Genomic DNA, 57671 nt, shown 5'->3' with positions numbered 1-57671 from the left:
TTCAGCAATGAGCTTATGCACCCGCTCGGCAGTCCCGACCGGAACGGTAGACTTCGTTACCACAACTTTATACCCCGTCATGCGACTGCCAATGCTTTTGGCCACCTCATCTACAAATGATAAATCCGCAGACCCATCGTCTCTCGACGGAGTCCCTACGGCAATGAAAATAACAAGCGCTTCATCCACGGCCTTTGAGAGATCAGTCGTAAACTTCAGTCGTCCAGCATTCGTATTCTTTGTGACAAGTTCGGCTAATCCTGGCTCAAAAAAAGGAATTTCGCCTTTTTCTAATTTGTCGATACGCTTGGAATCAACATCCATACAGGTCACATTGATGCCATATTCGGCAAAACATGCTCCCGTCACTAACCCAACGTAGCCAGTTCCAATAACACTCACATGCATGATGACTCCTCCAATTGCTAAGAATGAAGACGTATATAACAGATATTGTATGAGTTTTTCGTATTATCGCAAGGTTGGTAGTGGAGAAAGTTCCCTTAAAATACGTCCGCAGACCTTTTCTCACTCTATGTATCGGATTACAGCAGAATTTTCCTAACTACCAATCGTCCCAACACGATGCCTGACCTTTTGCAGAGAGCCAATCAAATAGATATCAGCATGGGTCTGTTGAAAAAAGCCGCCAGCGGCGTTCTCGCCATTTTGCCGTGCTCACGTATAACCAGTACGCTCCGCGCGTCAAAATGGCTGTGGCCTTGCTGGACGGACTTTTTTGAACCGACCCGAGGCTTCTGATATCCAACACGTGCTCGAGGAATATTGCAGCTCGATATCAGCATTATTCAACACTCCCCAGCATCTAAATGCTACCACTGACTTCAATTATATGCTGAAACAGCAAGATCGCCAAGTTCTTAGGTCGTGCACATCAAGGCTCGTTACCGGACTAGGACCAGGTATGCCATCATCTAAGCACATTGTGCATGAGTAGAGGTGTACAAGAATATTACCAATACTATTTCAGAAAAATCTTTGCTAACTCAATTACTTGACAGCCCCAGACCACAACACTAAAATCGGATCTCAGGACTATACAGAGAGCGGGAATAGCTCAGTGGTAGAGCATCGCCTTGCCAAGGCGAGGGTCGGGGGTTCAAATCCCCTTTCCCGCTCCAATTTCTTGTCAGCGGCATCGTTTAGATCAAATCGATCGACGCACGTCCATCCCAGGACATCGAAAGAAAACCCCGCTCAACCACAATAGTATACGTTCCTAAGCGATCACGTCTTCTAGGCGATAATCTCGGAGTCGTAAAATACGTCCCACTTTTGATGCCTTGCGATAATAGCGGTCATCGGCAGTTATCAATATAGTATCTGGCTGGCAGAAGGCCACTGCATGATACAACGTGTCAAAAAGATGCTGTTGTAACTCAATAGCCAAATCACACGCTCTCTGGTAAATCTCTGGTCCGTTCAGAACAGAAATTTCCATAGCGTATAACAAGCCAACAGATTCGTGTGCGACCTTTGGTGAAAGACGGGAGACGACAGCAGCCGTCTCAGCTAACCAATGTGGCGGTTCTTGTAGTGTGATATGACCATCGTTCATGGCCTGAAGAATATCTAAAGCTTTTCCAGTATCCGGTTCGTTCGCATGATCGGAAAGAATCCATTTCATGATCACACTTGCATCCAAAACTAAACTGATCATGAGCGCCCACTCTTCCTCGCTCGCCGTATAGAATTTTCACGAATCGGCTTGACCTTTTTACGCAACTCCAACAGCTTTTCAATAGCTCGTGACCGCCGTGCCGCACGTTCCCGCTCATCGACAGCCTGTTGCATCAACTGGGTAAGCACCGCACTTTTATTCTCACCAGCAAACGTCTTATCGAATGCAGCCTTGACCGGTTCTGGCACACTAAAATTCACCGTCGCCATGCAGGACTCCTTTTGTTGAAGATTTCAACAATACTATGGGAGGAAGCTTGAGAAATGTCAAGCAAAACAGCTCAAAGTAATTCCAAGAATGAGCTGATATAGAGAGGCTTATGAGGATTGGGGAGATGGAATAAGAAATGTATTCTGGCGGTCTAAAAATCGTGAGTTTATAGGGTCTTCATATTCATAGGGTCAGATCTAGCTTTATAATATTACTTGAATTCAAGTTATGTTAAATGGTCAAGTCTAGCTTTATTTGTTTCAGATGTTTTTGCAGTTGCCGGTCTTTGGCTAAGCGAGCTTCAAACTGGCGAATGCTGCTGCTCGCGCTGGCGTAGTGCTTTAACCCAAACTTCCGTGCGATCTCACGTAATTTCATGTTCCCCACGTGTTGACACAGGTACATCGCCATGCCTCTGGCTGGGTTACTCGACGTTCGTCCTCGTTTCAAGGCCCAAACGCTCTTCATTGTTACATTCAAGTGTTGACAGACGACCTCGACGATACGTTTGACCGTTAGCCGAACTCGTGCCTCACGCAGATCTGGCACGTCAATATTTTTATTCCGTAGCTTGAGAGTTTGCTTAAACGCATCGCTTCCAAGAATTGGAGGCTGTTTACTCTTCGCATAAAACTCTACAATTTCATCATCAATGCCTTCAGCGACGTACGCTTTGTAGGCATCAATCGCTCCTCGAGAGGCCAGGGATTTCAGGATGTAGTGGCTGGTGAGCCATGGCGGACGCTTGTGTTTGCCGATGTAGGCGGGATAACTGGACCATCGATACCGATCAAGCCGTTTCACCAATTTGGCTTCTAATGGATTCCGGTGAATGTAGCGGGATAATTGTGTCCAATATGCCTGTGCCTCTACCAAGATGGCCTTGTATCGACCTCGAAATAAAGGGCCGTCTCGTCCTTCTGTTCGATTATAGAACTGGGTATAGAGTCCATTAACATGCCGCATGATTCGTTGCAAGTTCGCTTCAGGAGTCCGTACCAGCAAATGATAATGAGTGTCCATGAGACAATAGGCATGCCATTCGGCGTTGAAGCGCTCAGAAGTGTCGGCCAACAAGGCCAAAAAGTACTGGCGTTGTTCATCCGTGGTGAATACCTTCCGGCGGCTGGCCCCACGGTTCATCACGTGATACCATGCCCCCTCAAATTCAATGCGGAACGGTCTAGCCATAGCGTTCTATTATAACAACTTATAACATCATAAAACTAGACTTGACCCTAATAGCATTAACGAACCGTCTAGCGGACATCCTATAAAGTCTTTCCGCGAAGCTCGCGGTGTACCTCCTAATTCAATGTGGCACTGGACTCCAACATGTAATAATACTATCCTGTACACGTAAAAGAGACAGAGAAACCAATGCCATTTCATGCATCGTTCTTCTCTCTAAAACATGAATAACATTTTCCATGCGACAGACTTTTCGTCACAGCCAGAAATTGCCTTTGCGCATGCGCTCAAGCTGGCGTGGGCCACCCGGTCACGGTTAACGCTGTTCCATGTCAATGAACATTTAGAGGAACTCAATTGGCAAGAATTTCCATCAGTGAGAGCGACCTTGGCCAAGTGGGATCTCCCCTTTCAAGACAATCTCATACAGCATACCCCGCATTCCAAGATTGAAGTTGAAAAAATCCTGTACAGAGGAACAGATCCTTCATCCTCAATTCTCGAACATCTCGACCGTCATCCTGCAGATCTCCTTGTCCTGGCAACGCATCAACTGGGTGGACGACCTTTTTTTCATTCTGTGTCTGAGCCCGTAGCACGAAAATCTAAAATCATGACCTTATTTATTCCCGTCTCCACCGATGGGTTTGTATCACCAGAGAACGGAACGCTCACACTACAAAACATTCTTATTCCCATAGACCATGAACCACAGCCACCAGTTGCCTTACAGGCCATTACGACACTGATCAATGCCTTAGACTGTGCACAGACTACCGTCACGGTGCTCTACATTGGCGATGAGCAAGAGATGCCCGAGTGCGATTCATCTCAACGTCACAACGGTACCTGGAACTATATCGCTCGACATGGGGACGTTGTTGAAGAGATATTACAAGTCGAGCAGGAATTAGCGGCTGACCTTATTGTGATGCCCACGCAAGGTCATCAAGGATTTTTGGATGCTCTACGTGGAAGTACCACAGAGCAGATCGTTCGAAAGGCGCACTGTCCGGTCTTGGCTGTTCCGGCTGAATAAAAGAGAAATGATAAGGCTTCATCTCCACGACACCCTGATTGGGAGATTGCATCCCACAAGTGCCAATTCGCATTCCTACTGACGTGGATACATAAGAGGGCTGCTCCTCATTACCTGGATCGCATCGTTCATGTTCTTACAAATACAGCGATTCTGGAAAACTGTATCGACAAGATAAGCGGAACAATCTAGGGACTGCCGACGAAGGTCATTCTCCACTAGCGAAAATCCCTAGTCATATTGCTAGACCTGACTTCAAGCATAGCGCTCTAATATATATCAACTTACAACATTATAAAACTAGACTTGACCCTACAATTCTGATCAATGCCTTAGACTGTGTACGGACTACCGTCACGGTGCTCTATATCGGCGATGAGCAAGAGATGCCCGAGTGCGATTCATCTCAACGTCACAACGGTAGCTGGAACTATATCGCTCGACATGGTGACGTTGTTGAAGAGATATTACAAGTCGAGCAGGAATTAGCGGCTGACCTTATTGTGATGCCCACGCAAGGTCATCAAGGATTTTTGGATGCTCTACGTGGAAGTACCACAGAACAGATTGTTCGAAAGGCGCACTGTCCGGTCTTGGCTGTTCCGGCTGAATAAAGGAAGAAGGATAACGCTTCATCTCCACGACACCCTGATTGGGTGATTGCATCCCACAAGTGCCAATTCGCATTCCTACTGACGTAGAAGCATAAAGAGGGCTGCTCCTTATTACCTGAATCGCATCGTTCATGTTCTTACAAATACAACCGCTCTGGAAAACTGTATCGAAGAAATAAGCGGACCAATCTAGAGACTGCCGACAAAGGCCATTCTCCACTAGCGAAAATCCCTAGTCATATTGCTAGACCTGACTTCAACCATAGGCAGCGGCCAATAAGGCGAGAAAGTACTGGCGTTGTTCATCCGTGGTGAATACCTTCCGACGGCTGACCCCACAGTTCATCACGTGATACCACGCCCACTCAAATTCAATGCGGAACGGTCTGGCCATAGCGCTCGAATATATATCAACTTATAACATTATAAAACTAGACTTGACCCTAAAATCTTATTCCTATAGACCATGAACCACAGCCACCAGTTGCCTTACAGGCCATTACGACACTGATCAATGCCTTAGACTGTGCACAGACTACCGTCACGGTGCTCTATATTGGCGATGAGCAAGAGATGCCCGAGTGCGATTCATCTCAACGTCACAACGGTAGCTGGAACTATATCGCTCGACATGGTGACGTTGTTGAAGAGATATTACAAGTCGAGCAGGAATTAGCGGCTGACCTTATTGTGATGCCCACGCAAGGTCATCAAGGATTTTTGGATGCTCTACGTGGAAGTACCACAGAACAGATTGTTCGAAAGGCGCACTGTCCGGTCTTGGCTGTTCCGGCTGAATAAAGGAAGAAGGATAACGCTTCATCTCCACGACACCCTGATTGGGTGATTGCATCCCACAAGTGCCAATTCGCATTCCTACTGACGTAGAAGCATAAAGAGGGCTGCTCCTTATTACCTGAATCGCATCGTTCATGTTCTTACAAATACAACCGCTCTAGAAAACTGTATCGACAAAATAATCGGACCAATCTAGGCACTGCCGACGAAGGCCATTCTCATTAGCGAAAATACCTAGTCTTAGTGCTAGACCTGACTTCAAGCACTTAGCGAACAATTAGCCGTGATGTTGACTGTTGTCTACCTCATTATCTATCGGCCCCGGAAATGGAATTAAGCAGGCAAACATTCTCCAAATTATGATCCAGAGCTTCGAAAGGCGAGACTCAACTCTCAAAAGCTCGTCAGGATTTTCGTCGTCTACCATACCATGGTTGATAGCATTCCTAATATTGTACAACCGATTTGTTTCGTCGGGTCGACGAAAGCATTCGTAAATGTAATGCGAAGCGGAGGACCCAAAACAGACCTCTAAAGCATGCGCCGCTTTAGTAGGTAGTCCAGGATCAACGATTTCCTTATAAGCCCTCTGAATATAAGCTGGAGTCACTTTTCCACCATACTCACGCAACAAGATGTTATCCAGAGCCGCTTGCTTCTCGATCCTGCTTAACTTTTGTTGAGGCTTAATAATCTCCACAGCCTCTACAAGGCATTCGAATGCATTCCAATAAGCTGAATAAATCCGGAGTGTATCGCTTCGATAAGAATTCTGCAGTAGATTCCGCGGCTCACGAATCCAAAACAAGGCCGCATCAACTCTTGGTCGAGCCTCCTCGGAAAGTGATAGGACTCCTTCAACAGCCTTGTGCAAGTCTTCGTGAGCCAAATTGGTGACGATGACTCCTCCCGAACCATGCGTTACCCATGACCACCAGCCGCAAGATGAGTTGCCCCACTCCACAAGAGTAAACGATCCAAGGAAGGTATTGATTCTTCGAGCCGCTTCGATAAGCGAAGAAACGTTTTTCCCCTCAACCTTCACTGTAGCCTTATGGACAGTATTGGCCCCGCGTATGGCTGATCCTTCCTCACGCCTGTTAGACACTTGAATGCCCAATGAAGGCAAATCGAGAGGCTCTTTAAGTGGCGCAAAATCACCATATATCAAGATTATTAGATCTTTTCCCCAATCCGTAGGCCAGAGCTTGATGCGTTCTTCAAGCCAAGCGATTCCGTGGGCGTGAGTCCAATTTAAGCCACATTCCTTTATTAGCTCTTTACTCCGGTCACGGAGCTTGGCAAGCTTACTGGAACTTTCTTCTGTCATGGCATAAGTACAATTGATGTAATAGTTCCAATGGCTTCTTGAAGATATTCAAGAATGTGACAGTACTTCGAAGGGCGGTTTTTGGGAATTTCTCTGAGCACTTTAAACCACAACTTAAATTTGTCTCATGTATTTCACAAATTAGTACGCAAGAAGAATACAGGATTTGTCGTAAGAATCAAGTTAATATAGAGGTCAAGCTGCTTACTTCATATTACTGACCCAGCTAAACAGCTAAACAGCTAAACACTAAACTCCACGCATGAATAAATGACTGACAAGCCCTTTTCCGCCCTTTTCGTCTTAGGGTCATTCTTGTTCAAATGGTCATTCAAAGAGTCAAGTTTAGGTTTATCACTTACATAACAAGTTATATAGGTCAATTGACTCAATTAGCGATACATTAGCAGTCGTCCATAAGTTTCTCTAGGGATAAAAAGATCCCTCAGGTCATCGAGTCCCCACCTCATGAGCTCGAACCATTTGAGCGAGCTTCGTTTTCCTATTTCCGGAGAGTATTCAGCAGCCCTTTGACATCGTTCAGAGACCACAGAAATATTCCAACCCTCTTGGGCCGAGGCTGGCAATCCTTTAGCCACGTCATCTCATCCACACCCACCACTACGAATTACCTTTCCCCTGATGCATTACTACAGTAAAATATTCATATGAGATATTAGTTGATTCGTTCTGTGTTGGGGAAACGACTGGACATTCTCGAGACGATTGGGTTGTGTACAATTAGATCAAGAGGTTCATCATGAATGCTGTAAAACAAGACCGCTTTGAGGACTTTTGGGAGAGCGTACAGGATAAAATCCATAGTCATCCAGTTATCGTGAATAATCCTTATTGCAAATGGTTTAAGCAGGGCGATGCAACCGAAGAGCAGTTGATTGACTTGTTTGAACAATTTGCCGTCTTTTCAAAATGGTTTTTGCTGGCCCAATTGATGCGAGTTCTGAATGCATCAGACCTGGAGGCTGAAACACATGCACGATATATTTTAGCGAACGAATTGGGTGTGCGACTCAATTCTGACGGCTCCACAGAAAATCAACCATTCAAAACCCAGTGGGCGCATATCAATTGGCTAAGAGAAACTGCCCGTCCGCTTAACCTCGATCCAGAAAAACTTGGGAGCTGGAATTCGGCCTCCTCGTCCACCCGCGCCTTTATCAAGGGACTCGAAGAAACGTATGGGAACAAGGATGGTGAAGTTGGCCGGGGCGCAAGCTACGCCATCGAAACGTGGGCGGCGTGGGGCATTGGAAACGGGGAAGCCGCCGAATCCAATAATTTTTGGAAAGAATTGATTACAGGGATAAAGATGTATAATACGAACAACAAACTCGGTGATGCTTCGGCCATTCCTTTGAAATTTTTCCTCTTCCATTTTAATAGTGAAAAAGGGCACGGTGATAACGTCCTGGATGAACTGAAGGACTCGTTTTTTAAGCCGGAGTTCGATGGCCAAAAGTTTATCGATGCGGGGGTGAAGGCCTTGAACTCCATCTATACGTTCTGGGCAGGCCTGGATCAAACACGGAAAGAAATAAAAATTGAGACGGTTTCTTCTTGAGTCAATACTTGATGTCTCACAAGCAGCATCATCCGCCTTTCCTCAACGATCGGGTGGAGTAGATTTCCTCAAATTCTTTTAAACAATCCAGGTTGGCCATGGACGATGTGTTGAGCAGAGTTTTTCTCTGAAACATATCTCGAATCGCCGATTCCATTTTTTTACCATTCAACGTTTTAGGTACTTCTCTCACCTCGTAGATTTCATGAGGCACATGCCGGGGTGTGGCTTTTTCTCGAAGCTGTTGTTTAATTTTTTCCCTGCAGAGAGACAAGCCATCGGTGTCTTTATGTAAAACCACGAAAAGAATCATTCGTATGTCATGATTGTCTTCCACACCGATGACCAGACTGTCCGCCACTTCTTCCATGCTCTCAACGATTCGGTAGATTTCCGCAGTGCCGATGCGGATGCCACCAGGGTTCAGTGTGGTATCGCTTCTCCCATATACAATAACGCCCCCATCATCCCTGATTTCAATGTAGTCCCCATGAATCCAGACACCGGGGACTTTGTCGAAATAGGCTGTAATATATTTGGCATCCTCTGGATCATTCCAAAAGGCGACCGGCATGGATGGAGCGGGAGCACGGCAGGCTAACTCCCCTTTTTGATTGACAACCGGACGGTTGTTCTCATCCAGTGCCACAACATCCATTCCCAACCCCAAACACTGAATTTCTTCCGACCGAACGGGGAGCATAGGATTGCCCAACATGAAGCAGGAGATGATGTCTGTCCCTCCACAGATGGACGATAACTGAACGTCGTGTTTCACCGTGTTGTATATCCAATTAAAGCATTCTTTATCCAAAGGAGAACCTGTCGACAAAATCGCTCGAAGCGAAGGGAAGTCGTGTGATTTCGATGGATTCACTCCCTGTTTGAAATTCTGTGAAATAAATTTCGGGCTGGTTCCAAACACAGTAATTCCCGCCTCATCGATTAAATCCCATAAGACGTGTAAGTCCGGAAAACCGGGGGATCCTTCGTACAGAACGATCGTTGCCTGTTGTGCCAGAGTCGACGCCAACCAGTTCCACATCATCCAACCACAAGTCGTGTAATAAAACACTACATCCTCCGGTCCGATGTCTGTATGCAGAGCATGTTCCTTGTGATGTTGCAGTAACGTTCCGCCCGCCCCGTGCACAAGGCACTTTGGCAAACCAGTGGTTCCCGAGGAATACATGATGAACAATGGATGATCAAAAGGAAAATGGCTAAATGAAAAACTTACGTGATCTTCCGTGCTGACAAATTGCTCCCACGTCGAGATCGTATGAAAGGGCAACCTCTCGGCTTCCAACGCTGCATTGTCAGGGGAAACAACGATAATCTGCTGCAGGCTAGGAATATCAAGGATGATAGCCTTTAATGTTTCGATGACGGAATACCGTTTTCCGTTGTACATATATCCTTCGACACAGACCAGCACCTTCGGCTCCACTTGTCCGAATCGATCCTTGACTCCTTGTGGTCCGAAATCGGGAGAGCAGGAGGTCCAAATGGCTCCCACGGCCGCGGTGCCCAGCATGGCGATAATGGTTTCGGGGACGTTGGGAAGATAGCCGGCAACCCGATCTCCAGGTCTTATGCCGCAACATAAAAGAGATGAGGCAAACCGCTTGACGTGAACTGTGAGCTCGCCGTACGTGAGCGTCTGAAGAGATTGTCCCTCTACTTTACTGAGAATGGCGGGTTTTCCGGGTGGTGCTGTGAGTAAGTTTTCCGTGTAATTGAGTTCTGCGCCAGGAAACCAACGGGCGCCGGGCATGGACAGAGATGAGAGGGTTTCATCCGGGTGGCGGGAAAATCGTATGCCCGAATATCTTCTATAAAAATCCCAAAACGCCTCGATGTGTTGAACGGACCAGTGATGGAGTTCGACGTAAGAAGTGAAATCCTTAGAGAATTCCCTGTTCACGGCCTGTAAAAACCGGAACATCTTCGACCGTTGCACACGTTCCGTATCGGGTTGCCAGAGGATCTCCTTCATACAGGAATCCCTTTGTCGTTCAGCGGCTACACGATCTCTATGATCATGGCCGTCGCCTCCCCGCCGCCAATACATAAACTGGCCAGACCGCGTCGTAACCCTTTGCTTTTCAGCGCATTGATCAGGGTCACAAGAAGCCTCGCTCCCGTTGCCCCAATGGGATGGCCGAGAGCAATTGATCCTCCATGCACGTTGACCCGTTCAGGATCCAGTCCTAATTGATCGTGCACGATTAAGGACATCGCAGCAAAGGCTTCGTTAATCTCGAACAGATCAATATCGTGTAGTTGAAAACGACACTGCTCAAGAACCTTTTTCACCGCATCGATCGGAGCCAGAGCGAACGTGGCCGGAGATTGTGCATGGGTAGCATACCCTACTATTCTGGCAACTGGGGTCAAAGTCGATAATTCGTTACCGATCACCAATGCTGCAGCTCCGTCGCTGATTTTCGCTCCATTGCCTTTGGTTATGGTTCCACCTGTTTTATCGAAGACGGAGGGAAGGGAAGGAAATTGGCCGAGATCATCACAATCAGGTTGCTCATCGTGCTCAATCACCACCGAATGCCCATGTTGGGTTACGTGCACGGGGACGATTTCCCGGGCAAGCACGCCATCTTTCTGTGCCATCCTCACTCGTTCGTAACTGGTGATTGCGTACGCGTCTTGCCTTTCACGGGAAACAGAATACTGTTGCGAAACGTTTTCACTCAATTCTCCCATGTGCCCGTTTTCGTACTGATCCCACAAACCATCCCAGATGAGGCTGTCAATCATTTGCGCATTTCCCAACTTACGTCCACGGCGCATTTGAGGAACCAGAAAGGGGGCCTGGCTCATGCTTTCCATTCCTCCGGCAACGATGAATCGGGCTTCATTCAACCGAATCCCTTGATCCGCCATCATGACCGCTTTCATTCCCGACCCGCAGACCTTATTGATAGTGGTCGCACCAATATGATCTGGAAGGCCGCTTTTCAGTGCGGCTTGCCGGGCAGGAGCTTGGCCGACGCCAGCGGAGACGACATTTCCGAATATGACTTCATCCACTTGATCATGATCGATTCCACCTCTCTTGAGTGCTTCGGAAATAACGATCGAGCCAAGCTCAGGCGCTGTCAGAGAAGACAAGGCCCCATTGAATGTTCCAATGGGCGTTCGTAACGCACTGTAGATGTAAGTTTCCTCTTTTGCTGTACCCATTTAGTATATCACACTGTTATTTGTCTACCGTTGCGCGTGGCATTCGAAACACATCCGACGTTTTGGTGTAAAAGTCGTCGCCCATTCGGCCAACGTTGCCCATGAATTCAGGTGCTATTCCCTTTTGCCACTCACTATCTTTGAGTTGCGTAGACAGGTGGATGTTTCTCACGTTGCCAAGAACAAGGGTTCCCACTCCCGCCCCTTGACCTAGTGGAATGGTTTGGTTGAGTTCGCACACCAATTGAACCGGACTTTCCGAAATAAACGGCGGTTCCCCGTGACCGCGAAGTATAGGCTGAACTTTGGCCTCATCGAATTCGCTGACATTGGAATCGTAAGGAGCGGAAGAAGCGTTGGCTTTTTCAGCAGCATGGAAGGAAACCGTCCCCACCACATATTTCCCCGTGGCTTTGATGTTTTTTAATGTATCTTTTTCCGATCCATCCCGGTTGAAAAAAATAGAGTTTGAGATAATCGCGGGATTCATAGAGCAAATATTAAAGTAACTAAACGGGGCCAGGTTAAACTTACCCGTCTCCGACACACTCGAGATCCAGGCTATGGGACGCGGCTGTACGATGGAGTTCATCAAATGATAGATGTCCACCCAAAAATGGTTGGCAGGGTGAATGTCGAAAAACTCCGTGTGAAGGGTCATGATGTGCTCTCCTGCCAGCTTGTAGGATAATCGGGATCCTCTAACCCTTCGCTTTGCCGTGTCAAAAACACGGGAGCGAACGTATCGACCATCACAGCCTGCTCATTTGTTTCTTTACGCCCAATTGAATTCTTATAAGCTCCAGGATGCGGACCATGCGGGATGCCGGATGGATGAAAGCTGATCGAACCACGTTCAATGGTTTTCCGGCTGGTAAAATCGCCGGAATGGTAAAACAGCAGTTCGTCGCAATCTACGGAAGAATGGTAAAAGGGACAAGGAACGGCGTGTTCATCGAAGTCTAGCATCCGTGGGAGAAAACTCATTACGGCGAATCCTCCACCCGTAAAGGTCAGATGTGACACCGGCGGCAGATGCACCCTGCCGGTTTTCGGTTGAATGTTGCTCAAATTAATGGCATAGGGATAGACATACCCATCCCATCCACTCATTTTAAAATAATTGTTTGAATAACATGTATGTGTGAACGTCCCCTGCCGTTTACGGACGATAGAAACCGGCTCGTCTCGCTCCATTAACTCAGCATCCCACTCGGGACATTTAAAACTTCGCTCTGAATAGGGAGCATCCATTTTCAACTGGCCGTGAACGTTCATGAAATTGTCAGGAATAGAAAGGTGCTGTTTCGCTTCGACATAGATCAGTTTGGGGGGACTGGAAAAGTTGAACCGGTACGGGCATGACCGGGGAAGGATCAGATAATCTCCTGATACCAGTTTGAGTTTTCCAAACAGGGTTTGAATATCGATTTCACCCTGGGCCAGAAAAAACAGTTCATCTGCATCGTTGTTGGCGAAAAAGGCAGAGTCCAGCTCCACGGGATGGCACAAGCCATAGGTTAGATCGTCGTTGAAAGCAAGCGGAGTGCGCCCGCTGATAAAGTGACCCTGGGGTTGCTCCCTTGAACTTCTGAAATGTCGTCTCTGTAACAGTGTGGTGTCCCGTTTTTCGAGAGAACCCCAAGCCGCATCTGTATACGGCTTGCTTTCCACCTCCCCGGTGGGAGGGTGGTATAAATACAGGATAGAGAAAGGTTCCTCAAACCCTTCGCGCGTAAAACAATATTCATTCAATAAACGATCGCCCGCATAATGAGCGGTATGATGCATTGACGGCATATCTCCCATCTGCAAATATTTGAACATCGCTCATCCGACCCAATGGGTCAGCCTCCCAATACGTTCAATTTCCAATTCCACCTTGTCCCCGGTTTGAAGAAACCGATCCTGTTCAAGACCGCATCCCGTTCCTACCGTACCGCTCGCCAGAATATCTCCCGGATACAGCGTTTGATTTTCTGAAGCAAATGCAATCATTTGCGCAAAGGTAAAGTGGGATGAACCGCTATTACCTTCCGACCATAATTCGCCATTCACCCAGGCACGCATATTCAGGTTTCGGGAATCAGAGATTTCTTCGGGTGTGACCAGCCAGGGGCCCAAGCCGGTATTGAAGTCTTTCGCTTTCGCGGGACCAAGACCCACCTTCATGATTTTTTCCTGGAGTTGACGGGCGCTAAAGTCGTTCACAACCGTATAGGCTCCAATATACTCAGCCGCCTCCTCAACGCCTATCCCATGACATGTCTTTTTCATGACTATAGCCAATTCCAGTTCATAATCTTTCTTGTTTTCGTTTTCCGGAAAATGAACCGTTGTGCCATCCCCGCTGAAACATCGGGTGGACCCATTATACCAGACAGGAAACTCATACCATTCAGGCACGATGTCCAGACCACGCTTTTTTCGGGCGGTGCGAACATGGTCTTCAAATGTATAAAAATCTAAAAACGCCCCAGGACGTTCCACCGGAGGCAGAAGTGTGACCTCCGATAAGGGAACTGGAGATTGTTGCAAAATCTTTTCCCAATGCTGGTCTCCCTCTTTGAGCCAATCCAACGCCTCCGTGGTGGTCATGTGAATCAAAGGATAAACTTTATTTTCGATCAGAAGACCATGCTCCTTCGCTCCCGATTGGGTCACGTATCTCAACAGTTTCATTGCAGGGGTTCCTGCAATTCGATGGCTTCAAACAAGGCCCGGAAATTTCCCTCGCCAAATCCTCCATGCCCACACCGCTGGATGATTTCATAAAAAAATGGCCCTGCGCTTTCATCTTGATAAAGAAGAGAGGCGTCCTTCAGAAAAATTTGCAACAAGTAATGGCCATCCTCACCGTCCACCAATATGCCTTGCTTTTTTAAATCCGCAAGATCTTCCTTGAGTTCGCCGACGTGTTGTTTGGCCATTCTTTCCGGTAAGAGGTCGTAGTAGGTATCGGGAGTTTCGAGAAATTCAATTCCCTTTGATCGAAATTTTTCTACCGTATCCACCAGGTCATCCACAGCCAACGCAATGTGCTGAATCCCCGCGCCATGGTTTTTATCCACAAAGGTCTGAATTTGAGAGTCATTGAAATGAGGATACAGTGGCTCGTTGGAAGCAAATTTCACGTGAGAGCCTGGATCATACATGACCTGTGAGAACAACCCTGTTCCCTTTTTTCCAGACTTGAAATCCGGTGTATGAAAGGACACGTTCCAAAATTTTTTGAAGTCCATGACCTGCTCGAAGAAACTCCAAATGGGATAGATGGTTCTTGCGTTTACGGTGATGTGATCAATGCTGTTCAATGGTGAATGCTCATGCGATGGCGAAGAGATTCGTTCAAACATGGGAATTTCATCGTCCGGTCCTTCGATTTCCAGGAAGGTGAACTCTAAAAAACCGATCGGAGAGGCGATGGTGATAAAATGGTGGCGGCTATGTTTTGAATGAATGTCTTTCTCCCTGTGGACAAACGTCGCATGATGATCTTGCAAATAGTCGATCGTTTGATCCAGGTTTTCTACCTGAAGGACAACCTTACGGATTCCCGGACATAATGTTTTCAAATATTGAGCGGTATAGCTGTTGGTCGTCAGCGGAGATGACACCATGATCTTAATGTCATTGGCGGAAAAATAGATGGCTTTACTTTTGAATTTATCCTCCCAATCCTGTGTGGACTGATGGGTCTCAGCAAATCCCATTTTATTGAGGTAGAAGTCACGACTGCGGTCGAAGTAATCCACCACAAATTCAATCGAATACACTTTTTTGATTCCCAGCGCTGATGGCCGTTCCATTGCCTTATGCCCCATGAATAGAATCCATGTGTCCACTATTGTGTTAAAGGATATGACGATTCAACGTCTATCATCATTATATAATGAAAATGCTCTTGTTGCCTAATGAACCAGAGATATTGGGCGCCTGAACATTCGTCTCACATAGCGATTACATGAATGCCACATGAAAACCAATATTCATAATCGGCGGGACTGTTTCAAAATCTTCAGTCCATCAATATTCTCACGGCTCGCCTAGTGGAGCATTGACCAGAAAAGGATCCGTGACGATAAAAAGGGAACGGAAGCTTTTCAAGTCTTTCTTGTTGCCACGGCCCTGTATGCAACGATTCGTTTGAGGTTTGAGAAAGAGATCAATACAGGTATAGTGTATTCATTCGCCGGAAGGATAGGCGTATAGACGGAGCATATGTCCATGGACAGAATAACCCCATCTCAAAAACAGATCCTTGCGGGAATGAGGAAGCTGTCGCCAAAACGCAATACAACAGCTGCCAATAGCGCCGAAGCGCTGGTTGCCGAACAGTTGGCGCATTTTGGTATTGATGCCGATAGCGAGTTCGGACAAATTCTCGCCCGGGTGACCCAACGCCTGTACGAATCACAGACCGACTTCGAATTGTTATGGAATCTGACGCTCACAACCGTTGGTGAACTCGACCGCAGTGATCAAATCGCCTACTTCAATGCCAAGAAGTTTCTCTCCTTCCAACTGGCGAAATTGTTGGACACCGCGCAAAACCCATTTCGGCGAACGTACCAGGCATTGGATTACCATCCATCGACCCGAACAACCAAGGGACCGTACGCCGTCTTCGATAACGTCACCGCCCTTTTTTCGGCCACACCCGTGATTGCCCGAACAGCGACCTATATTTATGCCTGCGCCGAATGGATCGAAGATGCATTCAAGGGTAAGGAACTTCTGCTGGAGATCTATTCCCGATTATTGAATCCCACATCGATTTCTCTCGCGAATTTTGTCGTCGACCTTGAAGCCGGCCCCTATGCCGATCAATACTTCGCATGGAACTTTAGCAGCGGTATGTCCGCTATCGACGGCGTATTGTCACACGTACTTGGACGTGACGATGTCTTGATCACCAGCCGCAATATCTACGGCGGAGCCCATCAGCTTATTTACGATTGGTATGCCAAAAAAGGCAATCTTGAAATTGCCGTTGAACAATTCGATGGATGTGAGGCGGCAGACTTCGCCATTTGCTGGACGCACGTTAAAAAGAAATACGCCGATCGCTTCGCCGCCGGACGTAAGGCCTATTTGTATTTGGAGTCACCGTCTAATCCACACGGCGACGTCTTGGACGTGCCGGCGATCTGCCGTAACGCCCACGGCGAAGGATTACGGGTCATGCTTGACGCCACGGTTGGCACACCGTTCCTGGTCCGCCCCCTGCAACGCGAGGATCACGACGAACGTCCGGACTTTGTGATTCACAGCTATACCAAGGACCTCAGCGGCACCGGCACCGTCATTGCCGGAACGGTCATCGGTCGTACTCACGACATGTTCGCCCCGAAGGGGTATGAACCCGATGAAACAGCCCAATCCGATGGCGCTCAATCATGGCGCGATACCATGTTCTGGAATGTGTACTACGTGAAAGGTGCATTCCTGAACGCCGATTCGGCCTTTGAGGTTATTCAGGGCATGCGAACGCTTGACATACGCATGCTGGCCAAGTGCATCAACACACAAATCCTCGCCCAGTTCCTCGACACTCATCCTCAAATCAATGTGCGTTCGAACGCACTGAACAACCACCCCAATGCGGCTCTGCGAGAAAAACTGCTATTTCTCGGTTTACCCTCACCTCTGTTTACGATCGATATGGATAAAATTTCGCCTGACGCATTTCACCGTTTCTTTGATTCGCTGTCACCCACGTTCGGGCACATGATTTCACTGGGCCAGTCCAACACTATCGTTAGCTGTCCGGCGTTGACCACGCATTCCGAGCTCGACGAAACGGCCCTAGCTGAAGCCGGTATTCGCCCGACCACCATTCGATTCGCGATCGGCGATGAGCATCCGCGTGACCTCATCAATCACTTTCTCAGTGCAGCGAAACTTGCCATCGATCCGATGGACCCAGGTTTTAGCGATCGTTTCGGTGCCCCATCCACCATCGAGGCTTTAATTCGAGATTGTTATACCGACATACATCGACGATATATCGAATCGTCGTTGTCCACAAAGTCGACCTCGTGATGAGAGCCCGACGACTTCAGTCTTCTCAAACAGCGACACGTTCTGCATAAGACCACATGGTCAAATTAGAGATTCATCGTCTCACGCATTACATGTACTTCTAGCTCTTCCAGAGCAGGGTTGAATAGATGACTTACCGGTGGGGAGACCATGAGGAGAGGAATGCTTGTCTCACGTTACGTTATTACTCAACGTAGAAACGCCTTCTCATGATGAAGAGTTGGATTCGCTATAATAATGAGAAACTGTTAGGGATTAGGGCTTCAAGTATTTTTTTCCGCATTCCTATTTCCTCAAACAGGTACAACAGACTTGCAACCGCGTATGGGAACGTTAGATTTAAGGCATCTTAATCACTAGACAAAAGCCTTTTACGATCAAGTTCATCAAAAATGGTTAATGCGGCCTGCTCCGCTGTATCCTTTGAACCGTCAATGATAACTTCAGCATGTTCAGGACGTTCATATGGAGAATCGATTCCCGTAAAGTTCTTCACTTCGCCGGCTCGAGCTTTTTTGTACAGCCCCTTCACATCTCGACGTTCACACACTTCCAGAGGAGTATCGATGAAGACTTCCAGAAACTCTTTATCTTCTACCATCGCACGGGCCATTTGCCGCTCACTTCGAAAAGGTGAGATAAACGAGACCAGCACAATCAAACCCGCATCGACCATCAACTTGGCAGTTTCTGCCACGCGGCGAATGTTCTCCACGCGATCAGCGTCGGTAAAACCCAAATCTCGATTCAGACCGTGCCGCACATTATCACCATCCAACAAATAGGTGTGATGGCCCAAAGAGTGCAGTTTCTTTTCCACCAGATTGGCAATTGAAGACTTTCCTGCCCCTGATAACCCGGTAAACCACAAGATAAATGGTTTCTGCCCTTTCAGTTGCGCACGAGCCGCTTTATGAATATCTACGGATTGCCAATGAATATTATGAGCACGACGCAGGGCGAAATCGATCATGCCAGCAGCAATCGTCCCATTGGTATACCGATCAATTAAAATAAATGAGCCAGTATCTCGATTGTCCTGATAGGCGTCAAAGCACACTGGGTGATCCAGTGAAAAATTGCAGATACCCACTTCGTTGAGTTCCAACGTCTTTGTGGCAAGATGTTCGAGCGTGTTGATATTGACCTTATATTTGATTGCGCTGACTTGGGCGATTCTCGTTTGAAATCCGATCTTGATGAGATAACGACGGCCAGGCAAAAGCGGCTCTTCATGCATCCAAATAAGTTTGGCTTCAAACTGATCGGCAAAATCCGGTCGTGCACGAGGATCACTCAGGACTTCACCGCGACTGACATCAATTTCATCAGATAATGTCACCGTGACGGCTTGACCAGCCACTCCACGCTCGAGATCTCCGTCAAATGTCACAATTCGCTCAATGGTGCTTGTTTTCCCGGAAGAAGGAACGACAACAGAGTCTCCAGGAAGTAAGGTTCCACTGACAATCGTGCCAGAAAATCCACGAAAGTCCAGATGTGGACGGTTGACCCACTGAACAGGCATCCGGAATGGTTTGACCGTGACATCTTGATTGATATGGACTGTTTCCAAATAACTCATGATCGTCGGGCCTTGGTACCACGACATGGCGTCACTTGGATAGAGAAGGTTGTCACCCTTTAAGGCTGAAATCGGAATGGCCACAACGTTCTCGAAATCTAAGGACGCACGAAAGGACGCATACTCAAATTGAATCGAGTCGAATTGCTCTTCTGAATAGTCCACCAAATCCATTTTATTGATCGCAAGAACGATATGTTTGACTCCCAGTAACGAAAGGATAAAGCTGTGCCGCTTGGTCTGCGTCAGAACCCCCTTGCGGGCATCGATCATCAGGACAGCCAAATCAACCGTTGAGGCGCCTGTAGCCATATTCCGTGTGTACTGTTCATGCCCTGGTGTATCGGCAACGATGAACTTTCGCTTACCGGTCGAAAAGAATCGATAGGCCACATCGATCGTAATGCCCTGTTCGCGTTCAGCTTGTAACCCATCGACCAGTAACGCGTAGTCGATCTCTCCTTGTTGCGTCCCGACTCTTTTGCTTTCAGATTCCAGCGAGGTGAGCTGATCGTCAAGAACGAGTTTCGAGTCCCACAACAATCGACCGATGAACGTGCTCTTGCCGTCATCCACACTTCCGCAGGTCATAAAACGCAACAACCCCAGTTCGGTGCTCGTTGGGCAGGCAGTCTCAGGTTCGTGTTGGATTTCGTGAGAATCGTAGGGCATTAGAAGTACCCCTCTTGTTTTTTCTTTTCCATTGAACCGACCGAATCATGATCGATGAGTCGTCCTTGACGTTCCGAATTTCTTGAACCTAACATCTCCTGAATGATTTCTGGCAAACTAGACGCGGTTGACTCAATTGCCCCAGAGAGGGGATAACAGCCAAGTGTACGAAACCGTACAGATCGCATGACTGGCTTTTCACCAGGACGGAGAGGGAGGCGGTCGTCGTCAACCATGATCAACATGTCATCTCGCTCAACGACTGGCCGTTCTTTGGCAAAATAGAGCGGCACAACCGGGATTTTTTCCTGATGGATATATTCCCATACATCAATTTCTGTCCAGTTGGACAAGGGAAAAGCTCGAAGACTTTCTCCATTTCGCACTCGAGTATTATAAATATTCCATAGCTCTGGGCGCTGATTCTTCGGATCCCATCGATGAGTTGACGTGCGAAATGACAACACTCGCTCTTTCGCACGAGAGGCTTCTTCATCCCGGCGCGCCCCGCCAAACGCTGCATCATAGCGATATTTCTCCAGCGCTTGCTTCAAGGCCTCGGTTTTCATCACATCCGTCCATAGCGAGGATCCATGAGTCAGTGGGTTCATGCCTTGCTCGAGACCACGGCTATTCGTATACACAGTGAGGTCTAGTCCATACTCATCCGCAATCTTTCCACGGAACTCAATCATCTCACTAAACTTCCACGTTGTATCGACATGAAGAAGGGGAAAGGGCAGTTTGGATGGGGAAAACGCCTTGCGTGCCAGATGTAGTAGCACCGAGGAATCCTTCCCAATCGAATAAAGCATTACCGGATTTTCGCACTCAGCCACAACCTCGCGAAATATATAGATACTTTCGGCTTCTAACTGCTGCAAATGTGAAGACTTCGAGACGCTCAGGGAAGAACGCTGAGGCTCTTGTACGGAGAATGGCATAATGACCTCACGAGTAATGGAAAAAACGCTGTGAATTCAAAAGAAAATGATCAAAAGACAAGCTGTCGTGCTTGAATCGACAGAGTTGACGACAAAACCAACTACACCTTATCTCGCCACTATGACTATATCAACTGTTTCCACAACCCTACACTCAGATAATTGCATCATAGAGAAATCCACACCTGTGTCGCTTCACGATGCCTCTTGCACCAGGCAATATGGCATATTGCGATTCTTGTACGATATCACCACATTCTCTAGAAGCAAATCTTATCAAATGAAATATCGCGAGGCCGACAATTGTCCTTCATTCTCAATACTTTAGAAGCATATGTTCAATGGCGGTGACGACAAAACGGTCCAGCCACCATAACGTCATTATCTGAATGGACCAGATTGAGGTACGGCAAATTAATAGTCACACAACAAGCTCACGGTAACATCTCCAGTCCGATCATGGCAGGAAGTCCTATGAAACACACAAATTATAGCGAAAGCAAATAACTTCCAGCCGGAAGTTCATCATGTACACAGCGTAAAAACACACATCGTACAGACGGAAGTATATGGGAATGGCTATAACGCATTGATGCGTTTAGAGCTGTCCACAATTTTTACGTTTATCAAGTTGCCAGAGCCTTCGAATCTATTGACAGCATCTTTCCTAGATGAAGAGAATACCACTGAATTCCTTCTTAACATTCAACGGGACATACCAGCATTACCAATGAGCTATTTCATGAGATGTCACTCTCGACTCACTCGCCTTCTCATTCTCCTCATTCCACTGCTCATCTGTGGGGTTTGGGGAGAATCCGCGAATGCTCTTGGAAAAGCTGGAAGGAGTGACATCGTGTTGTCTCGCCATGGGACGCACACCATTCAAAACGGGCCAACACTTCCCACGATCAGAGGGGGAACATCACAATCAAAGATAACACAGAGGCCTGCTCCAAGGGTGCAAGTGCCGAGACAAAAACCAACGGTAAAACGGCGGCTCTTTCAATTTCCTCAATTTCCTCAATTTCATCGCCCTATCCCTTTTTTCTATCCATCCATAATACCCGAGCACTCTGACTCGATGACCACCGTCATGCCAGAGGATAGCTCTCCCCCCAAACCTGTACTCAAAGAAAAACCCAAACCTTCTGAAGCATCACATCCTCTCGTCATTGAACTACGATGCGGGAAATACGTCCGTATCCCTTGGCCAGAGTCAGGCATATTGCATGCTGAGGAAGGACAAGAAGAACGGTGCGCTTCGCCTTAGAGTATAAGGTCGGAGCTTTCAAATACCTCTCTTACCCTCAAACACAACTGCAACCTACGGATAACAGCAAATTCCATTCCTCAAAAAAAAAATGTAATAGGCGGCTGCATACGCCAAACTATAACCCACCGATATACCTTTTATCGTATAATTATAATATATACGCTAATTCTAATATTGCATAATTATACCGTGCAGCGTATATTGTAGCTAAATAAAAGGAAGAGAATGAGTCATCTTGCACGCAATCCAAAACAGATCGGCAATCTGGTCCGCCAAGCCCGGAAGGAACGGGGCTTGAGTCAAACGCAGCTTGGTGAAAAGGCGGGGTTGCGTCAGGCGACTATTTCTCAGCTCGAAACCGGGAATCCAGCAGCGACCATGGAAACCATTCTTGCTGTTCTGGCCTCTCTTGATCTGGAGTTTCAGATCGTGCGGCGATCCAAAGGATCGGCTGCCGCAATCGAGGATATTTTCTGATGGCACGGTCCCGCCAACATCGTCCGCTACATGTGCTTTTGAACAATCGCCTGGTTGGTCAGCTTGAGAAGGCGGTAAGCGGGGCTGTCGCGTTTCAATATGACCAAAGCTGGCTAGCGTGGAAACATGCGATTCCGATTTCGCTCTCCCTGCCATTACGGGAAGATCCGTTCCGTGGAGAACCGGTTATGGCAGTAGTTGAAAACCTTTTGCCGGACTCGGACGCACTCCGCGGACGTGTGGCGGAAAGAGTTGGCGCGGCAGGGACTGATGCCTACAGCCTACTTGCGGCCATTGGCCGCGACTGTGTCGGGGCATTGCAATTTATCAGTAAGGATGAAGCCGTTCCTACCCTGGGGACCATGGACATTTCCGGCGAGGCAGTCACGAATGTCGCCATAGAAAAACTGCTCAATAATTTGGCGCAAGCCCCTATGGGGCTGAGCCGTGATGATGCGTTTCGGATATCAATAGCTGGGGCCCAGGAAAAGACGGCACTGCTCCGGTATAAAGGAAAATGGTTCAAACCACATGGGACGACACCAACCACCCATATTTTCAAAAAACAGATCGGTCCGCTGCCGAACGGTCTTGACCTTTCGAGCAGTGTCGAAAATGAATATTACTGTCTGAAACTGGCGGCAGCCTTTAGCCTACCGGTCGCCAAAGCGGATATTCGCACATTTGGCAAGACAAAGGCGCTGGTGATCGAACGCTTTGACCGGCGATGGACGAAAGATAAGCGACTCTTGCGTTTACCGCAAGAGGATTGCTGTCAGGCACTGTCCGTGCCACCGACCAGAAAATATCAACGTGATGGCGGACCAGGAATAGTCGAAGTCTTAGATTTACTCAAGGGCAGCGACGACCCTGGCAAAGACCAGAAAACGGTGTTGAAAGCGCAAATTCTTTTCTGGTTGATTGGTGCCACAGACGGGCATGCCAAGAATTTCAGTCTCTTTCTTGGGCCGGGTGGCAGTTATTCGTTAACGCCGCTCTATGATGTACTCACGGCACAACCAAACTTCCGTGCGGGTCAGATTCAACGCAAGCAGATGAAGCTCGCGATGTCGATTGGCACCAGCCGTCACTATCACATCAGCGAAATTATCAGGCGGCATTTCATTCAGACTGGTGATGCAGCCGGACTACCCAAAGCCCTGATTCGTGAATCGATAGAGGAAATGGTGGATACGGGAAAGGCGGCCATTCATACAATCGAAAGCGAATTACCCACTGATTTTCCCGAAGTCATTCATACTTCAGTTCGGGATGCCCTGATCGACCGTCTAGCCAAATTACGGGTGAGCCGGACAGCGGGATAATTTGTCTTGGCTTTTCTTAGCCCGATGATTTACTCGGAAGCTGCGGATGGGGAACCCGCGAATACAGCAAATCCCTGGTTTTATACTCTTCAAATTCCTCATGAGTGGTCACGGCTGCCGTCCCCATATGCTCTATCCACTGTTTACTCCCTGCCCCTTTTATGCGTATCAAATAGAGACCTGGGTTCAAATCGCTTACCAGACGTTTGTCCAAAACCCAATAACAGCCTTCTTCCGTCGGGAATTCTGCCGTCCATTCGCTGCACTTTTGAGAAGCGGCCACTCCTATGCGATACGCCTCATTCATATGTTCACAGAATGACTCGGCATCAGCAGTACAATCAAATGCTTGGATACGATGAGCCGCACCGTTCAGCACATACGACCGGCCAGTTCCAAGCGGAGTGTCGATTTTGTAGGGACCATTCATGATTGAGTTACCTCTTTACACCGGCTTTTCACTCTCGCCAAAACTCATTGCGTTGCCGCGATTGATCACATGGTAGCAGAGGCCCCCCAACAGAGGCACGAGGCATAGCCCGATCGTCACGCCACGCATGACGAGATGTCTAGAAATCTCCTTTTCCAGCCAGCTTACCCCACATGTCGCATCGATGAGGGTTGCTCTTCTTCGGTTGGCCTTCCCTATTGGGGAAGCGGAATCGTTACAAGAATCCCACCCATCACGTCTCCCACCTTGAAATCTCTTCTTGAACTTCTGGGGTGCACATTATGACAATCGGCGCATCTGTAAGACAGGGCTTTGTCGGCATAGAGTGCTTGGAAGACACGAGCCTTGCCATCGGTTGTAACGCCTGTATAGGGACGATCGGGATTCGCGAGGATTTTCGTCAGCGCGGTCCGCTCAAACTCTGTCGTTGGTCTATTCCTTCTATTTATCGGCCAATTGCTGATCAGCCGGAATCGAATTCCATTGGGTTCTCCAGCTACGAGCCGCCCTGTTTCGAGTAAAAATTGCGCGGGTAAAGGGAGATCTCCGTCCTCCTTCCAGTGTTCCGAGGCGGTGACAATGCCTCGCGTCTGCATCCGCTCCACAATCTCGCTCGTGTAAAACGTTCGATCCGCCTGGACTATACTATGTATATAATTGGCGACAATTTTAGGGGATATGCCCTTGAGCGGAATTGTCTCCTCGCTCGCAGCTGAGAACACCCACTGACCGAGTAGGCAAGTGGAAATAGTTCCAACAGCGAGTCCCAAACAAAAGCCTCTCATCTTCATGATGGATCCTCCATTTCTGCTTGTGGCTTGATTCACTCATGGGCTTCGATCGACGCGCTCGCAAACCAATAATTCCTGACAGGAATTGAACTATAGTACTCCCATTGTCAAGACCAAAACCAGCGCTTTTTATGAGAGAAACTCAGGAGTTATTGCTCCATATAATGACTGGTTCGTATTCTTGCCCTACGGCACCTCGGGAATAGGAACTTTAAACGGTCGCTTGGGTCGAACAGGAAAGTACCAAAGATCTCGGTGGGGGAATCTGTGGGCACCTGCTCACTGACTTGCGGAAAATCACCATGCGAGGAAGGTTTGCCAGGGCTGGTCCCATGGATCCATCCCAGCATGACGCGCCATGGTGCGTGGGAGCGGGCGACTGGGGCAAAGGGGGAGTGTGGGCTCAGGCATTGAACCGGAATCCTGGGGGATAAAGCTGTTTGAACCCGTAGGATTAGGCTGCCTGGAACAACTCGTCGAACCGGGCAGCGGCCCCTACCTCTGCATAAAAATGAGGGGAGCCAGGTATACTTGTGGAGTTGCCGAGAGTTTAAACGCTCACCACAACCAAAAGGATTGTCCAAAAAACAGTTCAGTTCATGTGCTTCATTTAAAAAACCATGCGTGGCGTAACTCAATTACATTGGGTCCTCGGGTTCGGCGTATTTACTCTTCTTGTCTCATGTTCGAAGAAAGGGCTGTCCGATATGACCGCAGAGCAACTGTTAGCCTCCATTGAAACGCACACCGCCCCAGTGATCGTGGATGTCCGCTCGCAAAATGAATACGATTCCGGGCATGTGCCCGGCGCTGTGCATCTGCCTTTTTACGCCATTTGGAGCCGTCACGAGAAGACAAAGGCCACACCGGAAGACCCGATTGTCTTGTATTGCGAGCATGGCCCAAGAGCGTGGATCGGGAAATTCACTTTCTGGACGATGGGGTATAAAAGTATTGTTTACTTGGACGGTCACATGTCAGGCTGGAAACAGCGAGGCCTGCCCATGTCCAACCGCGTCGAATAGCCGGATGAGTACATGAGGCCGATTCGATAGTGCCGCTTTGTGCCGACCGACATGGCAAGCTTCATTTGCTTGCTTTCAATTTGACGCACTTCCAAGCTCGGCTGAGCGGTGAGGACGTCATAGAGAGGAGTCAGGTGGTAACTGCCACCAGGACCGAGAAAAATGCTGAAATTCTTGGCGTGCCCGTCCGTCGCGCCAATGAGCCAGAAGAAGATTTGGGCCTTCAACACGATTTTCTGGTCTTTGAGGGGATGATCGCTTCCTTTGAGCAGGTCAAGAACCTGAACCATTCCTGGTCCTCCCTCGCTTTGATATTGCCATATTCAACCTGGAAGTGCACCACGCGCTTCGCGAAAGACTTCGTAGGTGAAGGAGGACATTCTACTTTTTCTGACGTCCTATCATCAGCCACGTTGTATCCATCCACTGAAAAACACCACGCATTGGCTCCCACCAGGAACAAGTTAATGCTTACGAGAAGTCATCAAAATTGAACACGCAGAAAAAGTAGAATGTCCCCTTTTTTGTCATTAACAAGCATCATGACCCCTTACTCTGCAGCAAATTTGAAGCGCAACGGGAAATTTGTCCGACAGTAGCGCTTTGCTTTGTTAAGCATTTATCTTTATATCCTCTAGAGAGACAGATATTTCTTTTATTTCTGGCTCTGACCAAGCATGGTCCGATAACTTTTCTTTCTTCCAGGTTGTCGGATCTGTATCTTCGAATGCCACACTAAAATGCCCCCCGACCAATGATTGGTGTTTTTCGCACACTTTAAAATCACCATTGTCATCGACTTCTTTTTCGATACTCTTTAACCGTTGATCATCTAATTCAGCCAACTCATCTTTACTTACTATGGAATCCACAGCATGTAACGTTTCGGCGGTGAAGGGAACAAGGATAGACATGCGAGAGATGGTTTTAATTTCGCTAGTGTCAAATTTCATATCAACCACGCTTGTTGAAACATCGTGATGTTCTCCTAAAGCGAAATCCAGTAAGTCTTCTACTTTTTCATTTACAAAATCAGAAAAGTTTATTTCCTTCACCAACTTCCTACGTATCTCATCAAAGTATATCTTAAATAAGATATACGTTTTATCATTAACATCGAGGGAGTTAAAGTAATTACCATCTATCTTCGCAGGCCCGGAGGATAGTAAATCAGACACACGCTCAAAACATTGTATCTTTTGACTCTGTATATTTTTTGTAAAACGTTTATCCTGTGTTACAAATATTACGGTTTCGTTTACCTTAAGTAGGTCATTTATGGCGCAATATATAAATGCATCTGGTATGTCATTACGATTTTTAATTTCATTGAAAGGCTTACCACCTTCAAAATATGCATCCATCACCAAACTCCCGTGATTGTCACGTATAGGAATTATAGTAGCGTTTGTTTTATGTTTGAAAGCATTCCAATTACTCAAAACCTTATTGAGTATTTCATTGATTTGTCTGTTTGCAATAAATTCAGTTGGATAAGTTACGGGATCGATACCTAGTATATTTGGCTCTTGATAATACTTATTCAACGACTGAGTTGCACTTACAACATCATCGATAGCTTTTTGCGTACCTTTTTTAACCCAGGATATAAACTCTCTTTCAACCACTTCCGGGATATAAAGCTTGTATATATCAGTTCTAGTATACTTAACAAGTTCCTCGAACAGTTGCGAGTTCAGGTTCGGTACTTGCTTATATACCGAAGAGTCAAGCATTAAAGGTATGTTCTTATTCATTTAGCTTCTTATGTCCACTATGCGCCTAACGTCTACGATTGAGCTGCGGTGCATCGCGCTTCCCTGATGCCGTCAGCTCCGATCGTATGTTAGCCAACGATTCCAAGTGGGCAAAGGGGGTCAAGACCCTTGTTTTATAATGTGTCCTCTTTTGTTATCAAAAGGAACACGGCAAGATTCTGTGTCTCAACCCACTTTGCTCTTTGCTTATTGGTCTCGCGGTTGCTCCGCAGCCTTTCCAGCCCTAAGCTGAACATACATGTCATGCCCCAAATACCGTTCCAGCTTTTCACTAAGATCCGTTGACAGGCTCTTCGTTGATGCTATACGGCATAATTGGGCTTTCATGTTATCTTGTAAGTCCTGTCGATGTTGTTTGAATTCTTCAAATGCCCCAATCATTCTTGAGGCCACTTGAGGATTTTTTTGATCAAGCTCCATAATAAAGTCCGCGACAAATGCATAGCCCGATCCATCTTTCGCATGAAAGCCTTTGGGGTTGCCCTGAGAGAAGCCCCCATAGAGAGCCCGCATTCTGTTCGGCGTGGGGGATTTAAACGCCGCATGCGCTGTCAGGTCTTTCACGACCTGTAGAATATCATCGGACTGCGATCTCGCGAATGCGCCAATCCACTTATCCACGACCAAGGCATCCCGTTCAAATTGATAGTAGAAATGTTGTGCAACGCCGTCCCGATACGATTGAGCCTCATCCATATTGATGATGATATTCAGCGCAGCATAACGGTCCGTCATATTATTGGCCTGGCTATATTGTCTGACGGCCAGTCTAGCGACCTCAGCATCTCCTGAATGTGATACATAGGCGAGTGCGGTATTTTGCAGACTACGGCGGCCAGCATCTTCACGATCATACCGCTTGCCTGGATCATAATGAGCCGTGTACGTCTCAAGAAATTCATCGTGTAACTGACGCCCCAATGTTTCTAAAAATGCTTTACGGACCGCCAGTATGGCGTGCGGATCAATCACGTCTCGCTTAGGCGCCAACTCATGATAGACGGGTAAGCTTAACGCGAGACTCATGAGTGCACGATCCATGTCGGCTCGTTTCAAAATACGACGAAAAGAATCTAGAACATCGTCGTGAACAACAATTTCCTTCCCGCATTCATAACGGTCAATCTGCTCCAAGAGTTTCACCGTAAGGAATCGGTTCCCGGCTTCCCACTGATTAAATCCGTCGTGATCATGCACCATCAGATGACGCAATTGATCGTCGGTATATGGAGCGTCCAGTTTGACAGGAGCGGAAAAATGGCGAAACAAGGAAGGAACAGAGTCAGGCGGAACATGCTCAAATGTAAACGTGTGCTTCTCGTTGGTCAGCTCCAAAACATCCTGCAGGATGTCCTGACCCGCAGGACCCACCAATCCAAACTTTACCGGAATGTGTCTGGGTTGCCCACTTGATTGATTGTCTATTGTCGGGACAACTTGCTCAAGCGTGAGGGTAAATTGTTGCGTGGTCTTCTGATAGGACCAATTGGCTTTCACTTCAGGAGTACCAGCTTGGGTATACCACAGCATGAACTGACTGAGGTCCCGACCGGAAGCCTCCTCCATGCATTGCACCCAGTCTTCTACGGTAACCGCTTGTCCGTCGAACCGGTCAAAATATATATCCGACGCTCTGCGAAAACCTTCTTTTCCCAAAAGCGTATGCAACATTCTATTCAGCTCAGCGCCTTTACTATAGACAGTCGCTGTATAAAAATTGTTGATGGTGACAAACTGTCCCGGTCTCGGCGGGTGCGCCATCGGCCCGGCATCCTCAGGGAATTGACTCATGCGAAGACTTCTGACATTGGTAATACGATTCACCGCTTGTGACCCCATATCGCCAGAAAATTCCTGATCTCTAAAGACCGTCAATCCTTCTTTTAAACACAGTTGATACCAGTCACGGCACGTCACGCGATTGCCTGTCCAGTTGTGAAAGTATTCATGTGCGACCACACCTTCAACGCCTTCATAGTCGGCATCGGTGGCTGTGGCAGGATGCGCCAACACATACTTGGTGTTGAAGATATTGAGCGACTTATTTTCCATAGCACCCATATTGAAATCGTCAACAGCCACAATATTGAACAGATCGAGATCATATTCGCGACCATACACTTCTTCATCCCATTTCATGGACTTTTTCAGCGAGGCCATAGCATGCCCAAGTTTATCGAGATCCTTGGCCTCGGCCCAAATGCGCAACGCGACGTGACGACCGCTTGTTGTCACAAAGGTATCTTCAAGGCATTCTAAATGACCTCCGACAAGGGCGAACAAATAGCTGGGCTTGGGGAACGGATCTTCCCATACTGCGTAATGACGCCCATCATCCATGTGCCCTTGATCAATAAGATTGCCGTTAGAAAGGAGGACAGGCGCTGTGGTGTGGTCAGCAATAATCTTGGTGGTGTAGGTCGCCATATTATCCGGACGGTCTGAGAAATAGGTAATGCGCCGAAACCCTTCGGCTTCACATTGCGTACACCAGTTGCCACCTGATGTATACAGTCCTTCAAGTGCCGTATTCTGTTCAGGATGAATTCTGACGAGCGTGTCTACCGTAAACGCATCTTGTGTGGGTTGAAGAGACAGGGACGCGGCATCAACCACGTAGCCTTCTGACACAATCGCGCCGTTGTCGAGGTTCTGGTCATTCAGCTTCACGGCCAGCAATTCCAGTTCTTCGCCATCGAGAACGAGTGCATTAGAGTGCACACCATTTTTTACAACATGCAATTTAGCGTTGACCAACGTCTCCCCATCGCGGAGATTAAAGGTTAGGTCAACATGCTTCACCCAGTAATCAGGTTGTTTATAATCTTTCAAATATTTCACGGCATGTTCTTCAGACACGGCTTACTCCTCATTTTTCAATACTTGCGACTTTCTGAAAATAGTCATGTCACGCAAGGGGCAAACGTTCAAGGATTCAAGAGCACTCCACTCTCACCCTTCGAGCAAACCTCACTATGCTGTCGTTGTTGATGTGCCGTCGGAATACGTCGACCCGATAGCTTCCGCCGCATGACGAAGTGCATCGAGACGTTGGGCATAACGATGTCCAGGCCTGATCAGACGAAGTACGCCAAGCCCGTCAAGCGCTTCGATGACATGTGGTTGCATACCGACAAAAAACAGATGTTGCTTGTGTGCCTGAATGATCCGCAGCATATCTTCGATGGCCATAGCCGATGTCCCGTCAATAACCGGCACATCCGATAAATCCAACACGCAACTCGTAAACTCTTTGAGACCCGGAACTGTCTCAATCCGCCTGACCATGTTTTTGGCAGACCCGAAACTCATGGGTCCATCCACATGAATCAATACGATTTTTCCAGCATTCTGATCTAAGACCGCCTTTTCCTCAGGCGACAACGGCGACTCTTGATGCCCTTCCGTAATCACACTCATATTGGCGAGTTCAAGGTCAGCCATCTCTTTAACAAACAAGATACTCGCTAACACCACGCCGACCCCGACTGCCGTGATCAAATCAACGGCCACCGTGATAAACAACACAACGGCCATAATGATAACGTCGGCACGAGGTGCTTGGAAGACATGCCGAAGGAATCGCCAATCGATGATATCGACGCCGACCTTGAGCAAAATACCGGCAAGGACCGCCAAGGGAATTTGCTCGGCAAGTGGCCCCAACCACAATAAGGTGGCCAGCAGCACCAATCCCATCAACATTCCAGATAGGGGCGTGCGGCCACCGGAACGAATATTCGCCACCGAACGCATGGTCGCACCCGCGCCGGGTAAACCGCCAAACAAACCTGAAACCGCATTTCCAATCCCTTGACCGATCAATTCTCGATTGGAATCATGTTGGGTTCTGGTCATATTGTCACACACCAGCGACGTCAAAAGACTGTCGATCGCGCAGAGGAAAGCAATCACAAAGGCCTCTTCGATCATGACTGTCAGCGCATCGATTCGAAAATTGGGAATGAGTAACGCTGGAAACCCTTGCGGAATGTCGCCAATAATTGGCGCTTGAGGAAAAAAGAAGACGGCCAAAGGCGTGCACACGAGGAGAGCGAGTAATGATGGAGGAATGAATTTACCGATAACGGTCGGCGTCAAATAGACGATGGCTAACGCCAGAACTCCTAGTATCGTCGCCTGAACCATCGGCGCACTCATCACATGAGGAAGCGCCATGAGATTCGCCACCACCCCTCCAGGTGATTCATGACCCAACAGCGGGGCTAATTGCAAAATAATGATAATCGCTCCGATTCCGCTCATGAACCCTGAAATAACGGGATAGGGGACCAGACTAATATACTGTCCTACACCAAAGGCTCCCATGAGCATCAGAATGATGCCCCCCATGATGACCGTGGTAAAGACGATGGACGGTTCATCGGCAAACATCGCGAGCATGCCTGCGAAGACGACGGTCATGGGACCCGTAGGGCCGGAAGCTTGCGCAGGCGTTCCTCCAAATACGGCTGCGAAAAACCCGATAAAAATGGCGCCATACAATCCGGCAACTGCCCCGGCACCCGACGCCACGCCAAAGGCAAGAGCTAGCGGAAGCGCAATTACGGCGGCAACTACTCCACCAAACACATCGCCGCGCAAATTATCAAAATGCAGTCCATGGATGAATCGTGATGTCATATGTGTCCTTTACCCATTCTTACGCTGGCAACATTACGGAACGAAATGCATCTGAGGTGCAGACTCAGAATGTCTCGCTTTCATGAACGTAAGAATACAAGAGATAGTCAGTCAGCGAAAGACTGAACAGTCATGAAAATATTCTTGACGAGAATAGGCGAAGCATACTCACGGGAACGGATGTCACATGCACGAACACTTCTTGCTTGAATCTCTACGTCAGAGCACACAGCATCGCAATGCTCCAACCTACGTAAATTTCATTCCTGCATATGCTCGCTGTTGTCGTGGTTTTTTCAAAAAATAGTAGACATTACTCACGAGACATTCCATAGTGACGGATATCCCCCTCGCTTTTTCATTCACCCTACATAAGGAGTTGTATGATGGATCAATTGGAACACACTTCCGATTGGGCGCTCAACCTTGCATTGACCTATGGACCTAATCTCCTGCTCGCAATTCTCACCCTGATCATCGGGTGGTGGCTCGTGAAACGAGTCGTGAAGCTCGTCGACCACACAATGGAACGAAGCCAGGTTGAAGTGACATTACGAGGATTCTTGGGCAATATGGCTGGGATCCTCCTGAAGGCTCTGCTGGTAATCAGCGTCGCGTCGATGATCGGCATTGAAACTACGTCGTTTATCGCCATGCTTGGGGCCGCTGGCCTAGCCGTTGGGCTCGCGCTCCAAGGAAGTTTGGCGAATTTTGCCGGTGGTGTCTTGATCCTCTTCTTCCGGCCGTTTAAAGTGGGCGACTTGATTGAAGCGCAGGGGTTCTTAGGAGTCGTCAAAGAAATTCAAATCTTTGTGACGATCCTCACTACCCCCGACAACCGACGAATTATCATTCCCAATGGGCCATTATCGAATGGCTGTATTTCCAACCTCAATGCCGAACCCCATCGCCGAATTGACATGACATTCGGCATTAGTTATGGCGATGATGTCTTGAAAGCCAAAGATGTCATTCATCAGGTGATTGCCGCCGATGAGAGGATACTTCAATCTCCGGCGCCCGATGTGTATGTCTCCGAGCATGCGGATAGTTCAGTAAACTTTGCCGTGCGTCCTTGGGTCCGCCCCGAGCATTATTGGGCTGTCTATTTTCATATGCATGAACAACTCAAACTGACGTTCGATCGAGAAGGTATCAGTATTCCGTTTCCACAACGGGATGTGCATCTGTTCAAAGAAGCCGCGCAAGCCTAAACAGAAGCCATGCAAGAGTATGACAGGGGGCTCTGGGCAGCCTCCTGTCTTCACACCGCCAAGGCCTTCCTCTTCCAATTTCCTCGATTTCCTTATACATTGAAAGCACGAGAACATTGAGAACGTCGTCTTTTTCTGCGCTTACAGCTCTAAGCATATTTCTTACGGTGTCTTGGTCTATGATACTGAAAGTTTCTGTCTGTTTCTTTCCTTTACTGAGGGATCGCATGCTTGCGGCAGTCCACGCAGGCCTGATCACCATTCTTATCGTTACAGGAAGCCTCACGCCTCACCTTTCGTATGGGCAAGTGGCCGAAAACGATTCCGTCACCTCAGAGCAACAAGCAGAAGACCATCTTCGCTTAGGCATCGATTTCTTCTTAACCAACGAACTGGATATTGCGATTGATGAATTTCGAGAGGCTGCTCGACTACGACCAGGCTACGCCGATGCGCAGTACAATCTTGGCGTTGTCCTTGCCAAGAGTGGAGATTTGACCGGGGCTATCGCTGCCTGGGCTCACGCACAACGCCTGGATCCTGCTGACATCCCGATCCATTATCATCTTTCTGCGCTCGTGTCCTATAACTATGGCGTAAACTTGCTTCGTCAAGGTCAACTTGACAAGGCGATGGACGAATGGAGCACTGCACTGCGCATCCAACCCAATTTCGCCGAAGCGCACTATGCAGAAGGTCTCGGCTATTTGGCCAAAGGGAATGCCCTCCATGCCATTACCAAATTTCAAGAGGCCATCACATGGCATCCCACATGGTCAATGGCTCATCATCAATTAGGAGTCGCCTATTACGAAATTCGCGAATTTCAGTTAGCAAAGGATGCCTGGAACAGAGCGCTTGAACTGCAGCCTCAACTCGCCAAAACCCATGCAAATCTTGGATTGGTTCGCTTGCTTGAAGGCGAAACCGCTCAGGCCATTGACGCATTTCAGGAAGCCATTGCGTTAGATCCTTATCTCCCGGAAGCCTACTTCAATCTGGCAGTCGCCTTATCACACAAAGGGGAATGGCAAGCCGTTCTCAATCCACTGCACAAGGTCCTGCTCATTCAACCGCAAGAATTCACGGCCAGACAATTATTAGGCACCACATGGGCTCACCTGGGAGAATGGGCGAAAGCCTCGAGCGCGTGGCGGCAGACGCTTCAGTCCCATCCACCCGACTCGATGGCTGCCAATATTCATTACGATATCGGCTTAGCACTCTTGATGATGGGGGATACTCGAGGAGCAATGGGAGAGTTTCAACAGGCACTGACCCTTCACCCGGATTGGGCCGATGCACATTATCAACTCGGTACACTTGCAGTGCTGGAAAAGAAATGGGCGACAGGGTTGCGGCATTTTCAACAATCGGCCGAGCTGAAACCAGGATGGGCACAAGCGTTTTTCAGTTTAGGGAAAGTGCAATACCACATGGGTGCGGTCACGCAAGCCATTGAAGCATTGCGAACAGCCACTCAACTCGAACCACAGTTTGCTGATGCATCATATCACCTTGGAGTGATCCTTCGTGCACACAATCGCTCAGAAGAAGCTATCGCGCCCTTGCAAGCAGCCGCGAAAGCTGGCATCGAAGACGCACAAAGTTTGCTCGCATCGATGTATGCCAACGGAAGCGGAGTCGACCAAAACATTCCAATGGCCATGATTTGGTGGGCTCGCATTTCTTCTCACGGAACATCGACTGACACGGGGCTGAAGGCCAAAACACGACTCTCACAATTTCGCCGCCAACTCATGCAGAATCAACTCTCTTCCTCGAAGACACAGGAAATTTTGAGCGGGTTTTTTCTTATTCGCCAAGCATTGCGACAAACCATTCCCAATATTGACGGCTACTCTTTTGAACAAAGCCTTGGCGCACAACTGCTGCAACACGAACGTGTGAGAGAGGCACTGCCAGTGTTACTCCAAGAAGCATTTGCATTTGATGAGTCGGCTCATGAACACCTTGAACGGTTGTACGTGAATGGCATGGAAGGACAATTGAAGCCATACGATGAACGAATTTTGCGTTATTTTCTTGAAACGGCTCAAGAGCAGAAGTCAGGATCCTGTAAATTTTTAAGAAAAATTTCCGCCCGTGGCGATCTTCCACACTCAGAAACCGTACAGGCGGCAGAACAGGCTTGTAGGCCATAACGTCCCATCAGAAGGTGGCAAGATCTTTGACCTCTGAACGTTTCTTAGACAACCATGCGAGAAGCATCGCAATCGCCGGCCTGCTGTTTGGCGTATTGGGAATGGTGTGCGGATATGGATTAACACTCCTGTTCCCTCAAGTAGAAGTGGCCGCCTATGACTGGCATGTGAAAACCATATCACCGGCCACAGTCGATCCGTCGATCATTCTTATCACGCTCGATGAGCACGATCCCGCATCATGTGGCCATCACCGTTGGAATTCATCGATTATCGCAAGCACAATTGTCGCATTGCAAAAAGCTGGAGCTTCCGTCATCGCACCAGCCGTGCATGTCGACGTACCCAATTCTTCAGAATGCGGTGATGTGCTTGGCAATGCTCACCTCCTAGAGGCCACCAAGCAAGCTGGAAATGTCGTGTACCCATCAACCATTCAACCGTTGTTTGCAAAAGAAGCGCAAGCAACAGGCTGGTTCATGCTAACTGCCGATGAAGATGGAATTTTTCGTGGACTTTCATCGAAACAGATAGCCGACAATCCCAAGCCATTGCCATTTGGACTGGCCATCGCCTCAGCATACAAACGCGGCGATTCCTTTCATCTTCTACCACAAGGGTTAATCTCGTTTGCCGGTCGATGGGCTGATCAACCGTTTCCCACGTATACATTTTCCAAGATCTTTGAACTCACCCAGAACGGCGAAGACACAAAACTCGCCAGAATCGTTCACGAGAAAATTGTTCTGTTATTTCCCGTTACTCAGAACACGAAGATGTTGGGAACTCCGTTGGAATCAACTGCGCCGCTAGGGTTCTTGCATGCCAACCTCGTAAACTCGGCTCTCACAGATTCATGGCTCACCCAATCCTCCTGGCTTTCCGGACTCTTACGAACGATGAGTGTGATTATGATTATTGCCTTACTGGCCGCGTGGAGACAAGACAGCTGGGGATGGGGAGCTATCGGAGTCGTCATGCTGACATATTATGCCGTAACGATGGGGATGTTTATGGATACAGGGTCCGTCTGGCCTGTCGTCAGCCCGACATTCGCACTCATGGGCACGTTAGCCGGGATAACCATTTGGCCCCTCTATCAACAACGGAAAAACGTTCGTGAGCAAGTCAAAGACACCAGCAGACAATTGACTCTCATGCAAGAACACTTTGCGAAAAAAGAATTGCGTGTGGAACAACTCGAAGAAGAGTTAGGAGAAGCAAGGGGACACATCGAGAACACATCTCAGCAATTTGAAAGCCTGGCTACGACAGAAGATGAAACCCGAACACGATTACGTGAAGCCGAAGGAGAAGCCGACGAAGCCCGCCAACAACTTGAACAGCTTCAACATGAACTCAGGGATCTACGCAAAGTCTCGCCTGCACATTCCGACAGCAAGCAATCAACTTTTGAGTCGGACGAACAGACTCTTCAAGAAGAATGTGCGCGGTTTGGCATCTTCACCTGTTCTCCGCTCATCGTGAAAACATTTCAAGAATTGAAAAAAACGGCTATCACCAACAGTCCGATTCTGATCCTCGGAGAAACCGGCACAGGGAAGGAGCTGTTCGCCCACGCAGCCCATCAATTGAGCGGCAGATCGCAAAGCCCATTTATTTCAGTCAATATGGCCGCCATTCGACCAGAGTTATTTGAGAGCGAGTTGTTTGGGCATGTCAAAGGCGCGTTCACTGGCGCCATCAGCCGACGAGGCTTTCTCGAAACTGCGGATCGGGGGAGCATTTTTTTGGATGAGATTGGGGAACTGCCGTTAGACCTTCAAGCCAAATTATTACGAGTCTTAGAAAATGGCACGTTCTATCGCGTTGGACAATCAACACCAACTGAAGTCGACGTTCGTATTATTACCGCGACGAACCGCGACCTAAGCCAAGCGGCAGCCGAAGGGCTCTACCGAGAAGATCTCTACTATCGCCTGCGAAGCCTCGTCTTTACACTTCCTCCCCTTCGTGAGCGTGGGAAAGAGGATATGACGCTACTCGCCCAGCACATCATTGCCGATCTTTCGCGTGACCATGATCGACAGCCAGTTCAACTATCACAAGGTGCCATGGACGCCATTCATGACTATGCATGGCCTGGAAATGTACGAGAACTTCGACAAACCCTGGCACAGGCCGTGGCCCTTGCCGACGAAGGATCTCTCCTCACGGAAGATGACTTACGCCTTCCTCAAAGAGAGAGAGAAGGAACAACCGTGCATACACTCAACCTGGATGACAAACCCGAGAACTTAGGCGGGAAAGATGAGATGGCTCGCCGTGAAGATGCCTTCGTGCTCTCGACGCTCCGACAGCATGGATTTGACATGCAAGCCACGGCCAAAACCCTTGCCTGGGATAGAAGCACCGTCACACAACGCTTGAAAGGACTTGGATTCCAAGCGTTGGTTGATCATGATTGTGATGTGCATCGTGCGGCCGTTTCGATTGCTGGGACATCTTCTCTGGAAAAAGTTGCTGAACTCAAATTGAAGGAATACTACCGAAACTTACTCTCTTCGACGGCATCGTATGAGACCGCCGAGCAAGCCCTTGCAAATTGCCGCAAACGTATGCGCAATATCCCTGAACGACATTTTCCAGCCATTGAAACCCTCATTCGCCAGCACTTTACGAACAAGAATCAAGCCGAATAAAAATTCAGATCTGGGGACATATCCGCGTTAGCATCTGCCTGAGAATATCCCATAAGCATCTCACTTGGTAACGCATATTCGAGTCGGGATATTTCCGTTGTCCCCACAGCACAAGAAAAGATGACACACATCAAAACGCTATAGGTTTCAAGCCAAACATTTTAGGCAGACACAAACGTGAGCGCAGCGGAGTTAATGCAGTAACGAAGACCTGTTGGTTCAGGCCCATCATCGAAAATATGCCCGAGATGCCCGCCACATCGTCGGCAATGGACCTCGGTCCGAGGATACAACAACTTCCAATCCGTCTTGGTTTCAACCGCAGACTCAGACACGGGCTGCCAGAAACTTGGCCATCCGGTCTTACTATCAAACTTGGTGTCTGAAGAAAATAATGGGAGCTGGCATCCGGCACATTCATAGACGCCTTTTGCCTTGCTATCATGGTAGGCATTGCTAAATGGTGGTTCGGTGGCTTCTTCCCGTAGCACCTGATACTGCATTGGAGTCAGAATGGATTTCCACTCTTCTTCAGATTTCACAATTGAAAAGGAGCCCGTTGATGGTTCTGAACCCGCAAATCCAAGCCCCATCGTTTTCACAAACGTCCCTAACGCCACGATCGCTCCAACTTTCAAGAGATTTCTTCGACTCATATCCATGCTATCCTCCTTCATGTCTGTCATAACCACAAACCAACGTCCATTATATTTTTTAAAAATACATAGTGAATTATAGTCTCTTTGCTCTCAGAACTGTTACAGTGCCAAAAGGCATTGAGATTCAACGATGTGGAGTCTTTGCCTATCAAGAAATCACCTGTCCGAGATTATCTTTTGACAGATGGCTAGGAAATTTTTACACTAACAGGAGGTTTCATCAAGATCTTTATCCGTTTGCCCGAAACTATTTATACAAAGTTTTTGGTAATTTTTATGGTGACATGAGGAGGTTCCATGGACATCAAGATTGAAAGCCGCAATGTGGGGATGACCCCTCGTTGGAAGACTGAAATTGAAACTCGCGTGGCGGCACTCGAGACCGATTCCATTCACATTACCCATGCCAGAGTCACATTGACGAAAAATGCTCATCATAAAAAAGGGGCGGATAATGCTGAAGCCCTCGTGTTGCTCACCATTCCTCGTCGACACACTGTCACCGCCAGAAAAGAGGCGAAAACATTTGAAGAAGCGATTCGACATGCATTTCAAGCTGTAGAAACCGAAATTAAGAAGATGCATGAAAAGCGAGTCTCCAAAGATACCGTGAAAGCCGACCCAGCCGTTCTCGAAATCGCCTCGGAAGAAGTGCCTGATGAAAATATCGCGCAAGCGTCTAATAATTAGACGCTTGCGGCATCGGATAGTCCCAAATGGAAGGACAGCTCTAACGATCAATTAGAGCGGATGATCTGTTGAGGGAGTCCATTTGGACGACATGCACGTCTGAAGAGATTTTAGTGCTTGAGAAGAATCCGACCTGCTTGAACAATCTGATTGAGACGCTCTTCTGTTTTGGCCTCGCTGTAACAACGAACAATGGGTTCGGTGCCTGACTGCCTGAGAAGAAACCAACTCCCATCTCCGAATAACAATTTACATCCATCTAATCGATTCACCTGCACAACTTCCGCCCCCGCAAACGTTTGAGGGGGATGATCGAGAATACCATGTAACGATTGACGAACCCCTTCATCAATCGTGAAATCCTCACGTGCCGTGAATATCGTCCCGACTCGATGAAAGAGGTCGTCACGAAGTTCTCGTAATGTTTTCCCCGTGTGCGCCACCATTTCAACGACAAGAGCGCAAGCCAACATCCCATCCTTTTCAGGAACATGTCCTTGAATCGAGAGTCCGGCGCTTTCCTCCCCTCCCATGACGACTTCCCCTTTGGCAAGTAACTCACCAATATATTTAAACCCGACTGGCGTTTCATGAACAGAGAGCCCATGTACATTAGCAACAGCATCCACGAGATGAGTCGTGGCCACAGACCGAGCCACCCATCCGGTCCATTTCCGTGTTTGAATCAGATAGTCCAAGAGCAAGGCAAAAATGAGATTTGGGGCAACAAACGTCCCGTCAGCATCAACCACGCCAAACCGATCACCATCGCCATCTGTCGACAACCCCAGATGCGCCTGTTCTCGCTGAACAGCATCTTGAAGGTCCCGTAATGTATCCGGTGCTGGCTCGGGACGTAATCCACCAAAATACGGATCACGCCAATGATGAAGCATCGCCAATTTACATCCGGCTTGCCTGAGGAATTCATCTAAATACTCGCGCGTGGTGCCATAGAGCGGGTCCATGATGATGCGAAGTCGTCGCGCACGAATTTTTTCACAATCAATATGCGTGGATAATCCAGTGAGGTATTCCGGCTTCGCATCCAGATAGCGAACCAGACCATCCGCTTTGGCCCGTTCCCAGGGAAGCCACTTGATATATTCGCCATGCAGGAGCGGAATAATACGCTGTTCAATGGCTTTGGTCGTCTCCGGCAGAGCCGGGCCACCCCACGACGGGGTAAATTTAATCCCATTGTAGCTTGGCGGGCTGTGACTCGCAGAAATATTAATACCACCCGCAAGTTTTCGGTGGAGAATGTGGTAGGAAATTGTCGGAGTTGGCGTGTCTCGATCACAAAGAAGTGACGGGATTCCATGAGCCGACAACACTTCAGCGGCTACCTGAGCAAAGCGTTCACCCATAAAGCGGGTGTCGTATCCGATGATAACTCCACGCTGACCGATTTTTTCTTGTCGTAGGTACTGCGCAATCCCCTGACACACGATGCGTACGTTTCTAAAGGTAAACTCATCGGCAACAATCGCTCGCCACCCTGATGTCCCAAACTTAATACTTTCCATGGACTCGTACCTGTTCCCAATCAACCATGCTATACGAGAAGTTTCTCGTCTTTATAAGAGAATAGATGATTTTTTCACAACATGCCAGCCCCCTCATGCCATTGACAAAATCATAACAGCCAAACCAACCTCGCGAACAGAGCGCGATCAAATGAAACCATTGCCAACGATTATATCGAAAGTTGCTGTGAAGGAAACGTGGGATTAAGAACTGAACAATTCACACCAGACAGGTGTATGGTCTGATGGTTTGTCCATTGCGCGTGGGTCTCTGTCTACACCGGAGGCCAGCAATCGATCCGTGGCCTGTGGCGACAACAAGAGATGATCAATGCGTAATCCCTCGTCTCTGTTCCAACGTCCAGCTTGATAATCCCAGTACGTGAACAGGCCGTTTTGAGGATTAAGGACACGAAGCGCATCGATGAACCCGAGATGACACAATTCGCGAAAGCGTGCGCGTGATTCCGGTCGGCACAACGCATCATCGGCAAAGCCTTCAGGATCATAGGTATCATCATCAGTCGGACAGACATTAAAATCTCCACCAAGAACGAGAGATTCTTCATACGACAATAATGTTCGAACATGTGCGAGCAATCGGTCCATCCACGCTAACTTATACGAAAATTTTTCCGTGTTCACCGGATTGCCATTGGGTAAATAAATCGAAGCGATACGAACATCACCAATCGTTGCTTCCACATACCGCGCTTGTTCATCAGATGAATCGCCAGGAAGAGAAGTCTGCTCAACTTCAATGGGCACCTTCGAGAGAATTGCGACCCCGTTATAGGTTTTCTGTCCAACCACGGCAAGGTTGTACCCCAACTCGTCGATTGCCTCACGAGGAAATTGCTCCTCGGTAGCCTTGAGTTCTTGCAACAACACGACATCAGGTTGCGCCTGCTTCACCCACTCCACAAGATGCGGAATCCTGACCTTTATTGAATTCACATTCCAAGTTGCGATTTTCATGATGCAGCTTCTGATTTTAGAGAACTAAAATCAAACCTCCATACTCCTATTTCACTTACAGATCTCAATGTGCTTCATCCCATGAAGGTCCTTGTCCCACGTCGACTATGAGTGGAACGGACAATTTAAGTGCCGGCAATGTGGCTGATTCCATTACCTGCCTGATGACCTGTGATGTCTGTTCAACGGCAGACTCGGCAACTTCAAAGATTAATTCATCATGGACGGTTAAGAGCATATAGGCCTTACTATCTAATCCATGCTCTTTCAGGGCCGGCGGAACACGAATCATCGCACGTTTCAGCACATCAGCCGCAGCGCCTTGGATAGGCGCGTTAATGGCGGCACGTTCGGCAAAGTTTCGTTTCGCAGGACTTTTATCAAGAATTCCTGGCACATGACACCGTCGACCAAACAACGTTTGCACGTAGCCATGTTCTCGACAGAACTGCTTGGTGCGTTCCATATAATCTTGAATGCCAGGATATTGTTCAAAGTATGTTTTCATGTATGTCGCCGCTTCACGTTGCTCAACACTGAGTTGACGCGCTAACCCAAAGGCACTGATGCCATAGATAATGCCAAAGTTAATGGCTTTGGCCTTTCGACGCATCGACGCGTCGACCTTTTCGACATCAACACCAAAGACTTGACTGGCTGTCAGAGCATGAATGTCCTGCCCCTCTCGAAATGCATCCTTGAGAACATCAATATCGGCGATATGGGCAAGGAGACGCAGTTCAATTTGGGAATAATCTAAGGAAAGAAGTATATGTCCGGTCTCAGCGATAAAGGCCTGACGAATTTTTCGTCCTTCTTCTGTTCGAATTGGAATGTTCTGTAGGTTCGGGTTGGTCGATGACAAGCGGCCCGTAGAGGCGGACGCCATGGCATAGGATGTATGAATCCGTTTGGTGACAGGATTGATCTGTTCGACTAACGCTTCCGTATAGGTGCTTCTCAGTTTGTCCAGGTGACGCCATTCCAATACTTTTGCCGGGAGGTCATGGCCTTGTCCTGCAAGAGACTCCAGCACATCGGCACTGGTGGTGTATGTCCCGGATTTGCCTTTCTGCCCGCCTTCAAGTCCTAGCTCATCGAAGAGTATTTCGCCAAGTTGCTTGGGTGACCCAACATTAAAGGATCGTCCTGCGAGGTGATGAATGACTTTCTCCAATTCGCCTTGCCGTTGACGAAAGTCCGCGCTCAGCCGTTTAAGTTGAGCGAGATCAACTTTTATCCCTTCACTTTCCATTGCGGCAAGCACGGGAATGAGCGGACGCTCGAGCGTTTCATAGGCCGTCGCCATATGCTCTCGAACTAATCGTGGCTTAAGCATTTGGTGTAGTGTCCGCGTGATATCGGCATCTTCTGCCGCATAATCGACGGCTCGATCGAGCGGGACTTGATCAAACGTCACTTGCGTCTTTCCACTTCCCGTCACATCTTTGTACTTGATGGTTGTATGTCCAAGGTATAATTCGGCAAGTTCATCCATACCGTGCCCATGACTCCCCCCTTCCAATACGTATGAAAGCAACATCGTATCATCGACTGGGGCCACCACGACGTCGTAACGAGCCAGCACAACCATGTCATACTTGATATTGTGACCAACTTTTAAGACTGAGGGATCGGCCAATAACGGACGAAGGATATCTAACGCCTCATTGAGTGGAATTTGCTGAGGCGCGGCATCGCCCGACATCTGAGGATTACAATGGCCAACTGGTATATAACAGGCCTGAGTCGATACGACACACAGAGAAATTCCGACAAGCTCAGCTCGGCTTTGATCTAACGATGTCGTCTCGGTATCAACAGCCACATATCCTGCACGATATGCATGATCAACCCAGTCTTGGAGGGCCGATAGCGTATGAACAAGCTCATATTTGGTTGACGTGCGTGACGGTTGAACGGGAAGTACCGCTGGATTCGAGAGAGGATCCGCTGCGGGGTACTTATGTTGAATTCGATCGATGATGGCTTTGAAATTCAGCTTGGAGAGAAAATTCATTAACATCTCTCGGTCAACCGGCCGTCGGCCAAGTTTTTCAAGCGGAACCGTCACCGGAACATCTTTTCTGAGCCGGACAAGTTCACGCGACAACCGAGCCTTATCAGCATGCTCAATTAAATTTTCTCGCCGCTTTGTTTGCTTGATCTCCGAAGCTCGAGCCAGCAACGTATCAAGTTCACCGTATTCATTAATGAGTTGCGCCGCCGTCTTGATCCCTATGCCAGGCACGCCTGGAACATTATCAGTGGGATCACCGGCCAGCGCCTGGACATCAACCACTTTTTCAGGGAACACCCCAAATTTTTCTTTGACTTCCTTGGTCCCAATAAACCGATTCTTAATCCCGTCATACATCCTGACACGATCGGACACTAACTGCATGAGATCTTTGTCGGATGACACAATCGTCACCGTCGCTTCTGTTTGAAGCGCCAAATGCGTATAGGTCGCAATCAGATCATCGGCTTCAAATCCCGGGGATTCAATACAATCAAGATTAAACGCCCGTGTCGCATCGCGAACGAGTGCAAATTGCGGGATCAGTTCATCGGGCGGGTCAGGGCGATTGGCTTTATATTCTGGAGACAGATCATTTCGAAAGGTAATCCTTGCAACGTCAAACACCACGGCAACATGCTTGGGTTCCATATCGTCCATTTGCTTCATAAGCATTTGCATAAACCCATAGACGGCATTCACAGGGGTTCCATCGGGGGCATTCAGCGGCCGAATGGCATGATACGCCCGAAAGATAAAGCTCGACGCATCAATGAGCACAAGATGGCGGAGGGGAAGTTCTTGATCTATTTCTTGACTTAGACTCACTATTCATCCTTCACGTTCAGGGAATAATCGCCATGAAACATACCTGATGAATAATCTCGTGTCGACAGCAAAGTTTACACGATCGGTTTGACGTCCGACGTTACAAGAAGATTGTATGAAAAGTGTGAAGTCTTGGAGGGAACAGACAGCAGAGACGTGTTGGGCCTTCGAATGAGCGCGGCACTGGGGTGTCGACCCCAGTGCCTTCATCCAATCCCCGGCTTACATGGCAGGCTCGTACCTATTTAAGATACACATCTTAAACAATACGCAGGAGGAATTTGGTCATGATAAGAAAATCCACATGGACCGAAGGCCATTGGATTTTGAGTAAAGAAGAAATCCGGTAGGCTCAATAAGGGAGGGGATTGGAGATATTCCATCAAACAGACCTTTCAATCGATCAATACACCCGCACATGCCAGCTATCGCTGACTCGCAAAAAAACGTTTCGCTCATTCAGCAGGGACATTACTAAAAGAAAGCAAACGTAATGCCGGTTTTCAGTCTTACAGAAACCCCTTCGTAATCAGTATGTTATGGATAAGACACAAAGAATTCTGCGTATGACACGCCTTTCGAAGCGAAGGGTCCACCCTTCACCATCGTGCAAAATACCTACATTTTTTAGAGAAATACCGGAAAATTACATGAAAGGGGCGGAAGGACCTGTGGAAGAATTTTTGAGGGTACTCGCACGAACACCTATCGCTCCACGCTAGGAGCATGAACACAATCTATTAAGCATTTGAATGCGTTACACCGTATGCTCAAGACATCATGAATGGCCATTGACTCGTGCAGCCTCACCATAGGCCGCAGCAGGATACACACGTCTTTCACATAAATCACGTCACATTCTTAGCCGCAACGGTCTTTCTGTATATCGACATTGCTATTTGTTCACCAATAAAGTCAATTCACCGAAGACGTACCAAATGAAACAGTCCGTTCCGACTCGAGAAGCCAATTGGCCAATGTGCGAATTTCATCAATATCGTACGGTTTTTCAAGTACGGCCCTGGCACCAGACTGCAGTGCTTGTGTTTTCAGCTCCAAGCTCGAATCTCCAGACACGAAAATGACGGCAGGAACTTTTCGGCGACTCTTTTTTCCCAGACATTCAAGAAACTCAATCCCCGTGAGAACCGGCATATTTTGGTCGGTCACCACAAGATCCGGTTGATGTTGCTCCAGCATGACCAGCCCTACGGCTCCATTTTCAGCCTCAATACATTGATAGCCGTCCGTCTCGAAAAGTAGACGAAGAATCGACCTGGCCAATGGATCGTCATCAATAACCAGAATACATTTCCTGGCACAATACAGTGGATTCAATCCAACAGTGGTAGATACGGGTTCAACATAATCCATGTCGATTCTCCCTTGACGGCTTAAGCGGGTAAAAGAATAAAGACATTTTCACCAGACCCCTTGCAATGCATTACGTGAAAAACGTGTCATCGGTTTTCACTTCTCAAGATTTTCATCGGTTCCAGACTCGTCCGACCCGGTTGGTGAAATAGGCGAAGGACGATAATCCTGCCAAATGATAAACATTCCTATAAGAAGGCCCAGTCCTGTGATGATTGCTACTATAAGTATTTCCATCGTCTTGCTCCTCGTCTCACACATTGAAAACGACTGACAGATCTGGAATAAAGCAAGGGACATACCAAGGAACAAGTAATCAGTCCCATCATATTTCACGCTTTTAACTCGTTGTTATTATTGTCTTTAATCTGGATAAGAGCACACCCATACGGGTGGGAATCACAGATTGCCACATACGTGTTATCCAATTACACACACCACGTATCAAAATAGATATCAAAAGAAATGGGGGAAACTGAGAGGGGGACTGAAACGAGATTCAAGCGAAAGAGATGCGCTCTTACTCTTCTCGCAAAACAGCGAGCGGCGGGTGAGCGAGCAGACGGTAACTACTGAAAAACCCAACGATGAGCGTGAGAAGAATGGTCAACACACAGGCAAGAACCAGGGGAACAACTGGAACAGACCACGTCAGGTCCAAGAAAAAGTAAAGAACTCCCCAAGACAACGCACAGGCCAACAGAATGCCAATAATCCCGGCCACACTGCCGAGCAATCCAAACTCAAGGGCGAGTGACTGGGCAATCATCCGCCGAGTACTTCCAAGGGCTTTTAAGATGGCCGCTTCATAGAGACGTCGGTATCGGGTCGTGGCAAGAACAGCCGTCATCACAATCGTGCCATTAATAATACATAACAGCGCCATCCCCTGAATGGCCCAGGACAACTGCTGCAACAGATTGGCGATATTCTCTAAGACGTCGCCCACGTTTATGGCCGTCACATTCGGTAAACGTGCCACAAGGGCTTCTTGCAAGGGAATCTCATTGTTTGGCGAGACTCGTGCTGTCGCAATATAGGTCATGGGGGCACCATCCAATGCTCCAGGAAACAGGATCATGAAAAAATTTGTCGAAAAACTTCCCCAATCCACTTTTCGCGTGCTTTCAATTTTTGCGAACAGAGGAACTCCTTGAATATCAAGTTCGACAATGGAGCCAAGATCAAGACCGAGATTTTTCGCCGCCTCTTCCTCGATCGATAAAGGTGCTGGACTCTCAGGGTTTGAAGCGAGGAGAGTGGGTGAAGAGGCGTCATCACGATCCCACCAACTCCCCGTGACAATGGTGTTGTCCTTGGGCAAATCAGCGAGTGCCGTCAAGACATAATCTCGAGTGAAGTACCACCCGTTTCGCTTGCCCTTATGTGCCTCCGGATCAATACGGGTACCCTCAAGTGCCGTCAACCGAGATCGAACGACCGGCGACAATTGATAGTCATCACGGTCCACCCACTGCTGAAGCGTCTGTTCAAACATCTCACGTTGGTCAGGCTGTATATCGATAAAGAAAAATGACGGAGCTTTGGCTGGCATCCGCTCACTCAGGGCATCGAGAAGAGAGGTTTTAATCACCACAATGGACACAATCACCATCACGCCAACTCCAATCGCGACGGTCATGCCAGCGGTGAAATTCCCTGGTCGACGAAGATTGCTGATCGCATTGCGTATCGTAAACGTTCGGGAACGCGGTAAGAGGGTCAACACGTGCAGCAGAAATTTAGCCGCAAGCAACAGGCACAGCAAGGCCGCCAAAAAGGCAGCAATGAAAAACAGGCCTAATGCGATAGAGTTCGCCTGCCACATGGCCAATCCAGCCAAACTGACACCCATCACTCCGCCCGTCATCAGACGGATTCGATCTTGAAGAACGCTTTTTATGGCTTTTTTCAATCGATCCCAGTAAGACTCCGGGGCACCCTGTACGTTCGCTCGGTCAATCTCCCTTCGAAACACTAAGGCCGGCGGAACATGTCTAATGGTAAGCAATGGCCAGAGCGTAAAAATTGCAGTCGACAGCAATCCCAAAATGAGCCCCTTCAACACAGGAGTGAGCGAGAGCGTCAATTCAATAGAGAAGGGCAGTAATCCTCCAAGGAGAGTGGGCATGACAACTTGAAGAGCCACACCAAGCGCTGCACCGAGTAGACTTCCAATACCTCCCATGAGAAGACTTTGGAATAAGTACGTCTTGATGATAAAGCCTGTCTCAGCTCCAATTGTTTTCAGTATGGCAATACTGGCCATTTTTTGAGAAAGATATCCTTGAATCGTACTGGCTACTCCAATACCACCGATAAACAAGGTTGTCAGGCCAATTAACCCGAGGTACGTGGACAACTGATCCAGAAAGCGTCGCACCCGAGGTTGAGCATCTTGAAAGCTCACAACACGGACGCCCTCTTTAGCGAGACGCCCTCGCAGTTCACCTAATAGTGGCACCAATGATTGCGACGGTGGGACACGAAGCCGATAACGCTCGCGAATGCGGCTTCCAGGCTGAAGCAGTTCCGTGGCTTCAAGGGCTTGACGAGAAACCAACACGCGAGGACCAAGGCTAAAGGCACTCGCAACACGATCGGGTTCTTTTTGGATGATCCCCGTAATGCTGAATTGTGCCTGGCCAATCATGATCTGATCGCCGATGTCAGCAGCAAGACTGATCAACAGAGACTTTTGAACAATCGCCCCAAAACATGGAAGCGTTTCGCAGTTCGATGCCTGACCGGCTAACAAGGAAGCCAGTGACGCCTCGGGGCTGGTCTCAATTGACCCGTAGAGTGGATAGGAGGGTTCAACAGCTTTGAGTTCAACTAATTGTGTTGCCGGTGCAGAGCTGGAGGGCTTCTCCGTTGAGTCCACAACGGCAACCATCGCCGCCAGTTCACTGACATGGGAAACCTCTATCTCTCGCGCTTGAAGCGCGTTCAGGATTTCCCGGCTGTCCTCACTCATGAATCGGCGAGAGGAGACTTCGAGGTCGCCTCCGAGCAAGCTCCTCGCATCATGAAAAATAGCGTCTTCAACGTTTGCCGCAAACAACCCTACGCCAACAACCGCACCCACACCAATCGCGATACAAATAAAGAAAAAGACAAAACGGTGCCAGCTCGCCCGAACCTCCCGCCACGCCATAATTATTGAAAAGCGCACCTGAGATTTCATGTTCAAGGCACCTCTTGACGCACCAACCAAAGAGAAACGTTCCCTTGCCATGACCTTCTCATTACACGTGCGCTTGGAGCACCTGAGATTTCATGTTCGAGGCATCTCTTGACGTACCAACCAAAGAGAGACGTTCATTCACCGTGATCTTCCCATTGCACGTGCGCTTGGAGCACCTGAGATTTCATGTTCGAGGCATCTCTTGACGTACCAACCAAAGAGAGACGTTCATTCACCGTGATCTTCCCATTGCACGTGCCCTTGGAGCACCTGAGATTTCATGTTCAAGGCATCTCTTGACGCACCAACCAAAGAGAGGGGTTCATTCGCCGTGATCTTCCCATTGAATGTGCCCTTGGAGTACCTGAGACTTCATACCCTGAACACTACTTGCATATTCTCTTTGGATAGATGTAACAAATTGTTTTTTATCAGGACCCCGCCATGGTATCTGCGTATATTTCTCCATCACGTAAGGAAATGACGCGCTCGGTCCGGTCTGCTAACGACTGATCGTGAGTGACCAGGACCATGGTGCTCCCATGATCTTGATTTAGACGAAAGAGCAAGTGAATGACACGCTCGCCCGTTGTACTATCCAAATTCCCCGTGGGTTCATCGGCCAAGAGGACCGGCGGCTTTGTCGAAAAAGCCCGCGCAACCGCAACACGCTGTTGCTCACCCCCTGAGAGTTGCACGGGATAATGGTCCTGACGATCCTCCAGCCCAACGGCCTGTAACAATTCTCGCACTCGATCCATCGCCCCCGGATCACCATTCAATTCAAGGGGAAGCGCCACATTTTCCAGAGCGGTGAGAGTTGGGATAAGATGAAATGATTGAAAGATATACCCGATATGCTGTCGACGATGATGCACCATCTCTGTTTCAGATAATGCCGTGATATCCGTCCCATGAATCGAGATAGACCCTCGAGTCGGTTTATCTAACCCGGCAAGCAGGCCGAGAAGTGTAGACTTCCCACTTCCTGATGGACCAATAATGGCGACAACTTGCTTTTGAGGAATTTCAAAAGTGATATCATGGAGAATGGGAACGACGTGACTCCCAGCTCTCAATTCCATGACGAGATTCTGGACAACAATCATAAATTCGTTATGGTAAAGAGAAGGGCAAATACGAGGGACACATGAGCGCAGACTTCAGACCAAACACCATTGCAACATTCGAAACGTGGAGGATCATGGATCACAGATGGAATCCTCTCACTCACCTGTTTCTTATGATACCAATATTATGCGCAATCTGCATGATCGCCTCAGGGTGTGACACGGCAGACGAACAGACCTTGCCATCCTCTACGACTTTTTCTGCAGAAAATTCCGACCAACACACAAATTCAGCAGTGGCGACGACCACACGACCGAACAAACATGCCACGCATTCGGCAAAAGATACCCGACCGCGAATCGTGGCACTTGGCGATAGCTTGACCGCTGGGCTCGGGGTTCCACCTGATGAATCGTATCCATCCCGCTTACAACGACATTTAGATCAGACCGGATATCCGTACCATGTCGTAAACGCAGGCGTCAGCGGCGATACCACCGCCGGAGCGCTACGCCGTTTAGATTGGGTTCTGAAAAACCAACCTAGCATTGTTATTATAGAATTAGGAGCGAATGACGGGCTCCGAGGGCAGCCCATCAAGGCCATTCATGGAAATCTTCAGAAAATTCTTCAACGCCTTCAAGATCGTCAAATACACATCTTGCTCACTGGCATGAAAATTCCCCCAAACTATGGGTTCGACTACACATCACAATTTGCAGAAATATTCCCCCAATTGGCTGACGAGTTTGATGTGCCCTTTATGCCATTTTTCTTAGAAGATGTCGCTGCACATCGATCCCTCAATCAAGCGGACGGCATCCACCCGACAGGAGAAGGCTATAAAGTCATCGTGGAACATCTTATGACGTACTTAGAACCGCTCCTACGTGCACAACCCCCTCGCACGTCGTAAGCCACGCATTAGCACAGTGGACATAAAAAAACCTTCCGGATCTGGACGAACACAGATCCGGAAGGTTTTAAAATGTGAGAAAACTTCTTACTCGGTGCGGCTTATGACTTCTTAAAAAAGATATCGTAGACGCCGTACCCAAGGATCGCAGCGATGAAGCCGACATACATGGCGGTAATACCCTCATAGCCGCCACCCGGCGCATTCGCCAATGCCGGAGAAGCACTGAGTGCGAGAGCCATGACCGATCCCAGAAAACCTTTTGATATGCCTTTCATTGCGGGTCCCTCCTTTTGCTCTATGATTTCTAATAGATCATCAGATGTTGAATCTTGAATAGGCTGGAATTTTATAAAACTTACAAGACCTTTCGCAATAACCAGGCCTTATTTTTTTAACCAAGCCTTTCGATCTTCAGACTACTGAACGCTAAACATATAACTAATTGAAAAAGTTAAGCTTTTAAGGGTATTAGCAATTGAAGCAACGCGAAAGTCAAGGCACCGGCTGAAGCTACTCTTCAATTCGTGAATGTGTACCGTCGCAAAAAGGCGGCCTTTTTGTGTGTTTACAGCCACACCACGCGACCCGTTTTGCTTCTGTAAGTTCCACTTCCATTGGCGTATGTTCGGTTCCAGTATGGGACCCATCACAAAATGGTTGGGTTTTTGATCGCCCACATTTACACCAATAGTAGGTTCCTGGCTCCATTTCCAAAATGTACGGTAGCTTTTGGGGAATAATAATCGGATCTCCCATTGTTCCTCCTTCAAAATAATCAAACAACAACGAAGTTCGTATTCTGATGAATCAAGACGCCAAAAATCAACAGAGGAAATCAAAGCCTCATCGCGGGTCAGTGGTAATCGTTCTTTGTCTTTGACGAAATACGAGTGACACTTCACGAAAGACGCTTTTTAACCACAGCGAGGCTGTGGCCCGTTGGGACCCAATGCTCTCAACCAAATGTAATCGGCAATACCTTCCTCAATCGCTTCCTGCACTTCCTCTTCTCGCACAGGGTCTAAAGCGATAAGATAAATCGAGACATCTTTTAACCTCGAAGAGGCATCTCGCCTGACTCGCTTGGGAACCGGAACCTCATATTGAATATGCCCACCGCCAGTATAACTGACCAACGGACCCTGGTCCTGAGACTTTCGATTGACATATTCCGTAATAATCTTCGCCATGCCTTCATCTCGAAAAATGGAGGCCTGATAATACCTGTCATACATGTTTTTCGGTAAGCCAGGGTGACAGAGTTCTATGGGTTTAAAAATCACCTTTTCATATTCAGGATCTTTCAACGACATGTCTTTCTTGACTCCCCACTTCTCCATCTCTGGATCTCGCAACGCTGCTTCGAGCCCCTGCTTGGAAACCATTCGCACCAACGAACGTGGCGGATTGAGCGCATAGAGCGGAAGCCGATGTTTCTTCGCAAACTGGACTAAGCGTTCATAGCCGGTAAAGTCGGAGCCCCAATTTTCTTCCCAATGAGAGTCCTTCAGAAATTGCTCCTGAGTCAGGGCATGCTGCTGAGTATATTGGTCGAGTGCAGACTGCCCATTCCAACTGAACATTTCCATCGCCAAGACCGGGTTCTGATCGGCATCGACTAACGTATTTAAAACCTGAACAGCCGCATCAATGTGTGAAGGCGTATAATGTTCTTCACCAATATAGACGACATCCACATCTGTCAATTCAGACGCCAATGTTCCATACTCAATAACCTTCCCAGTCTTCACTTCAATAATTTGTCCAACCTGAAAGTCTCGGGCCTCAGTAGATAATCCAGGCGCCGAAGCACACGAAGCCAGGCCCAACAGAAGACACAACGTACCTAACAGCATCGCAAAACGAACGCACCGCGACATGGGCCATTTCACCAGACATGTACTCATAATCCCATCATCTAACACACAGCCATTTTGACTGCAAGTATTATACATAGAGCCTACAAGGCCCTATGCAATCGCGTTATTGACTGCTTAGATTCATCAGGCAAGAAAAAACTGATCAGCAAAATGAATCATCACAGATGCGCGGTGGAGGCTAGGCTAGATATGTCAAGAATGCGCGCCAGTAATTTATTTCAATTCCCCCTGTCGGCAATTTTGGCTTGTTTAAAACCCTCATAAAGTGGTGTAGTTGGCTATCCACATTAGATGGGCATCGACATTGGATTTATTACCCAGACATTTACACCATTCACGGAAAAGCTACGCCATTTATCGAGTTAATAGCAGAAAGGAATAGGTTATGCCTAAATTACTTGCGGTATTGGTTATATTATTAATGTTTTCAGGCTGTACAAGTACGCCAGATATTGCCTACCAGAATATTTCCTATCCACCACTCAAGGTTCCCAGTACCGCCTACCTTGGCGAACGATTATTAATGCAGGGCAAGGGCTTTAGAACTGATGTTCTGGAGGTCGATAAAATTACTGGAAAGTATGCGGAAATTGATAACGCAACGTTCTGCCGGTACGGCCCCAAATCGACAGAGTTCTTCAGTTTTGATCGAAGGGCCATCCGGTTTATAAACTTTGTTGGTGGAATCCGCAGTTTTGGAAGTGTCGTTAGCTATAAAAAATCTGACAATGAAATCTGCATTGACGATTTTTGGTCCGGCTGTTTTGATAGTTCATTTGGCAGCTATACCTATAAGCCCGATAGTATCTGTTCAAAACCCAGCGCCATACAGCAAATTATCGAATATAATGGTAAAGCTGGAAACATCCTGAATTTTACCTATCGTGAATTTACTCGTGACCGAATTTCAGCGCCTTTTACCACCAACTTCACCATGGATCTTAATGAGGGTAACGTTGTTAATTATAAAGGTGCCCGGTTAGAGATCGAAAAGGCTACAAACCAGGAAATCAGCTACACGGTATCGAAAAACTTCACCAAATATTGAGAATTTGATTGACGCCTGCTTCGCTGGAGATGATTCACAATATCGATTTAAACGAGGATCATGCAGTTGCGGCTTCAGAAGGTTTTTCAGGGACGACATCTTTTTACTGATGAATCTGTTATTTGCTGCACGGTACATTCGCTGCCAATTGTTCAAAAAAAAGGAGGGCAGCCATTAGGCCACCCCCCCGGATGTGAGTGACAGTACTGCTTCATTCACGCTTTCGCGTCAGCAGCCACGTCGCTCAAAGCTTCCAATTCATGTGCCTGGAAGGAATGCCCGGTTTTCCATTGCTCGCCCCGTTTGTACGAGTGTGAGAATGACACGGTGAGGAACGAGTGACCCTTTTCCGGGATGACCTGCCAGATATCCGCTTGGATCGCACCGATACGGATTTTGTGTAGTGGTGGGGTTTTCTTATCTGAAGTTGCCATAATGTTGTCGAGGGAAAAACCTATTTTGTCCACTTTGGCTTGCGGGTGCGCTTACGCATGCGTGGTTTTTGAATGAGGGGCTTAGGCTTGAGATTAAATTTGGGATTGTAAAATTTGCTGCCGGTGCGGCGCGGGCGGATTTTCGCAGGTTTGTAATTACGAACAGCGCTATTAAATGGGGTTCTCAGTGAGGCAGCAGAAATCATGATGAAATTATCTGCCGGAACGCAAAAAACACTAAGAAATTATGGATTTTTGTCCACAAATGAAAAGAAGAAAAAGCTTGCAAAAAAGCTTCTTGCGTACCATGGTACGCTATAGTACAATGAAAGGAAGAACAGTCAGTGGCTAAAGTAACGCACCCGAAACGGGTCATTGTCTATGTTGATAAAAACGGAAAAGAGCCGTTTTCCGAATGGGTTGAAGACCTTCGAGATACGATGGGCCGTAAACGTATTTTAATTCGTATTGGCCGATTACAACAGGGCAATTATGGCGATTGTAAATCAGTTGGAGAAGGTGTCAGTGAATTAAAAATGACGTTTGGACCAGGCTACCGGGTCTACATTGGTGAAGAAGGGCGTGATGTCGTGGTGCTGCTTTGTGGTGGAGAGAAAAGCACGCAGCAGCAGGATATACAAAACGCCAAAGTATATTGGAAGGAGTATTTGAGCGATGGCTAAGAGAAGAAAATATAGAAGTTTTGATGAAGTCGAAGAAGAATATTTTCTCAAACACCCAGAAGAAATCGATGATTATCTGACGGTGTGTTTTGAAGAATTTGCAAAAGATAATTGCACTCCGGCGCTTTTATCGTCGCTGCGCATGATTGCCCGTGTGAAAGGTGTCACGGCTACGGCCGATGCGGCAGGTATGAGCCGGAAAGGTTTGCAAAAAGCGTTATCAGAAGATGGCAACCCGCGCTTTGAAAATATCAACGCGATTATGCAAGCCATGGGTTATCGGCTTATTCCTGAAAAATTCGACATGCCAGCACATCAGTAAATCGTTTTGATGAGGGTGTGGAAAATACAGAATGTTAAGCAATTGAATGCTTAGCAAAAAAAGCGCGGTATTTATCGAGTAGGTAGGTGACATCGCTGTCACCCACCCCTCTCAGAACCGGACAGACGAGTTTCCCCGTATCCGGCTCAAGCCTTTCAAAGACTGGTTTTCAGTCCGGCCACGACCGACCTACGTCCTGCAAAGTATCGAGACCATTCCGGATCGTAGGGATTGGCATCAGCTTTCACCTTCACGTGCCGCCGGATTGGCGTCTCTGACGCGAAGGCCAGTTTCATCCATTCCGATGTTTCGTGTTGGTCAGTAGCATGCCGACAGGCGAATAACCAGGACCGCGAGCCAAACGTCTGGAAATACCGTTTGGCTACCCAACGCCGTCCTTTCTTCGGGTGTCGCCGCACCGCCCATCGCCACAAGGCTTTCCAGAGCACATAGTCGAGCGTGTGAAAGGTCGCTGCCGATACCACATGCCTATAATAATTGGCCCATCCTCTGATAATGGGGTTCAGCCAATCGATGAGGTCTGACTGTGTGATCGCTTTACTTCCTCCAATAATGTGTCGCACGAGTCGGTGTATCCTGCGTTGCGCGTCCTTCGACGGCTTGATCAGCAGTTTGCCCTGATACGTACGGACATTGAATCCGAGGAAATCGAATCCGTCTGCGAGATGAACGATCCGTGTTTTCTCTGGTGCTAGGGAAAGACCACGTTCTGCGAGGAACGCGGCCACTTCTTCCCGCACCTGTTCCAGTGTGTCTTTCGTCGCACCGGTCACCACAAAATCGTCCGCGTAACGGATCAGACGAACCTTGGGATGAGGCGTCTTGCCCCCTCGTCGAGGAAACCGATGAGTGAGCCTGCGCTCTAATCCATCCAGAACCACGTTGGCCAACGTGGGTGAGATGACCCCGCCTTGCGGGGTGCCCACCTCCGTCGGAAACCACTGGCCCTGGTCCACCATTCCCGCTTGCAGCCATTTCCGAAGAATGGACGTATCCATTGGGATATGTGCCAGCATCCAGTCATGGCTCATGTAGTCAAAGCATCCTTTGATGTCGGCTTCTAACACCCATTGAGGCGACCGTTGTGGTCGGCACAACACCAGAAAGCACTGAGCCAGTGCATCCTGGGTAGACCGTCCCTTACGAAACCCATAGGAATGTTGATCTGCCAGTGTCTCGGATACTGGATCAAGAGCCAGCAGGTAGAGCGCCTGCATTGCTCGATCCCTCATCGTCGGAATACCCAGAGGTCTGAGTCTTCCATTCGACTTGGGAATATAGACCCGTCTCAGTGGTTGCGGCG

50 protein-coding genes, 1 tRNA gene and 1 pseudogene (2 of these 52 running past the window's edge) are annotated in these 57671 nt (G+C 48.1%); 19 read left to right on the top strand and 33 right to left on the bottom strand.

What is annotated here, in order from left to right; genetic code table 11:
* Window positions 1–408 carry the 5' end (the start) of a UDP-glucose dehydrogenase family protein gene (locus ACWHX8_RS01190; RefSeq protein ID WP_447970146.1) on the bottom strand. The gene continues 915 nt to the left of window position 1, outside the view, so only the first 408 of its 1323 coding nucleotides appear in the window; it begins with the start codon at window positions 406–408; its stop codon lies off the left edge, out of view.
* Window positions 409–1067: 659 nt separating this feature from the next.
* Here ACWHX8_RS01190 and ACWHX8_RS01185 point away from each other — a divergent pair.
* Window positions 1068–1142, top strand: a tRNA-Gly gene (locus tag ACWHX8_RS01185).
* Window positions 1143–1240: 98 nt separating this feature from the next.
* Here ACWHX8_RS01185 and ACWHX8_RS01180 read toward each other — a convergent pair.
* The 3 genes from ACWHX8_RS01180 to ACWHX8_RS01170 all read right to left on the bottom strand — a co-directional run bounded on the left by ACWHX8_RS01180 (window position 1241) and on the right by ACWHX8_RS01170 (window position 3103).
* Window positions 1241–1681, bottom strand: a complete 441-nt coding sequence (locus tag ACWHX8_RS01180) for a type II toxin-antitoxin system VapC family toxin (RefSeq protein ID WP_447970145.1) — start codon at window positions 1679–1681, stop codon at window positions 1241–1243.
* Complete coding sequence (locus ACWHX8_RS01175) at window positions 1678–1911, bottom strand: hypothetical protein (protein ID WP_447970144.1); 234 nt, start codon at window positions 1909–1911, stop codon at window positions 1678–1680. Before ACWHX8_RS01175 ends, ACWHX8_RS01180 begins: the two co-directional genes overlap by 4 nt.
* A gap of 232 nt (window positions 1912–2143) precedes the next feature.
* Entirely contained in the window at window positions 2144–3103 is a 960-nt protein-coding gene (locus tag ACWHX8_RS01170; RefSeq protein WP_447970143.1) for a transposase, read from the bottom strand.
* 223 nt (window positions 3104–3326) lie between these two features.
* On the opposite strand from ACWHX8_RS01170, the gene ACWHX8_RS01165 reads away from it, so the two are divergent.
* Window positions 3327–4142, top strand: a complete 816-nt coding sequence (locus ACWHX8_RS01165; protein WP_447970142.1) for a universal stress protein — start codon at window positions 3327–3329, stop codon at window positions 4140–4142.
* Between the two features lie 386 nt (window positions 4143–4528).
* Entirely contained in the window at window positions 4529–4756 is a 228-nt protein-coding gene (locus ACWHX8_RS01160; protein ID WP_447970140.1) for a universal stress protein, read from the top strand.
* A 256-nt stretch (window positions 4757–5012) separates the two neighbouring features.
* Here ACWHX8_RS01160 and ACWHX8_RS01155 read toward each other — a convergent pair whose 3' ends face one another.
* Window positions 5013–5150, bottom strand: coding sequence for a hypothetical protein (locus ACWHX8_RS01155; RefSeq protein WP_447970141.1), 138 nt, complete (start codon window positions 5148–5150; stop codon window positions 5013–5015).
* A 179-nt stretch (window positions 5151–5329) separates the two neighbouring features.
* Between ACWHX8_RS01155 and ACWHX8_RS01150 the strand changes: the two genes are divergently transcribed.
* Window positions 5330–5557 (top strand): universal stress protein, encoded by a 228-nt coding sequence (locus ACWHX8_RS01150; protein ID WP_447970140.1) that lies wholly within the window; start codon window positions 5330–5332, stop codon window positions 5555–5557.
* A 274-nt stretch (window positions 5558–5831) separates the two neighbouring features.
* Here the strand turns inward: ACWHX8_RS01150 and ACWHX8_RS01145 are convergent, their stop codons facing one another.
* Window positions 5832–6884, bottom strand: coding sequence for a hypothetical protein (locus tag ACWHX8_RS01145; protein ID WP_447970139.1), 1053 nt, complete (start codon window positions 6882–6884; stop codon window positions 5832–5834).
* Window positions 6885–7644: 760 nt separating this feature from the next.
* Here ACWHX8_RS01145 and ACWHX8_RS01140 point away from each other — a divergent pair.
* A complete protein-coding gene (locus ACWHX8_RS01140) occupies window positions 7645–8466 on the top strand; it encodes a hypothetical protein (protein ID WP_447970138.1) in 822 nt (273 codons plus the stop codon).
* Window positions 8467–8494: 28 nt separating this feature from the next.
* Here ACWHX8_RS01140 and ACWHX8_RS01135 read toward each other — a convergent pair whose 3' ends face one another.
* Genes ACWHX8_RS01135 through ACWHX8_RS01110 form a run of 6 tightly spaced genes read right to left on the bottom strand, consistent with a single transcriptional unit; the run spans window position 8495 to window position 15494 of the window.
* Entirely contained in the window at window positions 8495–10465 is a 1971-nt protein-coding gene (locus ACWHX8_RS01135) for an acetoacetate--CoA ligase (RefSeq protein ID WP_447970137.1), read from the bottom strand.
* A 26-nt stretch (window positions 10466–10491) separates the two neighbouring features.
* A complete protein-coding gene (locus ACWHX8_RS01130) occupies window positions 10492–11670 on the bottom strand; it encodes a thiolase family protein (protein WP_447970136.1) in 1179 nt (392 codons plus the stop codon).
* Window positions 11671–11686: 16 nt separating this feature from the next.
* Complete coding sequence (locus tag ACWHX8_RS01125; RefSeq protein ID WP_447970135.1) at window positions 11687–12331, bottom strand: flavin reductase family protein; 645 nt, start codon at window positions 12329–12331, stop codon at window positions 11687–11689.
* Window positions 12328–13497 (bottom strand): homogentisate 1,2-dioxygenase, encoded by a 1170-nt coding sequence (locus ACWHX8_RS01120; RefSeq protein ID WP_447970134.1) that lies wholly within the window; start codon window positions 13495–13497, stop codon window positions 12328–12330. The genes ACWHX8_RS01125 and ACWHX8_RS01120 overlap by 4 nt, the downstream gene beginning before the upstream one ends.
* Before the next feature lie 3 nt (window positions 13498–13500).
* Window positions 13501–14352, bottom strand: a complete 852-nt coding sequence (locus tag ACWHX8_RS01115; RefSeq protein WP_447970133.1) for a fumarylacetoacetate hydrolase family protein — start codon at window positions 14350–14352, stop codon at window positions 13501–13503.
* Window positions 14349–15494: a VOC family protein gene (locus tag ACWHX8_RS01110; RefSeq protein WP_447970132.1), complete on the bottom strand. Its 1146-nt coding sequence runs from the start codon at window positions 15492–15494 to the stop codon at window positions 14349–14351. The genes ACWHX8_RS01115 and ACWHX8_RS01110 overlap by 4 nt, the downstream gene beginning before the upstream one ends.
* A gap of 403 nt (window positions 15495–15897) precedes the next feature.
* On the opposite strand from ACWHX8_RS01110, the gene ACWHX8_RS01105 reads away from it, so the two are divergent.
* Window positions 15898–17715: a trans-sulfuration enzyme family protein gene (locus ACWHX8_RS01105; RefSeq protein WP_447970131.1), complete on the top strand. Its 1818-nt coding sequence runs from the start codon at window positions 15898–15900 to the stop codon at window positions 17713–17715.
* 349 nt (window positions 17716–18064) lie between these two features.
* Here ACWHX8_RS01105 and cysN read toward each other — a convergent pair whose 3' ends face one another.
* Both cysN and cysD read right to left on the bottom strand, forming a co-directional pair.
* On the bottom strand, window positions 18065–19972 hold the full coding sequence (gene cysN / locus ACWHX8_RS01100; protein ID WP_447970130.1) for a sulfate adenylyltransferase subunit CysN: 1908 nt from the start codon (window positions 19970–19972) through the stop codon (window positions 18065–18067).
* Window positions 19972–20916, bottom strand: coding sequence for a sulfate adenylyltransferase subunit CysD (gene cysD, locus ACWHX8_RS01095; protein ID WP_447970129.1), 945 nt, complete (start codon window positions 20914–20916; stop codon window positions 19972–19974). Before cysD ends, cysN begins: the two co-directional genes overlap by 1 nt.
* Window positions 20917–21658: 742 nt before the next feature.
* Here cysD and ACWHX8_RS01090 point away from each other — a divergent pair.
* The 3 genes from ACWHX8_RS01090 (at window position 21659) to ACWHX8_RS01080 (ending at window position 23994) form a co-directional block, all read left to right on the top strand.
* Entirely contained in the window at window positions 21659–22189 is a 531-nt protein-coding gene (locus ACWHX8_RS01090; protein ID WP_447970128.1) for a hypothetical protein, read from the top strand.
* A 228-nt stretch (window positions 22190–22417) separates the two neighbouring features.
* Entirely contained in the window at window positions 22418–22669 is a 252-nt protein-coding gene (locus ACWHX8_RS01085; protein ID WP_447970127.1) for a helix-turn-helix domain-containing protein, read from the top strand.
* Window positions 22669–23994, top strand: coding sequence for a type II toxin-antitoxin system HipA family toxin (locus tag ACWHX8_RS01080; RefSeq protein ID WP_447970126.1), 1326 nt, complete (start codon window positions 22669–22671; stop codon window positions 23992–23994). Before ACWHX8_RS01085 ends, ACWHX8_RS01080 begins: the two co-directional genes overlap by 1 nt.
* A gap of 16 nt (window positions 23995–24010) precedes the next feature.
* On the opposite strand, the gene ACWHX8_RS01075 is transcribed toward ACWHX8_RS01080, so the two are convergent.
* Both ACWHX8_RS01075 and ACWHX8_RS01070 read right to left on the bottom strand, forming a co-directional pair.
* A complete protein-coding gene (locus tag ACWHX8_RS01075; RefSeq protein WP_447970125.1) occupies window positions 24011–24424 on the bottom strand; it encodes a hypothetical protein in 414 nt (137 codons plus the stop codon).
* 215 nt (window positions 24425–24639) lie between these two features.
* Window positions 24640–25236: a Tll0287-like domain-containing protein gene (locus tag ACWHX8_RS01070; protein ID WP_447970124.1), complete on the bottom strand. Its 597-nt coding sequence runs from the start codon at window positions 25234–25236 to the stop codon at window positions 24640–24642.
* A gap of 302 nt (window positions 25237–25538) precedes the next feature.
* Here ACWHX8_RS01070 and ACWHX8_RS01065 point away from each other — a divergent pair, with 302 nt between their 5' ends.
* Together ACWHX8_RS01065 and ACWHX8_RS01060 are read left to right on the top strand one after the other, a co-directional pair.
* The gene (locus ACWHX8_RS01065) at window positions 25539–25670 is read left to right on the top strand and encodes a hypothetical protein (protein WP_447970123.1); all 132 of its coding nucleotides are present in this window, start codon (window positions 25539–25541) and stop codon (window positions 25668–25670) included.
* A 186-nt stretch (window positions 25671–25856) separates the two neighbouring features.
* Window positions 25857–26261 carry a rhodanese-like domain-containing protein gene (locus tag ACWHX8_RS01060; RefSeq protein ID WP_447970122.1) on the top strand — a complete coding sequence of 135 codons (405 nt, stop codon included), beginning with the start codon at window positions 25857–25859 and terminating at the stop codon, window positions 26259–26261.
* 20 nt (window positions 26262–26281) lie between these two features.
* Here the strand turns inward: ACWHX8_RS01060 and ACWHX8_RS01055 are convergent.
* From ACWHX8_RS01055 to ACWHX8_RS01040, 4 genes and pseudogenes are all read right to left on the bottom strand, one after another.
* Window positions 26282–26578: pseudogene (locus tag ACWHX8_RS01055) on the bottom strand (HipA domain-containing protein); the annotation flags it as partial.
* A gap of 294 nt (window positions 26579–26872) precedes the next feature.
* The gene (locus ACWHX8_RS01050; protein WP_447970121.1) at window positions 26873–28018 is read right to left on the bottom strand and encodes a PIN domain-containing protein; all 1146 of its coding nucleotides are present in this window, start codon (window positions 28016–28018) and stop codon (window positions 26873–26875) included.
* Between the two features lie 207 nt (window positions 28019–28225).
* Window positions 28226–30898 carry an aminopeptidase N gene (gene pepN, locus ACWHX8_RS01045; protein ID WP_447970120.1) on the bottom strand — a complete coding sequence of 891 codons (2673 nt, stop codon included), beginning with the start codon at window positions 30896–30898 and terminating at the stop codon, window positions 28226–28228.
* Window positions 30899–31012: 114 nt separating this feature from the next.
* On the bottom strand, window positions 31013–32683 hold the full coding sequence (locus ACWHX8_RS01040; protein WP_447970119.1) for a SulP family inorganic anion transporter: 1671 nt from the start codon (window positions 32681–32683) through the stop codon (window positions 31013–31015).
* A 386-nt stretch (window positions 32684–33069) separates the two neighbouring features.
* Here ACWHX8_RS01040 and ACWHX8_RS01035 point away from each other — a divergent pair, with 386 nt between their 5' ends.
* The 3 genes from ACWHX8_RS01035 (at window position 33070) to ACWHX8_RS01025 (ending at window position 38725) form a co-directional block, all read left to right on the top strand.
* Complete coding sequence (locus ACWHX8_RS01035; RefSeq protein WP_447971839.1) at window positions 33070–33897, top strand: mechanosensitive ion channel family protein; 828 nt, start codon at window positions 33070–33072, stop codon at window positions 33895–33897.
* Window positions 33898–34076: 179 nt separating this feature from the next.
* On the top strand, window positions 34077–36062 hold the full coding sequence (locus ACWHX8_RS01030; protein ID WP_447970118.1) for a tetratricopeptide repeat protein: 1986 nt from the start codon (window positions 34077–34079) through the stop codon (window positions 36060–36062).
* Window positions 36063–36088: 26 nt separating this feature from the next.
* Window positions 36089–38725 (top strand): sigma 54-interacting transcriptional regulator, encoded by a 2637-nt coding sequence (locus ACWHX8_RS01025; protein WP_447970117.1) that lies wholly within the window; start codon window positions 36089–36091, stop codon window positions 38723–38725.
* 161 nt (window positions 38726–38886) lie between these two features.
* Here ACWHX8_RS01025 and msrB read toward each other — a convergent pair whose 3' ends face one another.
* The gene (gene msrB / locus ACWHX8_RS01020; protein WP_447971838.1) at window positions 38887–39381 is read right to left on the bottom strand and encodes a peptide-methionine (R)-S-oxide reductase MsrB; all 495 of its coding nucleotides are present in this window, start codon (window positions 39379–39381) and stop codon (window positions 38887–38889) included.
* A 300-nt stretch (window positions 39382–39681) separates the two neighbouring features.
* Between msrB and ACWHX8_RS01015 the strand changes: the two genes are divergently transcribed.
* A complete protein-coding gene (locus ACWHX8_RS01015) occupies window positions 39682–40074 on the top strand; it encodes an HPF/RaiA family ribosome-associated protein (RefSeq protein WP_447970116.1) in 393 nt (130 codons plus the stop codon).
* Between the two features lie 110 nt (window positions 40075–40184).
* Here the strand turns inward: ACWHX8_RS01015 and ACWHX8_RS01010 are convergent, their stop codons facing one another.
* The 7 genes from ACWHX8_RS01010 to ACWHX8_RS00980 form a co-directional block, all read right to left on the bottom strand.
* Window positions 40185–41603 carry a phosphoglucomutase/phosphomannomutase family protein gene (locus ACWHX8_RS01010; protein WP_447970115.1) on the bottom strand — a complete coding sequence of 473 codons (1419 nt, stop codon included), beginning with the start codon at window positions 41601–41603 and terminating at the stop codon, window positions 40185–40187.
* A 204-nt stretch (window positions 41604–41807) separates the two neighbouring features.
* Window positions 41808–42581 (bottom strand): exodeoxyribonuclease III, encoded by a 774-nt coding sequence (gene xth, locus ACWHX8_RS01005; protein WP_447970114.1) that lies wholly within the window; start codon window positions 42579–42581, stop codon window positions 41808–41810.
* 64 nt (window positions 42582–42645) lie between these two features.
* Window positions 42646–45429 carry a DNA polymerase I gene (gene polA / locus ACWHX8_RS01000; protein ID WP_447970113.1) on the bottom strand — a complete coding sequence of 928 codons (2784 nt, stop codon included), beginning with the start codon at window positions 45427–45429 and terminating at the stop codon, window positions 42646–42648.
* 915 nt (window positions 45430–46344) lie between these two features.
* Window positions 46345–46803: a response regulator gene (locus tag ACWHX8_RS00995; RefSeq protein WP_447970112.1), complete on the bottom strand. Its 459-nt coding sequence runs from the start codon at window positions 46801–46803 to the stop codon at window positions 46345–46347.
* Between the two features lie 96 nt (window positions 46804–46899).
* Window positions 46900–47040, bottom strand: coding sequence for a hypothetical protein (locus tag ACWHX8_RS00990; protein WP_447970111.1), 141 nt, complete (start codon window positions 47038–47040; stop codon window positions 46900–46902).
* Between the two features lie 283 nt (window positions 47041–47323).
* The gene (locus tag ACWHX8_RS00985) at window positions 47324–49990 is read right to left on the bottom strand and encodes an ABC transporter permease (protein ID WP_447970110.1); all 2667 of its coding nucleotides are present in this window, start codon (window positions 49988–49990) and stop codon (window positions 47324–47326) included.
* A gap of 431 nt (window positions 49991–50421) precedes the next feature.
* Window positions 50422–51099: an ABC transporter ATP-binding protein gene (locus tag ACWHX8_RS00980; RefSeq protein WP_447970109.1), complete on the bottom strand. Its 678-nt coding sequence runs from the start codon at window positions 51097–51099 to the stop codon at window positions 50422–50424.
* 161 nt (window positions 51100–51260) lie between these two features.
* Here ACWHX8_RS00980 and ACWHX8_RS00975 point away from each other — a divergent pair, with 161 nt between their 5' ends.
* A complete protein-coding gene (locus ACWHX8_RS00975) occupies window positions 51261–51977 on the top strand; it encodes an arylesterase (RefSeq protein WP_447970108.1) in 717 nt (238 codons plus the stop codon).
* Between the two features lie 101 nt (window positions 51978–52078).
* Here ACWHX8_RS00975 and ACWHX8_RS00970 read toward each other — a convergent pair whose 3' ends face one another.
* The 3 genes from ACWHX8_RS00970 to ACWHX8_RS00960 form a co-directional block, all read right to left on the bottom strand.
* Window positions 52079–52255: a hypothetical protein gene (locus ACWHX8_RS00970; RefSeq protein ID WP_447970107.1), complete on the bottom strand. Its 177-nt coding sequence runs from the start codon at window positions 52253–52255 to the stop codon at window positions 52079–52081.
* 235 nt (window positions 52256–52490) lie between these two features.
* Window positions 52491–52736, bottom strand: coding sequence for a CDGSH iron-sulfur domain-containing protein (locus ACWHX8_RS00965; protein WP_447970106.1), 246 nt, complete (start codon window positions 52734–52736; stop codon window positions 52491–52493).
* A gap of 158 nt (window positions 52737–52894) precedes the next feature.
* Window positions 52895–53887, bottom strand: coding sequence for a ChaN family lipoprotein (locus tag ACWHX8_RS00960; RefSeq protein ID WP_447970105.1), 993 nt, complete (start codon window positions 53885–53887; stop codon window positions 52895–52897).
* 358 nt (window positions 53888–54245) lie between these two features.
* On the opposite strand from ACWHX8_RS00960, the gene ACWHX8_RS00955 reads away from it, so the two are divergent.
* The gene (locus ACWHX8_RS00955; protein WP_447970104.1) at window positions 54246–54908 is read left to right on the top strand and encodes a hypothetical protein; all 663 of its coding nucleotides are present in this window, start codon (window positions 54246–54248) and stop codon (window positions 54906–54908) included.
* A gap of 215 nt (window positions 54909–55123) precedes the next feature.
* Here the strand turns inward: ACWHX8_RS00955 and ACWHX8_RS00950 are convergent, their stop codons facing one another.
* Window positions 55124–55342 carry a hypothetical protein gene (locus tag ACWHX8_RS00950; RefSeq protein ID WP_447970103.1) on the bottom strand — a complete coding sequence of 73 codons (219 nt, stop codon included), beginning with the start codon at window positions 55340–55342 and terminating at the stop codon, window positions 55124–55126.
* A gap of 344 nt (window positions 55343–55686) precedes the next feature.
* Between ACWHX8_RS00950 and ACWHX8_RS00945 the strand changes: the two genes are divergently transcribed.
* Both ACWHX8_RS00945 and ACWHX8_RS00940 read left to right on the top strand, forming a co-directional pair.
* Window positions 55687–56025 (top strand): type II toxin-antitoxin system RelE/ParE family toxin, encoded by a 339-nt coding sequence (locus tag ACWHX8_RS00945; protein ID WP_447970102.1) that lies wholly within the window; start codon window positions 55687–55689, stop codon window positions 56023–56025.
* Window positions 56018–56347, top strand: a complete 330-nt coding sequence (locus tag ACWHX8_RS00940) for an addiction module antidote protein (protein ID WP_447970101.1) — start codon at window positions 56018–56020, stop codon at window positions 56345–56347. Before ACWHX8_RS00945 ends, ACWHX8_RS00940 begins: the two co-directional genes overlap by 8 nt.
* A gap of 155 nt (window positions 56348–56502) precedes the next feature.
* On the opposite strand, the gene ltrA is transcribed toward ACWHX8_RS00940, so the two are convergent.
* Window positions 56503–57671, bottom strand: the 3' portion of a protein-coding gene (gene ltrA / locus ACWHX8_RS00935; protein WP_447970100.1) for a group II intron reverse transcriptase/maturase. It continues 313 nt past the right edge of the window; 1169 of the gene's 1482 nt are visible here — the last part of the coding sequence; its start codon lies beyond the right edge, outside the window — the gene reads right to left on this strand; its stop codon occupies window positions 56503–56505.

It is taken from the genome of Nitrospira sp. M1 (assembly GCF_965152605.1).
Note: the sequence above shows the minus strand (reverse complement) of the source record. Positions and strands in the feature narration are given on the sequence as shown.

Excerpts from the sequence above, each read along its gene's own strand:
- ACWHX8_RS01080 (WP_447970126.1), top strand. The coding sequence starts at position 22,669 with ATGGCACGGTCCCGCCAACATCGTCCGCTACATGTGCTTTTGAACAAT.
- cysD (WP_447970129.1), bottom strand. The coding sequence starts at position 20,916 with ATGCCATTCTCCGTACAAGAGCCTCAGCGTTCTTCCCTGAGCGTCTCG.
- ACWHX8_RS00940 (WP_447970101.1), top strand. The coding sequence starts at position 56,018 with ATGGCTAAGAGAAGAAAATATAGAAGTTTTGATGAAGTCGAAGAAGAA.
- ACWHX8_RS01040 (WP_447970119.1), bottom strand. The coding sequence starts at position 32,683 with ATGACATCACGATTCATCCATGGACTGCATTTTGATAATTTGCGCGGC.
- ACWHX8_RS01065 (WP_447970123.1), top strand. The coding sequence starts at position 25,539 with ATGCGAGGAAGGTTTGCCAGGGCTGGTCCCATGGATCCATCCCAGCAT.
- ACWHX8_RS01120 (WP_447970134.1), bottom strand. The coding sequence starts at position 13,497 with ATGTTCAAATATTTGCAGATGGGAGATATGCCGTCAATGCATCATACC.
- ACWHX8_RS00960 (WP_447970105.1), bottom strand. The coding sequence starts at position 53,887 with ATGAGTACATGTCTGGTGAAATGGCCCATGTCGCGGTGCGTTCGTTTT.
- ACWHX8_RS01085 (WP_447970127.1), top strand. The coding sequence starts at position 22,418 with ATGAGTCATCTTGCACGCAATCCAAAACAGATCGGCAATCTGGTCCGC.
- ACWHX8_RS01010 (WP_447970115.1), bottom strand. The coding sequence starts at position 41,603 with ATGGAAAGTATTAAGTTTGGGACATCAGGGTGGCGAGCGATTGTTGCC.
- cysN (WP_447970130.1), bottom strand. The coding sequence starts at position 19,972 with ATGCCCTACGATTCTCACGAAATCCAACACGAACCTGAGACTGCCTGC.
- ACWHX8_RS01125 (WP_447970135.1), bottom strand. The coding sequence starts at position 12,331 with ATGACCCTTCACACGGAGTTTTTCGACATTCACCCTGCCAACCATTTT.
- ACWHX8_RS00985 (WP_447970110.1), bottom strand. The coding sequence starts at position 49,990 with ATGAAATCTCAGGTGCGCTTTTCAATAATTATGGCGTGGCGGGAGGTT.
- ACWHX8_RS01165 (WP_447970142.1), top strand. The coding sequence starts at position 3,327 with ATGAATAACATTTTCCATGCGACAGACTTTTCGTCACAGCCAGAAATT.
- ACWHX8_RS00950 (WP_447970103.1), bottom strand. The coding sequence starts at position 55,342 with ATGGCAACTTCAGATAAGAAAACCCCACCACTACACAAAATCCGTATC.
- ACWHX8_RS01015 (WP_447970116.1), top strand. The coding sequence starts at position 39,682 with ATGGACATCAAGATTGAAAGCCGCAATGTGGGGATGACCCCTCGTTGG.
- ACWHX8_RS01070 (WP_447970124.1), bottom strand. The coding sequence starts at position 25,236 with ATGAAGATGAGAGGCTTTTGTTTGGGACTCGCTGTTGGAACTATTTCC.
- ACWHX8_RS01180 (WP_447970145.1), bottom strand. The coding sequence starts at position 1,681 with ATGATCAGTTTAGTTTTGGATGCAAGTGTGATCATGAAATGGATTCTT.
- ACWHX8_RS01150 (WP_447970140.1), top strand. The coding sequence starts at position 5,330 with ATGCCCGAGTGCGATTCATCTCAACGTCACAACGGTAGCTGGAACTAT.
- ACWHX8_RS01030 (WP_447970118.1), top strand. The coding sequence starts at position 34,077 with ATGATACTGAAAGTTTCTGTCTGTTTCTTTCCTTTACTGAGGGATCGC.
- xth (WP_447970114.1), bottom strand. The coding sequence starts at position 42,581 with ATGAAAATCGCAACTTGGAATGTGAATTCAATAAAGGTCAGGATTCCG.
- ACWHX8_RS01105 (WP_447970131.1), top strand. The coding sequence starts at position 15,898 with ATGGACAGAATAACCCCATCTCAAAAACAGATCCTTGCGGGAATGAGG.
- ACWHX8_RS01170 (WP_447970143.1), bottom strand. The coding sequence starts at position 3,103 with ATGGCTAGACCGTTCCGCATTGAATTTGAGGGGGCATGGTATCACGTG.
- ACWHX8_RS01075 (WP_447970125.1), bottom strand. The coding sequence starts at position 24,424 with ATGAATGGTCCCTACAAAATCGACACTCCGCTTGGAACTGGCCGGTCG.
- ACWHX8_RS01060 (WP_447970122.1), top strand. The coding sequence starts at position 25,857 with ATGCGTGGCGTAACTCAATTACATTGGGTCCTCGGGTTCGGCGTATTT.
- ACWHX8_RS01140 (WP_447970138.1), top strand. The coding sequence starts at position 7,645 with ATGAATGCTGTAAAACAAGACCGCTTTGAGGACTTTTGGGAGAGCGTA.
- ACWHX8_RS00995 (WP_447970112.1), bottom strand. The coding sequence starts at position 46,803 with ATGGATTATGTTGAACCCGTATCTACCACTGTTGGATTGAATCCACTG.
- ACWHX8_RS01090 (WP_447970128.1), top strand. The coding sequence starts at position 21,659 with ATGAGATGTCACTCTCGACTCACTCGCCTTCTCATTCTCCTCATTCCA.
- ACWHX8_RS01130 (WP_447970136.1), bottom strand. The coding sequence starts at position 11,670 with ATGGGTACAGCAAAAGAGGAAACTTACATCTACAGTGCGTTACGAACG.
- msrB (WP_447971838.1), bottom strand. The coding sequence starts at position 39,381 with ATGAGTCGAAGAAATCTCTTGAAAGTTGGAGCGATCGTGGCGTTAGGG.
- ACWHX8_RS01145 (WP_447970139.1), bottom strand. The coding sequence starts at position 6,884 with ATGACAGAAGAAAGTTCCAGTAAGCTTGCCAAGCTCCGTGACCGGAGT.
- ACWHX8_RS01175 (WP_447970144.1), bottom strand. The coding sequence starts at position 1,911 with ATGGCGACGGTGAATTTTAGTGTGCCAGAACCGGTCAAGGCTGCATTC.
- ACWHX8_RS00955 (WP_447970104.1), top strand. The coding sequence starts at position 54,246 with ATGCCTAAATTACTTGCGGTATTGGTTATATTATTAATGTTTTCAGGC.
- ACWHX8_RS00965 (WP_447970106.1), bottom strand. The coding sequence starts at position 52,736 with ATGGGAGATCCGATTATTATTCCCCAAAAGCTACCGTACATTTTGGAA.
- ACWHX8_RS00970 (WP_447970107.1), bottom strand. The coding sequence starts at position 52,255 with ATGAAAGGCATATCAAAAGGTTTTCTGGGATCGGTCATGGCTCTCGCA.
- ACWHX8_RS01155 (WP_447970141.1), bottom strand. The coding sequence starts at position 5,150 with ATGGCCAGACCGTTCCGCATTGAATTTGAGTGGGCGTGGTATCACGTG.
- ACWHX8_RS00990 (WP_447970111.1), bottom strand. The coding sequence starts at position 47,040 with ATGGAAATACTTATAGTAGCAATCATCACAGGACTGGGCCTTCTTATA.
- ACWHX8_RS00980 (WP_447970109.1), bottom strand. The coding sequence starts at position 51,099 with ATGATTGTTGTCCAGAATCTCGTCATGGAATTGAGAGCTGGGAGTCAC.
- ACWHX8_RS01160 (WP_447970140.1), top strand. The coding sequence starts at position 4,529 with ATGCCCGAGTGCGATTCATCTCAACGTCACAACGGTAGCTGGAACTAT.
- ACWHX8_RS01135 (WP_447970137.1), bottom strand. The coding sequence starts at position 10,465 with ATGAAGGAGATCCTCTGGCAACCCGATACGGAACGTGTGCAACGGTCG.
- ACWHX8_RS01035 (WP_447971839.1), top strand. The coding sequence starts at position 33,070 with ATGGATCAATTGGAACACACTTCCGATTGGGCGCTCAACCTTGCATTG.
- ACWHX8_RS01115 (WP_447970133.1), bottom strand. The coding sequence starts at position 14,352 with ATGAAACTGTTGAGATACGTGACCCAATCGGGAGCGAAGGAGCATGGT.
- ACWHX8_RS00975 (WP_447970108.1), top strand. The coding sequence starts at position 51,261 with ATGATCGCCTCAGGGTGTGACACGGCAGACGAACAGACCTTGCCATCC.
- ACWHX8_RS01050 (WP_447970121.1), bottom strand. The coding sequence starts at position 28,018 with ATGAATAAGAACATACCTTTAATGCTTGACTCTTCGGTATATAAGCAA.
- ACWHX8_RS01110 (WP_447970132.1), bottom strand. The coding sequence starts at position 15,494 with ATGGGGCATAAGGCAATGGAACGGCCATCAGCGCTGGGAATCAAAAAA.